Annotated in this window: 39 protein-coding genes (2 of these 39 cut by a window edge); 21 read left to right on the top strand and 18 right to left on the bottom strand. The window is 34.8% G+C overall.

What is annotated here, in order from left to right:
• Window positions 1-244: the beginning of a DNA ligase D gene (gene ligD / locus P0077_RS17380; protein WP_276166480.1), read on the bottom strand. The gene continues 2,174 nt to the left of window position 1, outside the view; only the first 244 of its 2,418 coding nucleotides appear in the window; its start codon is at window positions 242-244; its stop codon lies off the left edge, out of view.
• 3 nt (window positions 245-247) lie between these two features.
• A complete protein-coding gene (ku, locus tag P0077_RS17375; protein ID WP_276166479.1) occupies window positions 248-1,021 on the bottom strand; it encodes a non-homologous end joining protein Ku in 774 nt (257 codons plus the stop codon).
• Window positions 1,022-1,317: 296 nt separating this feature from the next.
• On the opposite strand from ku, the gene P0077_RS17370 reads away from it, so the two are divergent.
• From P0077_RS17370 to P0077_RS17355, 4 genes are all read left to right on the top strand, one after another.
• Entirely contained in the window at window positions 1,318-1,593 is a 276-nt protein-coding gene (locus P0077_RS17370) for a hypothetical protein (protein WP_276166477.1), read from the top strand.
• A 37-nt stretch (window positions 1,594-1,630) separates the two neighbouring features.
• A complete protein-coding gene (locus P0077_RS17365; protein WP_276166476.1) occupies window positions 1,631-1,981 on the top strand; it encodes a S24 family peptidase in 351 nt (116 codons plus the stop codon).
• Window positions 1,978-3,219 carry a Y-family DNA polymerase gene (locus tag P0077_RS17360; RefSeq protein WP_276166475.1) on the top strand — a complete coding sequence of 414 codons (1,242 nt, stop codon included), beginning with the start codon at window positions 1,978-1,980 and terminating at the stop codon, window positions 3,217-3,219. The genes P0077_RS17365 and P0077_RS17360 overlap by 4 nt, the downstream gene beginning before the upstream one ends.
• Window positions 3,220-3,351: 132 nt before the next feature.
• Window positions 3,352-4,812, top strand: coding sequence for a BLUF domain-containing protein (locus P0077_RS17355; RefSeq protein ID WP_276166474.1), 1,461 nt, complete (start codon window positions 3,352-3,354; stop codon window positions 4,810-4,812).
• Window positions 4,813-4,815: 3 nt separating this feature from the next.
• On the opposite strand, the gene P0077_RS17350 is transcribed toward P0077_RS17355, so the two are convergent.
• Window positions 4,816-5,253, bottom strand: coding sequence for a response regulator (locus P0077_RS17350; protein ID WP_276166473.1), 438 nt, complete (start codon window positions 5,251-5,253; stop codon window positions 4,816-4,818).
• Window positions 5,254-5,736: 483 nt separating this feature from the next.
• Here P0077_RS17350 and P0077_RS17345 point away from each other — a divergent pair, with 483 nt between their 5' ends.
• Window positions 5,737-7,233: a tyrosine-type recombinase/integrase gene (locus tag P0077_RS17345; RefSeq protein ID WP_276166472.1), complete on the top strand. Its 1,497-nt coding sequence runs from the start codon at window positions 5,737-5,739 to the stop codon at window positions 7,231-7,233.
• A gap of 5 nt (window positions 7,234-7,238) precedes the next feature.
• Window positions 7,239-8,033 (top strand): hypothetical protein, encoded by a 795-nt coding sequence (locus P0077_RS17340; protein ID WP_276166471.1) that lies wholly within the window; start codon window positions 7,239-7,241, stop codon window positions 8,031-8,033.
• A gap of 46 nt (window positions 8,034-8,079) precedes the next feature.
• Here P0077_RS17340 and P0077_RS17335 read toward each other — a convergent pair whose 3' ends face one another.
• The 8 genes from P0077_RS17335 to P0077_RS17300 form a co-directional block, all read right to left on the bottom strand.
• A complete protein-coding gene (locus P0077_RS17335) occupies window positions 8,080-9,417 on the bottom strand; it encodes a sulfatase-like hydrolase/transferase (RefSeq protein WP_276166470.1) in 1,338 nt (445 codons plus the stop codon).
• A gap of 75 nt (window positions 9,418-9,492) precedes the next feature.
• Complete coding sequence (locus P0077_RS17330) at window positions 9,493-11,505, bottom strand: S9 family peptidase (protein ID WP_276166468.1); 2,013 nt, start codon at window positions 11,503-11,505, stop codon at window positions 9,493-9,495.
• Between the two features lie 249 nt (window positions 11,506-11,754).
• Entirely contained in the window at window positions 11,755-13,260 is a 1,506-nt protein-coding gene (locus P0077_RS17325) for a RagB/SusD family nutrient uptake outer membrane protein (RefSeq protein ID WP_276166467.1), read from the bottom strand.
• 9 nt (window positions 13,261-13,269) lie between these two features.
• A complete protein-coding gene (locus tag P0077_RS17320; RefSeq protein WP_276166466.1) occupies window positions 13,270-16,809 on the bottom strand; it encodes a SusC/RagA family TonB-linked outer membrane protein in 3,540 nt (1,179 codons plus the stop codon).
• Between the two features lie 82 nt (window positions 16,810-16,891).
• Complete coding sequence (locus P0077_RS17315) at window positions 16,892-17,863, bottom strand: FecR family protein (RefSeq protein WP_276166465.1); 972 nt, start codon at window positions 17,861-17,863, stop codon at window positions 16,892-16,894.
• Between the two features lie 68 nt (window positions 17,864-17,931).
• A complete protein-coding gene (locus P0077_RS17310; protein WP_276166464.1) occupies window positions 17,932-18,516 on the bottom strand; it encodes an RNA polymerase sigma-70 factor in 585 nt (194 codons plus the stop codon).
• Between the two features lie 344 nt (window positions 18,517-18,860).
• Window positions 18,861-20,309, bottom strand: a complete 1,449-nt coding sequence (locus P0077_RS17305; RefSeq protein ID WP_276166463.1) for a DNA/RNA non-specific endonuclease — start codon at window positions 20,307-20,309, stop codon at window positions 18,861-18,863.
• Between the two features lie 159 nt (window positions 20,310-20,468).
• A complete protein-coding gene (locus tag P0077_RS17300; RefSeq protein ID WP_276166462.1) occupies window positions 20,469-21,227 on the bottom strand; it encodes a hypothetical protein in 759 nt (252 codons plus the stop codon).
• 361 nt (window positions 21,228-21,588) lie between these two features.
• On the opposite strand from P0077_RS17300, the gene P0077_RS17295 reads away from it, so the two are divergent.
• A complete protein-coding gene (locus tag P0077_RS17295; RefSeq protein ID WP_276166461.1) occupies window positions 21,589-21,744 on the top strand; it encodes a hypothetical protein in 156 nt (51 codons plus the stop codon).
• 51 nt (window positions 21,745-21,795) lie between these two features.
• Here the strand turns inward: P0077_RS17295 and P0077_RS17290 are convergent, their stop codons facing one another.
• The gene (locus P0077_RS17290) at window positions 21,796-22,608 is read right to left on the bottom strand and encodes an endonuclease/exonuclease/phosphatase family protein (protein ID WP_276166460.1); all 813 of its coding nucleotides are present in this window, start codon (window positions 22,606-22,608) and stop codon (window positions 21,796-21,798) included.
• 119 nt (window positions 22,609-22,727) lie between these two features.
• On the opposite strand from P0077_RS17290, the gene P0077_RS20975 reads away from it, so the two are divergent.
• The 11 genes from P0077_RS20975 to P0077_RS17240 all read left to right on the top strand — a co-directional run bounded on the left by P0077_RS20975 (window position 22,728) and on the right by P0077_RS17240 (window position 41,314).
• Complete coding sequence (locus tag P0077_RS20975; protein WP_432422792.1) at window positions 22,728-23,102, top strand: DUF6804 family protein; 375 nt, start codon at window positions 22,728-22,730, stop codon at window positions 23,100-23,102.
• 18 nt (window positions 23,103-23,120) lie between these two features.
• Entirely contained in the window at window positions 23,121-23,525 is a 405-nt protein-coding gene (locus P0077_RS17285; RefSeq protein ID WP_276166459.1) for a hypothetical protein, read from the top strand.
• 3 nt (window positions 23,526-23,528) lie between these two features.
• The gene (locus P0077_RS17280) at window positions 23,529-24,794 is read left to right on the top strand and encodes an MFS transporter (RefSeq protein WP_276166458.1); all 1,266 of its coding nucleotides are present in this window, start codon (window positions 23,529-23,531) and stop codon (window positions 24,792-24,794) included.
• A 1-nt stretch (window position 24,795) separates the two neighbouring features.
• Complete coding sequence (locus P0077_RS17275; protein ID WP_276166457.1) at window positions 24,796-25,719, top strand: hypothetical protein; 924 nt, start codon at window positions 24,796-24,798, stop codon at window positions 25,717-25,719.
• Window positions 25,720-25,847: 128 nt separating this feature from the next.
• Window positions 25,848-27,428: a type I restriction-modification system subunit M gene (locus P0077_RS17270; protein WP_276166456.1), complete on the top strand. Its 1,581-nt coding sequence runs from the start codon at window positions 25,848-25,850 to the stop codon at window positions 27,426-27,428.
• Entirely contained in the window at window positions 27,425-28,702 is a 1,278-nt protein-coding gene (locus P0077_RS17265) for a restriction endonuclease subunit S (protein ID WP_276166455.1), read from the top strand. Before P0077_RS17270 ends, P0077_RS17265 begins: the two co-directional genes overlap by 4 nt.
• Before the next feature lie 5 nt (window positions 28,703-28,707).
• On the top strand, window positions 28,708-29,013 hold the full coding sequence (locus P0077_RS17260; RefSeq protein WP_276166454.1) for a hypothetical protein: 306 nt from the start codon (window positions 28,708-28,710) through the stop codon (window positions 29,011-29,013).
• 166 nt (window positions 29,014-29,179) lie between these two features.
• A complete protein-coding gene (locus P0077_RS17255) occupies window positions 29,180-33,805 on the top strand; it encodes an AAA domain-containing protein (RefSeq protein WP_276166453.1) in 4,626 nt (1,541 codons plus the stop codon).
• A 123-nt stretch (window positions 33,806-33,928) separates the two neighbouring features.
• A complete protein-coding gene (locus tag P0077_RS17250; protein ID WP_276166452.1) occupies window positions 33,929-36,865 on the top strand; it encodes an AAA family ATPase in 2,937 nt (978 codons plus the stop codon).
• Window positions 36,858-38,108, top strand: a complete 1,251-nt coding sequence (locus tag P0077_RS17245; RefSeq protein ID WP_276166451.1) for an McrC family protein — start codon at window positions 36,858-36,860, stop codon at window positions 38,106-38,108. The genes P0077_RS17250 and P0077_RS17245 overlap by 8 nt, the downstream gene beginning before the upstream one ends.
• A 14-nt stretch (window positions 38,109-38,122) precedes the next feature.
• Window positions 38,123-41,314: a type I restriction endonuclease subunit R gene (locus tag P0077_RS17240; RefSeq protein ID WP_276166450.1), complete on the top strand. Its 3,192-nt coding sequence runs from the start codon at window positions 38,123-38,125 to the stop codon at window positions 41,312-41,314.
• Between the two features lie 120 nt (window positions 41,315-41,434).
• Here the strand turns inward: P0077_RS17240 and P0077_RS17235 are convergent, their stop codons facing one another.
• From P0077_RS17235 to P0077_RS17210, 6 genes are all read right to left on the bottom strand, one after another.
• The gene (locus P0077_RS17235) at window positions 41,435-43,930 is read right to left on the bottom strand and encodes a hypothetical protein (RefSeq protein ID WP_276166449.1); all 2,496 of its coding nucleotides are present in this window, start codon (window positions 43,928-43,930) and stop codon (window positions 41,435-41,437) included.
• Window positions 43,931-44,684: 754 nt separating this feature from the next.
• Window positions 44,685-46,328: a sulfatase family protein gene (locus P0077_RS17230; RefSeq protein WP_276166448.1), complete on the bottom strand. Its 1,644-nt coding sequence runs from the start codon at window positions 46,326-46,328 to the stop codon at window positions 44,685-44,687.
• A 13-nt stretch (window positions 46,329-46,341) separates the two neighbouring features.
• Window positions 46,342-47,823, bottom strand: a complete 1,482-nt coding sequence (locus P0077_RS17225) for a sulfatase family protein (protein ID WP_276166447.1) — start codon at window positions 47,821-47,823, stop codon at window positions 46,342-46,344.
• An 802-nt stretch (window positions 47,824-48,625) separates the two neighbouring features.
• Window positions 48,626-50,080, bottom strand: coding sequence for a RagB/SusD family nutrient uptake outer membrane protein (locus P0077_RS17220; RefSeq protein WP_276166446.1), 1,455 nt, complete (start codon window positions 50,078-50,080; stop codon window positions 48,626-48,628).
• Window positions 50,081-50,090: 10 nt separating this feature from the next.
• Window positions 50,091-53,516, bottom strand: coding sequence for a TonB-dependent receptor (locus tag P0077_RS17215; protein ID WP_276166445.1), 3,426 nt, complete (start codon window positions 53,514-53,516; stop codon window positions 50,091-50,093).
• 167 nt (window positions 53,517-53,683) lie between these two features.
• Entirely contained in the window at window positions 53,684-54,847 is a 1,164-nt protein-coding gene (locus P0077_RS17210) for a FecR family protein (RefSeq protein WP_276166444.1), read from the bottom strand.
• Window positions 54,848-54,959: 112 nt separating this feature from the next.
• Here P0077_RS17210 and P0077_RS17205 point away from each other — a divergent pair, with 112 nt between their 5' ends.
• The 3 genes from P0077_RS17205 to P0077_RS17195 all read left to right on the top strand — a co-directional run.
• Window positions 54,960-55,556: an RNA polymerase sigma factor gene (locus P0077_RS17205; protein ID WP_276166443.1), complete on the top strand. Its 597-nt coding sequence runs from the start codon at window positions 54,960-54,962 to the stop codon at window positions 55,554-55,556.
• A 513-nt stretch (window positions 55,557-56,069) separates the two neighbouring features.
• A complete protein-coding gene (locus P0077_RS17200; RefSeq protein ID WP_276166442.1) occupies window positions 56,070-57,467 on the top strand; it encodes a tyrosine-type recombinase/integrase in 1,398 nt (465 codons plus the stop codon).
• Window positions 57,464-57,671 carry the 5' end (the start) of a hypothetical protein gene (locus tag P0077_RS17195; protein ID WP_276166441.1) on the top strand. It continues 578 nt past the right edge of the window, so only the first 208 of its 786 coding nucleotides appear in the window; the start codon lies at window positions 57,464-57,466; its stop codon lies off the right edge, out of view. Before P0077_RS17200 ends, P0077_RS17195 begins: the two co-directional genes overlap by 4 nt.

Genomic DNA, 57,671 nt, shown 5'->3' with positions numbered 1-57,671 from the left:
ATTCAATAGGGTGGTCCTCCGTTCTAACAGCTAATCTTTTATCGCTAGGGTTCATAGAAGGACCTTTGGGAATAGCCCAACTTTTAAGAGTTCCATTTATTTCCAAACGCAAATCATAATGCAACCTACTAGCGGCATGGCGTTGAATAACGAACCGTTGTGTATTAGATACAGGTTGAAGGCCCCCTTGTGGTTCGGGAGTGTTCTTAAAATCTCTTTTATTATGATACGACTTTAAATTCACTCGTTATGATGCCTTTTTATCACGTTTTTCTAAACTAGCCTTTAACTGCGCCATTAAATCTTTTGCCGGTGTCGGTTTTGATTCAAATTTTTCTGGTTTGGAAACTTTTCCGGAAGATTTCGATTCTATTATTTTCAGAAGCTGGTCATTATAAATGTCCTTGAATTTCGCAAAATCAAATACCTCGGTATACTGATCAATTAGAGAAATAGCCATATCCATTTCTTTTTTGGCGATTTTCGTTTTAGGTAACTCAAGTTCGGCCGTACTTCTAATTTCGTCTTCAAATCTAATTACGTGCAAGACAAGTGCATCTTCATAAACCCCAATTAAAGATAGATGCTCTTTCTGACGCATAACGAATGTTGCAACTCCGAGCTTTTCTGTCTTCTTTAACGCATTTCTGAGTAATGCATACGATTTCTCTCCTCCCTTTTGAGGCTTAATGAAATATGGTTTTTTAAAAAGAACATCCGAGACTTCATCGGCCTCTATAAACTGTTCAATATCGATAGTCTTACTTTTTTTCATATTGGCATTTTCAAAATCTTCCTTTTCCAATATGATATATTCATCATCCTTTTTATAACCTTTGACAATGTCTTTCCATTCCACTTCTTTCCCCGTGTCCTCATTTACTCTTTTATAGCGTATTCGAGCTCCGTCATGGCTATCCAACATGTCCAAATCCAATTTTCTATCTTCAGAACCTGAAAATAGCTTGATAGGAATAGATACTAAACCGAAGCTTATTGAGCCGTTCCATATTGATCTCATAGAATTTTACTTTATGTTACTTAATATATTTCTTGAACTCTTTTGTTGGTCTCCCTCGGCATATAGCATTAATTCTTACTGACCACATTTATTTACCCAAGTTCATCCTTTTTTATCTGGTATAAATTAGGGCAGGTCTGTATAACTAAGTGACTCAAAGTGTTTATTATTTAACCTTATAAGGTTAAACACCTAAATCAATACACCCCACCGACCATAGTCAGTTCATTATATATTGTTGATAACATTTTCAAAAATAAAGCAAATATTTTGGAATATATCCTGAAATTTGGAAAATGTCCATTACAGTATTTCGAAACCATGATATTAGTGCCATTAAAGTCCTTCTGAAAGAGATTGGTAAAGAACGGTATGAGTGTGCATTAAGCGATGCCGGACTATCTACAAATAAGCCACTATCCATGCATGGTTTCTTTGTTGAGTATGAAACCGACACCAGTAACATTTACCTGTACTACAGATATCCATCACGTGCAGTATTTAAAATCATGTCCGTATTGGGTTTTTGGAGCGTGCCAACCGAACAATGGGTAAGAGAGCGGAAATCTTAGAAATTAAAATATATAAACCATTAGAAAGATGAATATTATGGCAAGTTTGATAAAAAAATCAACAAATGGTCATAGGGTCAAAAGACCAACCCAAACTGGGTTTTCAAGTCCTGCAACCCATTATCAAGAACCTAGAATAGACCTAAACGAAGAATTGGTTACCAATTCCTCTTCTACATTTTTTATCCGGGTTGAAGGTGATTCTTTTCAGGAGTTTGATATAGATGAAAGTGATGTTCTAATTGTTGATAAATCATTATCACCGAAAATGAACAAGCTCATTCTGGCCACTGTTGACGATACATTTACAATTCTTGAATTTGATGGAGCCGGTGATAGAGAATTAAATATCTGGGGTATTATAACTTATATCATAAAATCTAGATGATTGCATTAGTTGACTGTAATAGTTTTTATGCTTCCTGTGAGCAGGTGTTTAGACCGGACCTAATGAACAAACCTGTTGTTGTTTTAAGTAATAACGATGGATGTATTATTGCCGCTAACAAAGAAGCAAAGGCATTGGCTGAAATACCTATGTTTCAACCCATATTTAAAATACGAAAGTTACTTGATGAGAATAATGTCACGTACTTTTCGTCTAACTATACCTTGTACAGTGATATGTCTAGAAGGGTAATGGATACTTTAGAACTGTTTTCTCCTATTGTGGAAGAGTATAGCATTGATGAGAGCTTTGTAGACCTAAGTTCATTCAAAAATGGAGAATATGATTCCGTCGCCCATAAAATAAAGGATACCGTTCATAAAAACACAGGAATACCTGTTGGGGTTGGAATAGCAAAAACCAAATCACTATCAAAACTAGCCAATAAGTATGCGAAAAAAATTGCTTCAAATAATAATGTATATGTAGTTGATACGGAAGAAAAGAGGAAACATTTACTAAGAAATCTTAAGGTCAAAGACATATGGGGAATAGGAAAAAAACACGCCATTCGTTTAGAGAAAATCAATGTTGTTACAGCACTTGACTTTGCCAATATGCCCGTGTCATGGGTACGAAAGGAAATGACCGTTATTGGCGAACGTTTATGGAGAGAACTTAATAATGTGCCATGCCTAGAAATGGTGACGGAACCGAATGCAAAAAAAGGAATAGGTACCGCTAAATCCTTTGGTTTTAAATTAACGGATTTTACACTTATTGAAGAAGCCTGTAGTTATTATGTGTCCGAAGTTGCCGATTTATTACGACAACAGCAAAGTGTTGCTTCTCAGCTAGAAGTCTCTTTGCAGACCAATCAACATAGTGAGATAGATAAACAATACTCCAATAAAATTGTAATTAACTTAAATTCTCCAACGGATAGTACCATTAAGCTTACCAAAGAAGCCCTTAAGGGTTTAAGAAAAATCTATAAGCCAGGCTATCGCTATAAAAAAGTTGGAGTAAATCTTACTCATCTGGTCAACCGAAGCGAGGTACAAACAAATTTGTTCGACCCCCCCCATAAAAGCGAGAGTAGCTCTATTACAAACGTTATGGATGACCTGAATAATAAATACGGTAAGAACAAAATTAAAATGGCTATGGTGGGTAACCGAAGTAAGAAATGGGCTCTTATAAAAGACCACCGTAGTCCAAGATTTACCACCCAATGAAATGAACTATTAACTATTGGCTCTTCAAAAATTAAAAGCAAAGAATGAAATTTTGGCTGAATAACGTTAAATTTTCCGAATAACGTTAAACATTTTATTCGGATGTTTTTATTTTTGAAAAAAACACTAAGAATGTTAAGGTTAAGAGAAGAAAGTCCTCTTGATATGTTACGTCAATTTTCGGTTCATTTTGACGGTGATTTACTTGAGAACTTAGGTGCCGCCAAAATGTCCATTGAAAATGAAAACGGCATTGGGTACATTAGTTTATATGAGATATTACCAGGTCTCACTTCTTGGATATATAATATAAACTTTACGAAAGATTTGGTGATTAATATGAATTTCACCGATGACAAACCTTATTACTTCGGTTATAATATATCAGGTTATCAACTACAGAAGTTTCCAAAAGATGAAGATTATAAAAAAATCCGCCAAGGGCAGAATTTTGTCATAATCAGCAAACCAAATAGTAGTTCAGAGTTTATAATCCCCGGCAACATAGACTATAAATGCTGCTATATTATAATCAACCCAAAACTACTTAAGAAAAGTAAAATCTCCAGCAAACTCAAATTGGTTCAAGATTTAGCTGAAAGTTTTAAGCTTGACAAGGAAAATGAACCCTTCCGATATTTTGGCGATATAGATGCTAGAATTGGAACTTATGCAGATATTATAGTAGAGAATGAAAGAACGGATATAATTGGCAGATTGATTACCGAAGGAGCTATTCTAAGAATGTTGGGATCACAGATAGAGGCTCATGAACACGATAGTAATAGCGATAATTTCAAGCCAGCTTTAACCAAATCCGAACTTTCAAGAATTACTTATATTGGTGATTATGTTTTAGAGAACATTTCGGAAAAAGTCTCTATTGATGAGATTAGTCTACACTTAAGGATTTCACCAAAAAAACTGCAATCGGGCATTCGTTTTTTATATGGCTATTCGGCAAATGAATATCTCACTAGGCTTCGCTTAGAGCACAGTAAAGAATTAATGCATTCTACAGAAATGAATATCTCAGAGATTTGCTTTGCCGTAGGATACCAGAGTAAAAGCTATTTTTCTAAGATTTTCTCGGATACCTTTGGCAACTCTCCTAGTGTCTTTAGAAAAAGTTATGAAGAGGCCAATCTGTTATATGATATAAGTTATCGCTCATTGGCCGTAGATTCCATTGATGGTAAGGATGTTGATAATATCATTAATATTGCGAGATCTTTCAACCCTCAATTTCAAATAACGGGTAGTATTATTTTTCACCGTAATATCTTCTTTCAAATTATTGAAGGTCCTAAAAAAGAAGTCCTGGCCTTGTTCAAGAATATTTGCAATGACAGAAGGCATAAAGATATTCAAATCATGTGGCAAGGTTTTAAAATTAAACGTGAGTTTAATAACTGGGCTTTAGCAACTATTAGTGACGAAGGAGTGTTAAAAGTAGATATTCAAGGAAATACTAAAAATCTTGAATTAAGTAATCTTCTTGGAAAATTAGATAAAAGCGCTATGGATTCTGAGAACCTTTGGAGAAAAGTGAGAACTATTATTAAAGTTAATTCCAACAACTCCGCCGCATAACTTTTAGGTTGTTTTTGGTAACAGTTCTTTTTGGCACAAATCCTCAACGATTTGCTTTAACTGTGACTGCATCCGACTTAGGGAGGTTTCTTTAGTCAAAAAACATATCGCTCCCATTTCCATAAGTTTACGCTTATCCCCCTCAGATGAAGAGGTTGAATATATAATAACAGGAATTTCAGTCAATATTTTATTTTTTTTTAATTCGGACAAACACTCGATTCCGTTCATTACGGGCATGTTCAAATCTAAAAAAATTAATCTAGGAAGAATTCCAGCCGATAAATTAGACACGATAAAGGTCAACAGTGATTTCCCATTAGGAAATAAATTCATTTTAATATTGGGAAATATTTCTTGCATCGCCTCCTCAAAGAACATTCTATCGTCTTCATCATCGTCGGCATAAGCTAATGGGCTAATCATACTATAATCAATCATAATAATTCTATAAGTGAAAGATGTACTTTCTGTATTTAATAAAGTTAAACCTTTAGCTACAATACATTTAACGAAATACAATAAACCTGTAACAGTTTTAGGTTATGCAGTTTTACTTATTTGGACACAGTTACTTTATGACAAATATGAACGAAACATTAAATAATTATTCCAAATTCTATTCACTTAAGAGAGGTATAATTGAATTCTTTTTACCAGTACTACCTGTTCTCCCGAAGTTCTAAATCTGAACAAATAATTGCTTTGGATATTGTTATTGTTTACCTTACGCATTAACTAAAATTAGTACTAACACAGTAAACAATTCGGTAAACAGTTTACCAGCATTTATATTAAAATAGCCTAAAATTTGGATATTTTTCCAAATTCATAACCCGGAGGTCGGGGGATTGTGCCCCCCTCTCGCTACAAGGCTTAAAACCAGTAAAAACAGCGGTTTGTGTACTCACAAGCCGTTTTTTTATGCCTTCTATTTCCGTACTTTTGCAGAGCGTACACGAAACAGTACATACTTTTACAATGAAACCGACCTATACCGAACCCAAAATTTTCACGGGCGGAGTGGATATTGACCAATGGTCCAAGCTCTCTAAATCAGAACAAAAAGAAGCTCTTAGTAAACCTTGGTATGTTTATTTTTCGTTCCGAAATCCTGATACCGGATTATTAAAACGCCAACCCAACATTAAGGCAGGTGCAAATTTTCACACGAATAAAAGAGACCGACTTTCTTTTCTTAAAATTATTAGGACCAAACTACACTTTCTTTTAATTGAAGGCTTCAATCCATATGAAAGGAATATAGAATTGGAAAACAGGATTAAGAACGGTACACAAGAAAGTACAGACCTTAGTTCAGAAACCACTCAAAAGCCACCAAAAAAGCCAATTCTACCTCCTGTTCCCGTAACAAAAGAAGTTATCAAAGAAACGCCAACTCCTCCTCCGGGTCCTATAGAAATTGACATATTTTCCGCTTTGGACGATAACCGTATAGAATTGAAAGAAGAGGTCAAACCGGAAACCAAAGAAGTGGAGTCAGAACCCCAGATGTCCGTAGCAGAGGCTTTTGCGCTTGGATTGAAAATAAAAAAGAGTACGCTTAACGTAAACTCCTATTCCAAATATGAGAACCGAATACTTCAATTTCAACGATGGCTGGGGGAAAACGAGGTTGATGTTTCCGACATTAAAAATGTAACGAAAAAAGTAGTTATTAAACATCTGAATGCCGTCCTCCAAAGAACTAGCCCGAGGACCAGAAATAATGCTAGATCGGCATTAAGTTCTTTCTTTACCACCTTAGAAGACAATGAACTGATAGAAGACAATTTTATTCTAAAAATCAACAATCTAAAATCAGTTCCAACACGTAACAAGACCTACACACCGCAATTGGTACGGGATATTGACAACCACATGAAGGAGAACGACCCGTTGCTACGTTTGTTCGTTCAGTTCGTCTCCTACAACTTTCTTCGCCCTATTGAAGTATGCAGATTGAAGATCGGGGATATAGATATACATGATCAAAAATTATATGTAAAAGCAAAGAACAAACCGGTGAAGGTGAAGATTATCCCTAAAATAATGCTGGATAGAATACCTGACATTTCACAAATGAAAAAGGAACTCTATTTATTTACTCCCAATGGAATTGGTGGAGAATGGACCGTCTCCGAGACCGAAAAGCGGAATTACTTTACCAAACGGTTCAAAAAGGTTAAGGACCATTTTAAACTAGGCAAAGATTATGGCTTATATAGTTTTAGACATACGTTCATTACAAGGCTCTACAGGGAGATGGTGAAAACCAGCACCCCAGAAGTAGTCAAAAGTCGGTTAATGCTCATAACAGGCCATTCCACACGCGAGGCTTTAGATAGATATTTGCGAGATATAGATGCGGCTTTACCCGAAGACTATTCTAATCTTTTACATCAAACAGAAAACAATTAGATTTCATGAGCTATTACGGACTACTCAAAGGTTTAGATTTAAACTCGGTGAGCATAAACGAACTGAAAGAAATACAGCTTTCCAATGGTGTTTTTGAACAAGTAAATCGGGTATCGTTAACCCTAGATGGTAGTCCTAATTCTATTTCTCAAGAAAATAGTGACCCGGTATATGTACCTAATACCGCATTGACCAAAGAGTTTTACGATTACCTTTTAAAGGTATATGAGAATGTTTTAGAAAATTCACTGATTGGATTCTTTTATATGTACGAAGAAGATATACAAGGACATGATGAGAAAGAGACCAAAAATATTGCACACAGCTATTACAGAGAAATTGCACAACTCACCATTAAGGATAAGTTTGATGTTATCCGTATCAAAAGGTCTAGTGACGGGTACCCCATCGTGAGTAGAGCCAAAAAAACAGAGCTTTTTAATATGCGGCAAGAGGTTTTACAGGAAAATTTGGCTACTCAAAATCCAATACACCTCAACCACTTTCTTATTGGGGATGCTAGTTATTTTAATGACTCGCTGATTGCTAAAAGTTCTATTCTTTATGAAATATTGCAGTTTGAAGCTTCAAGAAGAATCCTGACAATTTTCAATGAGCAGTTCTATTTTGAAACTGAAGATTCTAGTTCGATAGATGAAAGTAAAAGTGAAACAATTCCGGAGACTGTAGAAAAACCTATCAAAAAGAAAAAACGCCTTCCCTTAATTTCAGATAAAGAAGTCACCACCTTTTTGATTGATACGGTTTTTATTAAGCAGGCTGAAAAGAATAAAACTTAATTTTTTTTACCTAGAGACAAATATTTAAGTTTACCCGTAAACTAGTTTATTGAGTTATTATTTCTGCTCCCTTTCTGACCTCTTTCTCCCAAAGTAAAAGTTTATTCTTCATAGTATTAAGTAAAGTTGAATTTTCTAAAGCCATATTATTTTTTTCAGAAAGGTCATTTATCAAATCATAAAGTTCATAATTAAAGCCATTGTCTTCTTTTATCCGAATCATTTTCCACTTACCACTTCTCACAAAACTTAAGTTTCCATATGCAAAAAAAACATCCCTTTCAGGCAGGTCAGATTCATTTAAAAGGCTGTTTTTGATACTAATACCATCTATGTAATTCGCAGTTGGTTCTTTTTGAATTAAATCAAGTACAGTGGGAAGTAAATCCATTGTAAGAACCGTTTGATCATTAACAATACCCGCTTTTATATGACCTGGATAACTAATAATTGCAGGAACTCTACTACCACCTTCATAAACTTCATTTTTAAATCCCCTTAACACACCATTGCTACCATATTCATTAGCTCCATTGTCAGACAAAAAAATTACGACTGTATTATCATACTCTCCAATTTCTTTTAAGGCCTCCATTATTTCACCCACTCCCTCATCCATAACCTCTACCATCTCTCGATAAATGCTTTGAATACTATCTTGAACCGCTAGAGTACCCGCCTTACCAACTTCTCTCAATACTCTGTCTATGCGCCTTTGATAGGGTCTGTGAGGAGATTCGTGTGGTAGATATAAGAAAAAGGGTTTATTTGTTTTCTTAGGATCATTTTCTTTTAAAAACTTTACCCCGTATTGTGTTATTAAATCTGTAACATACCCATCTTCATTCTCCATTTTTGTTCCTTTCCACCAGTCTAAGTATCCTTCTTGGTCAATATGGCCGTGATAATCTATCCCTCCGCTAACAAACCCTGCATAATCATCAAACCCTTGATTCATAGGGTTATATTTTTTTGAATACCCTAAATGCCATTTTCCATAAATGCCGTTATTATAATTATATTTTTTTAATTCTTCTGCAATGGTAATCTCTTTTAGGCCTAGGCCTACATCTCTATGTTTTTTGGAAGTAACAACTCCTTCTATTCCTGTCCGCTGTTGATACTTTCCTGTCATAAAAGCAGCTCTTGTTGGACTGCAAACAGGAGCGTTAGAGTGAAAATCAAGAAACCTAGTCCCTTCATTTGCTAATTGATCTATATGGGGAGTTTTTGTATGAGGGCTACCATAACAAGAAATATCTCCATACCCTAAATCGTCCGCCATTATAATTATAAAATTCGGGGTCTTTTCAATTTCCTTTTTTTTATCGGAGCATGATAAAAAGAATGTACTAATTAATAACAATACTATTATTTTTCTCATAATCAGTTATGTTTCTTGAACAAATGATTTACTTTTTTGAAGTTTAAATATTTGGCTGATAAAATGCTTTCGCCCTTATTCCCATTCATACGATTTACCAAGTGCGTACTTAGCAAACCATTCTAATTCCACATTTATCTTATACAAACGATGCTTTAATTCCATCCATCTATGACCCTCTCTAGGAGCAATATATAGATGAGTAGGTACATTATTACTTTTCAATGCTCTAAATAACTCTACAGACTGAGGCATTGGAACAACAGGGTCATTTTCACCAACTATAACAAGTGTTGGTGTTTCAACATTACTTATATCTTTTAATGGAGAACTGTTCCAATAAGCCTCAATAGGTGCATTTTTTTGCCATGGAGAACCACCAAACCACTCGTTTCGATTATTTCTAACATTACTTTGAGAATACATACTTATCCAATTGACAGCACCTGCTCCTGAAGAAGCCGCCTTAAACCGGTTCGTATATGTAATCAATTTATTGGTCATGTGTCCGCCGGCACTCCAACCCATTTTTATCATTTTATCTGCGTCCGCAATACCTTTGTCTATAAGCAAATCAACTCCTGCCATTACATCTAGGTGAGATTCATTAAAATACCCACCTACCATACCTCGTAAGAATTCGTCGCCATAACCAGTACTACCTCTATAGTTTGGTTGTAACACTACATAACCCAAGCCGGTAAGAACCGGTACATAAGTAGTATATCGTAATGACATTCCATATTTTTCAGAAGCTCTTGGACCACCATGTGTTTGAACAACTAGTGGGTATTTTGTATCACTATTATAATTATGTGGATAATATATTAATCCTTCTACAGAAACTCCATCAGACCCTGTCCATTTGATTACCTCCTGTTTTGGTAAATTGAATTTCACGCTTAAGGAATCATGATGATGAGTAATCTGATTAAACTTGCCCTTTTTAAAGGAATAAATATCACCTGGGTTTTCCATTGTTTTAATGGTTAAAAAATGCTCATCGTCACGCTGATTATAAGTCCATTGCCCTATTGAATGCTCACCTCGAGTAAGTTGAATTAACTTCTTAGCTGATGTTTGATATTCCCATAGCTGAGATTGTGACCCCATATTAGCAACAAAAAAAATTCTTCGCCCGTCTGAGGACCATTCAGCTGCAGATACTTCGTAAGGAAAATCTTTTATTAGCAAATCAATATTTGAATTTGCAGAACAATTCAATTGAAATAATTTATTATTGTAGTATTCTTCAAGTTTATCGTTAACAGGAGCTACAAAAAGAATGGTTTTATTGTTTGGAGAGATTCTAGCTCCCGTTTTAAAAAGTCTGTTATTTGCTATTTCTGAGATTTTATTATCCGTCAGTTGAATTGCATTACTTCCATCCTCATTCATCATCCAAATTTCACTGTGGAACGAGTAATCGGGAAGAGGATTAGGTGATTTATGCACAGCAAGTTTTTTACCGTCATTTGAAATACTATAATTCAAAATTGAATAATCCCCTGAAGTAATTTTTTTCTTATTAGCTTCTAAATCTACTTGCCATAAATGTTTTTGTTTATAATTTTCTTCAAAAGGAAAAACATCATTCTTATCTGTTTTTGAGTGCTGTTCAATGGCTGTCATAGAATCATTAGCAATAAAGAATATTTTTTTGCTATTCGTTGACCAACTCAGGTTTGAAACGGAAGTGCTATGTTTTGTTAGTTGCCTACTCTCCCCACCATCTGATTTCATCAAATAAATTTGACTCCCCTTATCAGCATTTCTTTTAGATAAAAAAATGATCCATTTTCCATTTGGAGACCACAGAGGCTCACTTTCATTTCCTAGACCAAAGGTTATTTGCTTTGTTTGCTTACCATTACTATCTACTTGCCAAACGTGTTTTATTTGTTTATTGGCTTTCCAATTACTTTCGGTTAGAATGTATAGTATCGATTTGCCGTCCGGCGAAATTTGGATATTGGAGACACTAGGAATACTTAAAAAGTCTTTTATGGACATGTTCCTTTTCGCTTCCTGAGAGTAAATAGTCAATGTATTTAGAAAGACCATCCCAAGTAAGTAATATTTTATCATCTTGTTAATTTTAATTTGCTGTTGAATTGAATAGAAAATATTTCAATTCAAATTTGGAGCTCAAAAATTTTCTCAACTGCTCCTTTAAACACTGGTTAACCAGACAAAATAATTATACAACCCTGCTCATAATACCTTAAAGTTGTATTAATTGCAGGGTCAATAATTATGATAGCTGTTTCTTAAGCCAAAGTCTCATGTATAGATATCTTAAAGAGTATTTTCTAGCTCCCATAATATCCTATAATATTATAATGGATTTTGCTCAACTAAAGGGTTAGCATCAATTTCGGATTTCGGAATCAAAAACACCCATCTCTTGTCGCCCGCAGGAACAAAAGATACATTTCCAATAAACGATGCTTGATGTGTACCCGTATCCGCAAGACCTACTTCCCTTACCAAATCTTGATTTAAACGTTTTAAATCATAAAACCGAAATCCTTCCCCCCAAAGTTCTACCCTTCTTTGAACCATAATCTCATCAATTAATGCCTGGCCAGTATTTGTTGATAAAGAATATTCTAAATCTCGGGTTGAAGCAAAATCAAACAATGCTTGTGCAGCTAACGCATCCGCTCCTCCTTTACGTGCATTTGCTTCTGCTATTATCAAATACATTTCCGCAGCTCTCATTAAAGGAATATCAATCCGACTATCTGCTATATCTTCAACAAGAAATTTCTGATTTGTGTAAGGGTGTCGTGTGTGGTTATCGGTCAAATCAACATCAGGGTGCAAACCTGTAGGGTCCCAAAGTGTTTTTCTTACGTCGCTATCCGCAATTTTATCGTATAAAACTTTTGTGATAGCTCTTGGATTCCCCCTGACAGCATTTCCATTGAAATTTCTTGAAACCCAAGCACCATAATCGGAAAAAGGAATTGCTTGATCTCCTGCTATTATTTGAGAAGCCCACATGAATTCTGGATTACTCTCTGAATCGCTAGTAAAACCTTGAGCATAAGTTGATTGATTCATTAAGGCAAAACCTTCATGAGCCATCGTTGCATTGGTGATTGCAACATCCCAATTCCCTTGTGTAAGTGCAACTCTAGCTTTAATTCCTAGGGCGACCGATTGATTAATATGGGATTTGTTCAATCTTCCTTCTCCCTCAAGTAATTTGATGGCAAGATCTAAGTCTGTATTTAACAAACCATAAACATTCTCCACAGTTTCTCTAGGTACCAATAAATCATCCGTGTTAAGTTTATAGGGGACACCTAGTTGTTTATTATCAGCTTCCGGATTGTATCTTTCTGCAAACAACTGAACTAATTGATAATGCGCAAATGCTCTATAAACAAGGGCTTGGCCTTTAATATAGTCTCTTTCATCCTGAGTACCTGTTGCACCATCTATTCCATTAATAAGGATATTTGCATTGGCAACTAAGTGATAATAAAACTTCCATGCAAAATCGGAAAATAAATCAGTATCACTTGTAGAGGCAGTCCACTGGTATACGGTTGTCCATGTATTATTACTTCCGGTATCAACAAAATCATCACCAGCTAGATCATTTATTATTAGTTGACTTCCAATTCCATTAAAAATTATTCGTGTGTAGAACTTATGATACATAGACCTATGTAAACCGTTCAAAAGAATCATCCCATTAGCCGTGGTTTCTACGGCAAGATCTGCCGAAACTTGATTAGTGGGTTCGGTTTCCAAAAACTCTTTATTACACGAAGTAATCAATACACAGCAAACAAGTGCCAGGGTCAGTTTTATAATTATATTTTTCATCTTAATTTTTTATAACGTTATGTTTAATCCAATAGAAAATGACTTAGCTGGTACATATAAATTAGAAGTGTTCCCGCTGTAATCTTGTTGCTGGTTCAAACCTTTTCTTGCATTAAGATTAAATACATTCTCTGCATTGGCAAAGAACCTGATACTAGAAACCCCCATTTTTTGAATCAAGGTATCTGGAAGGTTATAAGACGCATTAATTTGTCTCAAGCTTAAGTAAGACGCATCAGTTAAGAACCTGTCGGATGTCTGTTGCCATTGAGTGTCCATAGTAGTGTCCGCTCTTGGAACATCTGTTATATCACCTGGTTGTTGCCACCTATTTATTACATCGGCATGTAAAGCCGCTCCGTAAGTGTCAGTGGCCATTAGATTTCCATAATTAAGATCCAGGTTATCCCCTCCTATTTGATAGGTAAATAAGAAGCCCAGGTTAAAACTTTTATATCTTAGGTTAGAATTGATTGACCCATAGAGATCAGGAAGCACAGAACCTGCGTACACTTCTTTTGCATTGTTAGCAAATGGCGTAACAGATACACCATCTATAGTTCTAACATCGTTAGCTGTTGGGTCATTGGCTACAAATAATCCTGAGCCATCTGAAGGGTCTACACCGTACCAATCACGTAAATAGTAATCAAATAAACCCCTTCCTACCTCCAGTCTTTTATTGTCATCTGTCAAAATGGCTTCTTGGCCTTCCGGTAACTTTGTGATTTTATTTTGAATTGTTGAGGCATTTATCGTAGTCGACCATCCGATGTCTTCCTTTTGTATAATATCATAGGTTAAAGACAATTCAATCCCCTTATTATATAACTCTCCAACATTTTGTAATTGACTATCATCATAAACTATTCCTCCCGCGGATAAAGGTAGTGGTACTGCAAAAATTAAATCTTTAGAGAGCTTTTTATAATATTCGACAGATCCCCTCAATCGATTGAAAAAGCTGAATTCTATAGCAACATCTGTGTGTACTGACTTTTCCCACTTCAAATCTGGTGAACCCAATGAAGTTGTAAGCACACCAGCTTCAGATTGATTATTGTAGCCCAGCCCAAGGAGTGGAAGATAGGGATAGTAAACACCGTCCCCTAAATTAGCGTTCCCCAGTTCTCCTTGTGAAGCTCTAATTTTTAAATTATTAATCCAACTCGCATTTGCCAAGAAATCTTCTCGATGAATACTCCATGAACCACCTATAGAATAAAATACACCCCACTTATGCCCATCGGCGAATTTGGAATTTCCATCTGTACGGATGGATCCGCTTAAAAAGTATTTGTAATCATAATTATAACCAAGCCTTCCAAAATAACTATCTTCTTTTACTTTATCAATGTAAGATGTTGTACCATTTGGAGATACAAAATTTGCTAGTTCCTGATTACCTTGAAATATTTGTGAAGACATGTTAGTATACAAATATGTCCTAGTAAAATCTTGAGTCTCATGACCCGCCAAAACATCAAACGAATGAATTGAATTTAAATCAAAATTATAAGTCAGTAATTGATTGAAAGCTGCAGTAGAAGTACGTATATAAGTTCTTGCAGCCTCTCCACTAGGGGCTGCATCCCCTATTTCTGCATTGAAATAGTCACTTGCATAAAAATCTTCAACCTCATAAGACATGTTGTTTGTAAAAGTTAACCCTTTTGCTAACTGTATTTTAGCAAATGTTTTACCATCAAGTCGATTTCTCTCTTCCAAATGGGTGTCGTTCTCTATTTCATATAATATATGTCTAGCACTACTAGCTCCCGGCCCTCTTACTAGGTCCAAGGTTCTTTCTCCATTTTCATCCAAGATAAAATCGCCTGTAACGGGATCATGTTGGTAAATAGGGTAAATTGACCCCATATTCCGGGTAAACCTGAATGGATTAATTGTGCTTCCTGAAACTGAGGTTTGGGCCTGATTTGCTTTTGAAAGTGACCCTGATAAATTTATACCCACATCTAACCAAGACGTTGCTTTATAGCTTCCCTTTACTCTCCCTGTAATTCTATTAAAATCTGAATTAATTAAATACCCCTCTTCATCAAGATATCCTAAAGAGCCATATAGATCTCCTTTTTCTGATTTACTATTGAAACTCATGTCCGCAGTACGTCTTATTCCTGTTCTGGTAAGAGCATCTACCCAGTCTAGATCATCAGGGTATAATAAACTTGCATTAGGATTAATTTTTCCATCGGTGCCAACTATTTGGTCATTTGGCACATTAAAAGGATTCTTTAGCAGATCATCATAAATACCAGCTGACGATGCTAAATTGGCTGCAGTTAATTCTGCATTACTAGCAATACCCGGTACTGCTATCGCGTTTCTTCTTGCGTCCCAATATGCTTCATAGAAATCTGCCGGCCCTAATCTATCATATTCTTTAGTTCCTCTATTGATGGTTGACGTAGACACACTAACTTTAAGTTCTCCATCTTTGCTTTTCCCACTTTTTGTAGTAACCAGAACAACTCCGTTAGCAGCCTTATTACCATACAAAGCTGTTGACCCTGCATCTTTTAAGATATTCACACTCTCAATATCAGAAGGATTCAAATTGCTTATGTCTCCATTAATGGGGATACCATCTACCACATATAAAACATCATTTGAAGAACCGTAAGACCCAAATCCTCTCACGCGAATACTTTGCCCTGAGCCCGGCTGCCCTGAAGGTGCTGCAACAATAACTCCAGGTGAAGAACCCTCAATAACAGTTGATATATTCGTAATGCTCCTTTTCTCAATGTTTTCTGAGGCAATAGAAGATATAGACCCAGTTATTGCCTCTTTCCTTGAAGTTCCGTATGCAACAACTACAACTTCGTTTAACTCAGTTGAATTCTCTTTAAGAACAACATTTATAGAACTCTCTGTAGTAACGGTTACAGTTTGCGACTCCATACCGAGATATGAAAATAATAGCACATCATCTTTGTTTGCTATAATTTGATAATTTCCATCAAAATCAGTTTGCACACCCGTTGTGGTTCCTTGTATAACTATTGACACACCTGCTAAAGGTTCGTCATGTTCATCTTTCACTGTTCCCGTAATGGTGTTTTGAAAATTTTTCCCCATAAAAGAACTAAGATTCGTACTTGGAGACTGCAACGAATTATTACGTTGTTTTTCCTGTTCCTCTAAGTATCTCAAAAATTCCTGACCGGAAGGGTCATTTTTAGGGAACAGAACAATCTGATTTTTGAAGATTTTAAAACTTATTGTAGTATTGGATAGGAGTTCCGTTAAGACAAGCTCTATACCTTTCTCATTAACAACTATAGTTGTCCTTTCTGATACGTCTACGATACTACTATTATAAAAGAAATGATAACCGCTAGTAGCTTCTATTTTATCAAGAATGCTCTTGAGTTCTGAATTCTTTTCTTTTAAAGTAATTGTCTGTGCATTAACATTAGTAGCAAATAGCTTTGTGAGACTAATAAATACAATTACGATGTAGATTTTCATAATTCTTAGAAATTGTTTTCTAAGCGAAAACCTTTTAAGTTCGCTTTTTTTCATAATTTTGAATTGGTTTGATATTGATCAATAATTAGATTGATTGATATAAATAAAGGGGATGCGACAACATCCTCTTTTTTATTTACTCTTTCATTTTAAGTACTATTTCATTTTCTGATATTCTAAAATCAATTGGGGATGAAATTTTCAGTAATTCAAGTGACTCCTCTAAAGTCAAATTATCTAACGTTCCGGTATATTCATATTTTAATAATCTTACAGAGTTAATTGTTATTTTTTTGTTGTGTTTTCGTTCTAAATCAAGAGCAACTTGCTGTAATGGTGTATTGTTGAAAACAAGCGTTCCTTTCTGCCATGCAACTACATCTGCAGAAATTACTTTTTTAACTTTTACTTTATTTTCTACTTTATGAAAAACAGCTTTTTCAGAAGGAGAGAGAACTATAGGGTTTTGTTTATCCCTTAAAAGTTCCACCTTTCCGGTTATGAGGGTTGTTTCCGTTTGGGTATCATTTGGGTAAGACTTAACGTTAAACGTAGTTCCCAATACTTTTACATCATAGTGTTCTGTTTGGACAATAAAGGGATGTAAGGAGTCATGGACAATATCGAATATTGCTTCTCCATATAGCAAAATTCTCCTTGTTTCTCCCGTAAAGCTAGCAGGATACTCAATACGGCTATCAATATTTAAAACCACAGTACTACCATCGGGCAGAACTACACTTTCCTTATTTACATTGGATGATTCAGCAAATTGAAGTTTATCTTTTAAAAATTTATGATCTTTTTGATCATAGCTTAAACTATCCTTTAAAAGGAAAAAACTAGTTGAAAGAAAAATTAAGCCAATTGCAGCGTAAGAAGCATAGTGAGACCACCGTCTCTTGTTTTTCTTCCTTTCAAAAAGTTCGTAAGCAGTTTTAGAATCAGCAATTGAACTTTGATTTAGTGATTTCGCTACGTATCTCGCCTTTAGGGCATTAAAATATTTACCGTTTTCATCACTCTCTTTTATCCAACCATTAACAAATTTTCTATCCTCCGGAGAAAGTTCATTCTTTAAATATTTTTGAAGTGAATCGTCTTGCATTTAAATAGTGTCTTTATAATAAAAACGAATTAAATGCAGTTACCCCTTAAGCGATTTTCGATTTTTTTTTAAAATAAATGTAAATACTCCTGTAAATGAAAGCGCATATGCTTTAAAGCCTTTCCAATATGACTTTCTATCGTCTTCGTAGAAATTTGGAGTTTTTCTGATATTTCTTTATGATTAAAACCTTCTACCCTACTTTTTACAAACACATTTTGACATTTCCTCGGAAGCAATTCTATGGCTTGTCGAATTTGCTCTGCTAATTCTTTTGCTATTATGTCTGTTGCTACATCATCCGTAAGCGCATTATAGTTTATACTATCTTCTATTTGTTCAGCAGGACCATATAAACTTAGCTGTCTCTTTTTTTTTCTTAAATAGTCGAGACATCCATTTTTAACCATTATAAACAAATAATTACTAATTTCATTAGGTTGGAGAGTTAGTAATTTCCTTTTTTGCCATAATTTGATAAACGTTTCTTGAACTATTTCTTCGGCGTCTTCTTTTTCAACAACATAGCTTTTTGCGATATGTAATAGTTTAGAATGATAAAGCTTGAATATAATTTCAAACTCCACATCGCTATTAATATTTAAACTGTGGCTATATGATTCACTCTTAATAGTTTTATAATCTCGGGGCATCAACAGTGGTTTATATTCTAAACTTAACCAAAAAATAATATTGGGTATAGTATATCTCCGAGAATAACAGAAAACCCTTTTTCCGCATATCTATATTATAGATATGACATTTTCTTATTACTTAATATCGCAATTTAATAAGCTGTTGAATCCTTGTTAACATCAGTAAATAAGGGATTTTCTTACTAAATTTTCCTATAGTTCATCAAATAAAATACACCTACTGTTTCCTCAATTTGTTTAAATTAAACCCAAAAAATAGGGTGTATTATTGGTTAACCAATAATACACCCTATTATAATCTATACTAGAATTAAACCTCCTAAACTGAAAAAGGACATTAGCTAAACTGACTGTTCCGCATCCACAGTAGACTCTAAAATAGATTCTATAGTATCGGATATGTTCTCAAACAGGTCATACCCTGTCAAACTCTCTATATTATCTACCGTAGTTTTAAAATGTGTCCAATCTGTATTTATATCTTGGTCATTAGGTACCAGTACAGCAATCACCCTTGTGGATGTTGTCACACGTTGAATATCATTATTTCCGTTAGGTAAAATCAATGCTACTTTCCAAAAAGCATCCGGTACATTTATTTCTCCGTTTGATATTGTATTGGCCGATCCATTGCTACCCGTACCACCGGTACCAACAACCCCGGAAATAATATGTATTTCATTTCCTTCTAAAGTTAATGACCGTAAATAGCTTTCAAGATTAGCCCATGACCTACGATTTTTATCCGGAGCCTGTGGCGCAATATTGGTCATGTAATAGGTATTCTCGTTTGAATCTTCGCTACCATTACGATCTGCGGATGGGCACAAATGCCCTCTGTCAAAACCAGAATTTGTATAGTCGCTGGTAGTGGCTCTAAAAAAGGTGGTAGGCAATGTTTTATCCGACTTAAAACAGTTGCACCTAGAAGTGGTTCCTGTCCATGCTGTACTTAAATGCCAGCTAACCCAATTGGCCGTTCCGTTACTGTTGTTATATGACAAGCTAAAATCAGGCTTAGAAAGGAAATAATTATCAATAGAAGAAGCTGCATCGGAAGGATTACCAAAAGTAAGGTTACTATCCATGGATGGACTGGTGCCTCCACCCGAAGTATTTACTTCAATTTCAATATTATCAATATTAATTCTGTTAGACCCCCCGGAAATTTTATAAATACCATATCGTACACTTTGGGTTTCATTTACCTCAAAGGTAACCGTATTTAATGTGGTTGAATTGGTTGTTATAGTATCTCCTATATAGTACCAAGTGGTACCATCATCGTATGAAGCCACTAATCTCCAATCGGATGCTCCGTTGGTACCATATGCCGCATGACGAACAAGAATGCTACTAGCTCCATTATCCATATTGAAACTCATGGTTAAAGTGCCATTGTTTCTTATCCTGACCGACTTGGAACCAAACTTTCGGTCGTTCGTCAATGAACCTACAAGCGCATCATCAAGGTACCAATCTCCTGAAGGGGATAAACTTACAGTACCTCCAGCATAGCTACCCTTTGAACCTGACTCAAAAGTTTCCGTAAAACCAACAGTTTTTGCTGTTAATCCATATGCCTTGTGCTTATGAGGCCCTTGATTATCGTAATAATAGGTATCAACAACCAGTTCGCCATTAATTATAATTCCTTCTGTGGGAGTTTCCTCTATTGGAACTTTCTCATAAATAGAATTATCTGTATAATATTCATCTGTAGAACATCCAATCAAAAAAAAAGACAAAACGGCAAAAAGAGAAAGGTAATTTGGGGTAAAGAACTTCATAAGGCTATTACTTTTAGTTTTACAATATGTTATCTAGTAATCATAATGTAATACTTTACCTACTTATTGTGTCATATAAAGGATGTTTCAAAATAATTTGATGATGAAAAAGAAATCTATTAAATGTTGTGTTGTGAAGAAAGTTAAACACATGATTGATTACTCTATAAATGAATCCTCTTGGTCATTATGCAATGGAACATACTTTTGTATAATGTATGGAGTTATCGCCTTTAAGGTTTTTTCACTTATAGGGTGTAAACCGGGTGCTGTAAAAAATTCATATTGCTTATCGTCGTTTCTAAAGTACCAAACTAGAGGTTGACCTTTTTCATTAAAATAATTATAGGCTAAATGTACCCTAACTCTTTTCAAGTTTTTAAATCTATTTTCTTCGTAAGGAATAACCTTTGTACCATATTTAGAATACGGTCCTTTATCACAGGAAACCTTAACGTAGGTTGAATCCGCCCAGGTCATACATTCCTTATACATAGTGGCATTGGATTCATTTATGCTCCTCTGAGATATTAAAAAAGATATACCAACACCAATACTCAAACAGATTAACAAGACCGCAACCCATATTTTTTTTAAACTTTTTTTAGTTGGGTTGATTACTTCTTCGTCAGAAATTCTCCTATTGATATTCCCGTGTGATTTTATGAACTCCGCATAATTTACATATCCTAAATATTGACATAAGGGTTCTATAAGCTTAGGCTTTAAATCATCTTGGGGTCCCGTATCTCCTTTTTCTATTTTATTAAAATAGTCCCTTAACGTACGTTCGCTAATGGTATAATTGTAATCTTCTTGCAGGACATCCGAAAGATGCCTGGCCAGATGTGTTTTCCTCTTTGACCCAATTTCCTTTTCTGCCTTTTTAAAGGCAAGTGCTAAAATTTCTAGTGACATACTATTGGTTGGTTTGGATTCTAAAACTAATACTTATGGAAATTTCATGGAACTATTTTTCCGGAATTTCTTTTCCCCCGATTCTCCACAAATTTATACTTCACCTCATTTACTTTGTTCTCGAAATGATTGTCGCCCTGCATTGCTAACATGGTGTTTCTAGAAAAATCATTTCATAAGAAAGTCCAGAATACAGTCGGCAAAAAGCCCAATTGAGAAGTAAGCTGTACGCTACTGTATTCGGATTTCTACTTCTCAAAACCGGGAGACGTCCCTTCATTTTTTTACGCGATGTATTCATCGCAAAAATCACTGAGTATTAACTCGGACGGCCATCGGCATGTCCTGTAATTCCAATAAAATGAAGCGAATAATTTTAGCCATAACGGTCTTAGCTTTTAATACATTTCTATTTTCCTGTAATGATGAAACCATTGCAGAGACAGACGGATTATACAATACCCAATCAACGGAAGGGGATGACGGCAATCCACCACCTACTCCACCGCGTGGGTAGCGAAATCTGAATATTTGGGCTGTATTGAACGTACAGCCCAAATTATATCATTTATTCAATTTTAAGCTCCAATAAAACAGGTAAATGATCGGAAAGATTACGAGCACTTGTTAGGTTATCACAGTACTTTACAAAATCTATTGCCATACCCTTTACCTTTGAAATTTCCTTAGAATAAAAAATATTATCTATTGTATGGTTTAAATATCCATTTTCCCTGCATTCATGTTTTAAAGTAGTTTTTTGATTACGAATACTCGGTTTATAATCCAGCTCTTTAAGTGTATCAAAAACGAGTTCTTTTTCATCAACATTAAAATCACCTGCAAGTACCAAGGGATGGGCAATTTCTTTACTTTTTAGGTAATTGGATATAGCCATGATTTCGGCCTCCGGATTTTTGTTGTGAGGTCTTGAATGAAAATTAAGAACAGTTAGCTTCTGCCCATTTATGAAAAAATCGATGTAAAAAGGTTCTCTATCTACCAAAGTGTCCAATTCTTTAATTAACTCGCCTCGGTTCTTAATTTTGATTCTTTTGGTTTTCCAAATAAAGGCATAACGTTCGGTAGCGTATTTTGTACTGTTGGTAGGGTTGCTGATTACATAATCCCACTTTGCTCCTTTTCTATTAAGATTATCAGCAAGTTTAGCAACCGCTTGTGCACCTCCATAACCTGAAACTACTTCTTGAATAGCAACAATATCCGCATCACGAACTATTTCTGCCATTTTATCTAATTCTTCGGAGTTTTTGGTCTTCCCCATGTCTCTTATGTTCCAAGAGATGAGGCTTATTTGTTCTTGGGAGAATACACTAAAAGCAAAGAGAACAAATACGTAAACGAGTAACTTTTTAAGCATGGTTTTTTTATTACAAAGCAAAATTAACAGAAATAAATTGTGCCCATTACGGGATTCTGTAAAGTATGACTAGCGAATTGTAATAGGTTTGAAATGTATTTAGCCAATCCAATTAACAAATGAAGTATAATTTTAAAAGAGATTTTTATAGCTACTTAGCCCTAGCTAGTGCTTTCATTCTAACCTTAGCAATTTTTCCACTAGATAGCTTCTATTATAAATTTCTAAGAGTATTTGTCTGTATCAGTGCTTTTATCATTAGTAGTCAGTTTACTAAGAACCCTTCCACTCTTCTTTCATTCATTCTTATAGCCTATCTATTCAATCCTATATTCCCTATCTATCTATTTCAAAAGTTTATTTGGATTCCAATAGATATTATCTGTGCATTAGTCTTTTTAGCCAGTGCATTTAAAATAAAAAACACCAAACCCTTTATACCGTATGCTAGAAAAAAAGCAGCCAAATCCTATGGCAGAGATAGAAAATTTTAACCAAACCCATTTTTGATTATGCAGAACCAAACCATCTCAGAAGAGATTAAAAGCCATTTTTTAAGACTTTACCAAATTGCATTGGCAGACGACGAATTCAGCCCATTAGAAATGCGTCTGCTCTATCAATTTGCAAACGAAAGAAACATATCCAAAGAACAGTTAGATGAAATTTTAACCGCGCACTCCGGTATCATCACTATTCCCGAAACCTTAGAAAAGAGAATAGAATATCTATATGATTTTGCCCTAATGATATGGGCAGATGAAATAGTTACAGATGATGAATACAATACCTTAAAAAAGTACTGTAAAAAATTTGAATTCCTAGATGATAAAATAGTTCCTCTCACCGAATATCTCATTGAGAGCGCTAAAGAAGGAAAAAGTAAAGAATCGATTTTATTAGAACTAAACAACTAGCTTATGGGACTTTTAAAAAGTATTGCTCAAATAAAACCAATCAAAAAACCAGAGGTTAATAATAGTGCACCAACTTTTGAAGATCAACGAAAAACGTATCATGAAGATGGACGTTCTACCTCCAAGTCATGTCAAGGACGTTCTGAAAACCTACAAGCCAGTTTGGATGCAATCTATCATAAGTTCGAAAACAATTGCAAAAAAGAAGAGTTAGAGCAAATAAAACTAAAGCAACCCTACGTTACCGAACTTAAGGGAAAGAAAACCCTCTTATTGACCAAAGATGAAGAGCTACAACGCGAAAAAGAACGAGTTGAAGAAAAAGAAAATAAAATTGAAAAATTAAGAACGGATATTGTCAAGGTCAGAAGAAGTCCTCAAGATTTTGGTATACCCGTAGATAGAAGGTCTTCTTCTAAGTTTTGGATTGGTTCTATTCTCTTGGCATTTTTAACCGTTTATATCTTCATATTTTATATTTCCACATCATTTTCAGCTTTTTTTAGAACTTTTGACCCGTCTACTGAACTATTCGGGGGAATGTTCTACCCAAAGGCACTACAAGAAGCTTATGATGCGGGTGCATTAGAATTGGGGTTTATTCTCTTTATCCCCTTTGTGTTTTTTGGGTTAGGGTATCTCATTCATATTTTCATGCACAAACATAGTATTGGAAATATTTTCAAAGTAATTCTATTATTTATAACCACATTTATTTTTGATGCACTCCTAGCTTATTTAATAGATGAGAAATTATATAACTTAAACAAAACATTTGAAGATCCGGATTTTTCTATTGCCGTAGCTTTCACAAGTCCAAGCTTTTGGGTCATCATCTTTGCGGGTTTTGTCTCTTATATTATTTGGGGACTTGTTTTTGACATCGTCATGAAAGAGCATGCGGATAAGGATAAAATTGAAAATTATATTTCCTCTTTGGAAAGTGATATAAAGAATTTACTTCAAATTATAGATAAGCAAAACGATACCATTCTATCACTGGAAAAAGTTATCAGTGAAAATAAAATTAGATGTTCGGAATTAGAGGATATCATTGATGGTTTCATACTTCCTATTAGAAATTACAAAGCACTATCATCTGAGTACTTGCAGGGCTGGCAAGAGTGTATTACCTCAGAAATTGTATTAGGCCCGGAACAAACAAGAGATTATTTAAATGAGTGCCGTAAAGTATATGACACCCATATTACCAAATTAGACCTTGACTCAGATGACTACCAAAATAAAGTTTACACGAAAACCTTATAACATGAGAAACATACAACAGCTTTTTATTTACGCTACCATTTCCATTATACTTTCCGCCTGCAAATCCGATACAAAAGAAGAAACCAAGGAAATCAAAATTGCTAAGACAGAAATTAAAGGTGACTGCCCTAAATATATTCTGGATAACAAGAAGAACAACCTGAACATTAGTGTGTTTTTAGACCTATCGGATAGAATAACACAGCCAAAAACCATTCAAAAAGACACCGAGTATTTAAAGAGTGTTTCTAAGGCGTTTACATCTCACGTAAAGACAAAAAAATTGATATTCTTACAAGATCAAATGCAATTGTATTTCAATCCCGAACCTACTAATGATGCCATTAATGCTATAGCAGAAAAACTCCATATAGAGTTCGATAAAAATTCGCCAAAAGCTAAAATTACTGAAACGGAAGAATTATATGCTGGCCAACCTGCCGAAATATATAATCTTGCATTAGCAGATGCTAAAAACCCGAAAGATTTTCCCGGTTCAGATATATGGCAATTTTTCAAGTACAATGTTAAAGATTACACCATTAGCAATTGTCATAGAAATATTCTAGTGATTCTCACGGATGGCTATATGTATCATGAAAACAGCCAAATTAAAGAAGGGAACTTAAGCTCGTATTTAACTCCAAAATCATTGCATCGTCTTCCTTTATCTAATTCAAAGTGGGAGACCACACTCAATGAAAAAGGATATGGTTTTATTAAGGCAAATGAGAATCTTGAAGACTTAGAAGTATTGGTTATTGGTGTTGAAAGCTTAAACCCTAAGAACCCATATGCTATTGATGTTATGCGGGCCTATTGGACCAATTGGTTCAATGAAATGGGTATTCAAAAATTTAAAATTCAGAATGCAGATCTAGCTTCAAGTGTTGAAAAGGTCATTGAGGGTTTTGTGAACCCATGAAATAATTAACCCTAGTAGTCATTTTGTAAAAGATAGTATATCATTTTTCTTATACTAATAAGTATATTTAAGGTTCGTATATAAGTATCACGACAGTTATCATTTAAGATGACCACAACCAATAAAAAATGACCCAAGAAAATATAAAGAAATTAGAAATCGAACTTTGGGACGCAGCCGATGATCTTAGAGCAAATTCTAAACTAACTGCTGCCGAATATAAAGACCCATTATTAGGTTTGGTATTACTGCGTTTTGCCCAAAATAGGTTTGAAGATGCAAAAATAGAAGTAGAAAAAAAACTGCCTATTAACCCAAGAACGGGTAAAAAACGAGAGGCAAATAAAGGGGATTACGCAGGCGCTGGCGCTATGTTTATTGCCGAAAAAGCAAAGTATGATTATTTAGCCGATTTACCTGAAGGCGAAAACATAGCCGAAGCCATTAACAATGCCATGAAGCTTATTGAAGCCGAATATCCAGATTTAGAAGGTATTCTACCAAAAAGCTATCAAGAATTTGATGATAAACTATTGCGAGACTTGGTACGTGTATTTAACAAAGACGCTGTAAAAAATGCCAAAGGCGATGTGTTTGGACGTATTTATGAGTTTTTCTTAATGAAATTCTCTATGCAAGGCGCAGGTGCGCAAGAAGGCGGAGAGTTCTTTACACCACCATCTTTAGTTAACCTCATTGTTAACTTTATACAACCAGACCATGGTATAGTACACGATCCTGCTTGTGGTTCTGGTGGTATGTTTGTACAAACTGCGCACTTTATAACAGACCATGAAAACAAAAATGTTAACGAAGCCATAACCGTTTATGGTACGGAGCTAAAAAGCAACAACACACGTTTAGCAAAAATGAACCTTGCCATTCATGGCATAGAAGGTAAAATTGTAGAGAGCAATAGCTTTTACTCTAACCCACATAACCTAACAGGTAAGTGCGATTTTGTAATGGCTAACCCCCCATTTAATGTGGATAAAATTGATGCTAAAAATAAGTTTCTAGCAGATGATGATCGTTTACCATTTGGTGCACCATTAACAGGAAAAGGTACCATAAGCAATGGAAACTATTTATGGATGCAATATTTTCATTCGTATTTGAATGAAACAGGAAGAGCTGGTTTTGTTATGGCAAGTTCTGCAACTGATGCTGGAAATGCGGAAAAATTAATACGCCAAAAACTTATAGAATCTGGTGATGTAGAATGTATTGTAGCCATTAGCAACAATTTCTTCTACACACGTAGTTTACCATGTCACGTTTGGTTTTTTAATAAAGGGAAAAAGAAAGAAAACAAGGATAAGGTCTTAATGATAGATGCTCGTAACACCTTTAACAAAGTAAGCACCACCATTAACGACTTTAGCGATGAGCACCTAGAAGGCTTAACTGCTTTAATGAATGCCTTTAGAGGAGACGATTTAGGTGTAAGCAAAGGCAATACTTGGTTTAACAAAAACTTCCCTAAAGGAACTTACCAAGACATAGAAGGTTTATGCAACATAGCCACACTAGAAGAAATAGCAGAACAAGATTACAGCCTAACACCAGGACGCTACGTTGGTGTGAAGATTGATATTGATATGGATTTTGACTACAAGAGTAGAATGACCGAAATACATACTGAACTAGCAGAACTTAATACCGAAGCCAATAGTTTAATGGAGCAAATTCAATCTGTGAAATTATGATGGAAAGTTGGAAAGAGGAATTGTTAGGTAATTTATTGGAGATTAAATCTAGTAAAAGAATATTTCTTTCTGATTACGTAGAAAAAGGTATTCCCTTTTTTAGGTCAAAAGAAATTATTGAGTCATTTAAAGGTCAAGATATAAGCCTTGAACTATTTATTGAAAAAGACAAATACCTCAAGATTAAAGAAAAATATGGTGTTCCACAACTAGGAGATATTTTAATAACATCAGTGGGAAGTATTGGAGTCCCTTATTTAGTAAAAAATGAAGAACCATTTTATTTTAAGGATGGTAATTTGATATGGATAAAATTTAATAAAAGTAAAAACAAAACTTTATCCAAATTTCTTTATTATTTTATTGTTAGTCCTTATGGTCAGGCCAAATTAGATTCAGTTTTAATAGGTTCATCCCAAAAAGCTTTAACAATTTCAGGGTTGAGAAAAATAAAAATCAATCTTCCACCATTAAAAACCCAACGCAAAATAGCATCCATCTTATCGGGTTATGATGATTTAATAGAAATCAATCTAAAACGCATAAATTTATTAGAAGAGCAAGCACAACAAACCTACGAAGAGTGGTTTGTACGTTTTAAATTTCCTGGTTATGAGGATGTGGAGACTGATAAGGAAAGTGGTTTGCCAGTTGGGTGGGAGAAGAAAAAGATTCAAGATGTGATAGAAGTAGGTAGAGGGAGTTCGCCAAGACCAATTTCAAATCAAAAATATTTTGAAGGAGGAACTATTCCTTGGTTAAAAATAGCAGATGCGACTTCTTCACATATTTATATTTATGAAACCAAACTCTATGTTAATGAATATGGAGCATCTTTTAGTAGAAAATTACCAAAAGGTTCTATAGTTGTTGCTGCTAGTGGGACTTTAGGTTTTCCAATGATTTTAGGTGTTGAAGCTTGTATTCATGATGGTTGGTTATATTTTAAAGGAATAGATGATAAATTAAAAGAATATTTTTATTTCAGCTTTATAGGTTTAAAATCATACTTCGAGAGTATTTCTTATGGAGCAGCAATTCAAAATATTAACACAGGAATTGTTCGTCAATCACCTTTTATTGTGCCTTCCGAAGATATTTCTATAAAATTCAAAACGTTTGCCTCTAAAGTATTTGAAAGTATATCAAATCTTCAAAACCAAAATCAACACTTAAAAGAAGCACGCGATATTTTGTTGCCACGTTTAATGAGTGGGATGATAGATGTTGATGGTTTGGAGGTAGAAACCAATAAAACAGAGCTAATTAATTAATACTTATGACCGAAGAAATACAAACACTAAAAGCACGCTTTCTTGAAATAGAAAATATTTTTGAAGAAGGAAACGAAGACCACCAACTCATATATGATTTAGAAGAAAAAATTCAAGAGGTTTTTCATCAAGTTTTTAAAGAGGAAGATGAAAAACAAATTAACAAATTAGATAAACTTGTAAAAGAATTTAAACAAGAGAATGATTTTTACGATGCAGAAGGAGAATTAGACAGCATGTTTCCTGATAGACACGATGAAGATTTTGATGATGATTCTATGTCTTATGATAGTGTGTTTGGTGATGAATAATTAAACTAATTGTTAAAAAAAATACATAATATTTTACTGACACGTTGTGATAACTGCTATTGCAGGTATTAACAATTTAGAAATAGACGAGAATTAGCTAATGATTGCAGTAGAAATAATAAGAGTATTTATAATGAAGTTGTTTCGTTAAACAAACAAAACTATAATGGCAGTTATTCAAAAATATATAGCATTTTTAAGAGAATATAATAAGTTACTTGAAAGAGGATCTAAAAATGTATTGCGTTTAAAAAATACTTTATGGAAAGAAGAAATTGAAGAATCTGACATCGTTGTTAAGAATGTTTTTGAAAGTCTGTTTGCTGTTGATGTAGAAGAAACTAATACTAATATACTTCTAGATGTACGCCGCCCATTACCTAAAAATGATGGACTAGATGAAGATGAAGAAACTTTTGAAGAAAAATTTAACAGAGAGGCGTATTCATATTTTTATCAAGCAGCAAGAGATACTGCAAAAAACAGTAGTTTAGAGTTTGTGTACTCTTTTGGTTTGTTTCATCTTAAAATAGGTGAATCAATGGTAAAAGTTCATCTTTTTCATATTCCACTTTCTGCAATTATATCAGGCAGTAAAGTCGTTTTTAAACTAGATACCATTGAAGATCCGTATATAGACGCTTTTTTTCTAAATAATCCACAAATAGATAGAAATCAGCTTTTAAAAATAATAAATGCTTTTGAAACAGGTATTGATGAATTAGGTGTCGCTTTTTTAAAAACAGCAGCTTTTAAAAAAATAATTAGTAACGATGTTTTAGCATTACACCCAAGTCTGGTTTATGACCCCAACCACTCAAAACCAATAGACACCCTAACTAAAAATTTTGTAAAGTTTGCACCATGTTTTATTCTAAGACATAAGCGACCACGTCATTTTCAAAAACTAATGGATAAAATCATTGACTTCTCTGAGGGAAACAATGTTAGTCCACCTGTTCTAGACATTTTATTAGGGCAAAAAAATAATTTATCGCAAGGCGATTCTCATTATTTTGCAAATATCTATGAGTCTATAAAAGATAAATTTACAAGTTTAGATGCTTCAGATTTTGAAGAGTTTTTTCCTTTACCTTATAATAGAGAACAATTAGATATTTATAAAAATTACAATACACACCAATTATCTGTCGTAACCGGACCACCTGGAACAGGAAAATCTCACAGTATTGTAAATTTACTTTGCGCTATGTTAGCAGAAGGTAAACGTATACTTATTACGGCAAAGACAGACAAAGCTCTAGAATCATTATTGGACAAAATTCCTTATCAATTTAATGGGTTGGTAATGGCTGATATTAAACAACAAAATCAATCGGAATATACTTTATCCAACAGCATAAGTAATATCAGGCAACTCTTATTAAATAGTAACATTTATGACCTTAATGCAGATCTAGAAAAACTAAACAAAACCAAAAAAAATTATAATTCAGAAAAAAAGATTCTTGCAAAACTTCTACGGCAAGAGTATACCTCTATAAATATTCCATATTTTGAAAGAGACTTTAGTATTTATGAGTTATACACCTTTGTTGATGAGCGAAAAACGAATTGGGAGTATATAAAAGATACTGTTAATGATCAAACGTTATCAAATTCTGACCAAATTAATAGGGCTTTAAAAAAGTACATAGAATTACAACCAGTAACCAAAAAAAAATCATCGATAAATTTTGAAGAAACTTTTAAACTTTTAGATTTAGTTGATTTTGATAGATTTGATAATTTATCAGATAATTTTAGAGGTAAACTGGAAACCTTAAAAGTATCAAGCCTAAAAGAATTTAATTTTGAAAGGGCTAGTTTAATACCAAAAACTCTAAATAACTTTAAGGATAAAGACTTAATAAGTGAGAATAAAGAATTACTTGATTCTTTGCTTAAAAAGCGTGCTATTATTGAAGAAATAGTAGAAGATTATCAGATAAATAGATCTGCCCAAGAAATTAAATTAAACAGTGCCAAATACGCTAGAGACATCTCTACGTACTTAGCTCTCTTACCAGAGGGAAAAGACACCCTTTCATTTTTTCAAAAAAAACTCAACTCACTTTACAAAGATGTTAAGTATATAGATCAAATTTCTATAAATGATGTGTTCTCTAATAATAGGAAGACATTGATGAAGTTTAGAGTCTTTTTAAACACTTTCTCCAACCTAAATGAACTTATAGAGTTACTGTCTGAAAATAACTTTATTGACTATGCCCTAAAAGAACAATGTAGTTTAAAAGAAATGCAAAGTGCAGCAAAAAAGGGTATTATAAAAGTTGATATGAATTTAGAGTTATTAAACAAATTAAATTCAGATGATATAATTGAGTTTAAAAAAACATATGAGTTAACTCATGCCAAGTGTGAAAAAATTACAAATACTGCAAAAGAATTAATTTCTGTTTTTGAAGAAGCTAATAGAATAAAACAAGAAAAAGATAAAGTAGGTGATGCTATAATAAATACTCAAAAAATAATTTCAACTATAGGAATCAGTTTACTTAACAAAAAAGAAAATATAGTAGAGGTAAAAAACAAATTACAAGAATTAGAAAGCGCGCATCTAGCGCATCAAGAATCCGCAAAAGCAAAAACAGTTCTAAAAGAATTTATACCGCAAACCCTAAAAACTTTAAGTACTAATTCAACAAAAGTTTTAGAGGGCATAAACAAAGATTCTTTTCACTTGAAATATGGTGCCCAATTAGTTGAAGATGCAACATCAATTGATCTTCAAAAAACAAGTGAAAGACTACGCTACCTTACAGATGTTATTAAGAATTCCAAAGCAGACATTTTAAGCGGTTTGGCTAAAGAAAATTTTAAAAAGCGCTTTAACCAACAAGAAAAAAATGACTTCATCAATTTGCTTTCAAATTTTGAACATGAATTCAAACAAAGTAAAAGAGGTATTGCAGATAAAGATAAATTTAGAAGAAATGCCCAACAAACGGCGAAAGCAATTGCGCCGAATATATCGTGTTGGGTAATGAAATTTGATGACGTTTTAAAAACTGTAGATTCAGCCCCAGAAGTTTTTGATTGCATAATTACAGATGAAGCTAGTCAACTTAACTTTAACAGTATACTACTTGGCTATTATGGCAAAAAGATGATTGTTGTAGGTGATGAAAAACAAACATCGCCAGAAGATGTATCAATTACTAATGAAGCATTTGACTCTCTTAGAAAGGACCATCTTAATTTTATGGGACCAAAAGCGATAAATATAAGAGCAGATGCTAGCTTATTTTCATTAGCAAATTTAGTTTCTGGTTCTACAAGCCAAATGCTTAGAGAACACTTTAGGTGTGTACCTGAATTAATTGATTTTTCAAAAAAGCACTTTTATGAAAACAAATTAATCCCTTTAAAGGTAATTAGTGCCAATAGACTTACCCCTAAAAAAAGATTATTTATTAAAAATGCAAACTATGATAATAAAATAGTTAAAGAAGAAATAAGAGCTATCGCCACAAAGCTCCGTGAGTTGATTGAAGACCCCACATATGCTAATAAAACTATCGGTGTTGTAAGTTTAGGGCTTGCAAATCATACCCGAGAGTTGAAAACAATTTTAGAAGATTTATCTATTAAAAAGCTAGAAAAACACAATATTATAATAGATAGCCCAGCACAATTTCAAGGTGATGAAAGAGATGTAATATTGGTTTCTTTAGGCGTAGCAAATACTGTAAATAGCGATAACTCAATTAGTGCTCCAGGTTCAATAGTTGATAATATAGATCAAAATCTTACTTCTAAACTTAGAGGTATTAATGTTGGTTTAAGTAGAGCTAAAGAGCAGATGATACTATTTCATTCTATTAAATTAGATGAATTGAAAACAACAGATTTTCGAAGAAAAATTATCTCGTTTTTTGATGAAGAATTTAGTCCTGTTAAACCAATAGAACTACCACCAAATCTAGAAAAAAAACTTAGAATTCCTGAAAACAGACCAAAGCCATTTGATAGTTGGTTTGAATATGATGTAGCGAGTTTACTTTTTGAAAAGGGCTATCAATTTATCTTGCCTCAATATCAAATCAAGAAAAAAGAACTATTTCATAATGCACGTTTAGGAAAAGAAACCTATGTACATTTTATTTTAGATCTCGTTGTTTATAATAACGGTACACCCTTAGCAATTGAATGTGACGGCGATATATATCATTCTTCAATAGAAGATGTTGCCTACGATATTGAGCGCCAAGAGTTTTTAGAAAGAATAGGTTGGAAAATTCATAGAATCACATACTCTAGTTTTAGAATTGACCCCGAAGGTGAACTAGAAAAGCTTATCACTTTTATTGAGAGAAATTCACAAAGACAAATTGAAGTTCTTCCGGAGTTTGATGAAGAAGAAGATGAAGAAGAAATTGAATCCATTGAATCTGTTGAATCTGTTGAAGAAGAAAAGGAAGTAGTCATTGAGGAAACGATTAACAAGCAATATGCAAGTAAACCCAAATTGAAAGAGGATGTTACACAAGACTTGTTTTCTATGGATTATTCTGAATTAGAGAAGACAAGCGCAACTATTGTAGCAGTAAACAGTAAGTGTAAAATTACAATGCTTGATATGCAAAACAAAATACAGGAAGTCTTATTAATGGATATCCCAAGAAATCAACAACCCATAAGCCGAGATGGGATTCGGGTACTGTCAATACATAGTGATTTGGGTAAGTTATTGTTAGGTAACCAAGAAGGTGATTTATTGAAATTTGCAGAGCGGGATCAAAGAGTTAAAATTAATAAGGTTTATTAATTCACCTTTTAGCATTCTTGAAATAACATCGCAATATTTTATAACCACGTTTAATGAGTGGTAATTTGGAGGTTAGAGATTTTATGGGATGGTCGCAGAAGGGAATGCAAAATATAATTAATAATGGAGAGCAAACTAGATTTTATTACAAAAGACTTAATTGATAAAGCGGCTCTAGAGATAGATAAAAATGGCGTTCCTTCTAAAAGAAAAGGTACAGGGTATGCAATTTCAATAAAAGGTACAAACTACCCTTTTAAATTATTGGTTACAGAGGCAGCAAAATTAGCAGACATTAATTTGACTTTAAAAGATTTTAATAGCAAAACAAACTATAGAACTCATCTTGAAAAAGTAACTGGATATTCTGTAGTTGCTTTTAAAGATAACTACTTGAAAGATTTAATCAATAAATACAAAAAGCACTTAGTAAAAGTAGGTTTAGAAGAAGAAGTTTATAAATGGCATTTATTAAATCAATATAAGGGCAGACCAAACACAAGGGCTGTTAATTTTACAGAAGAAATAAAAGAAATAAATTTTGCGAATCTTATTTACCCTGTTGGTGTTGGTGTAATAAACCATTTAGCAAAAGATGCTGCAGAGGCATACCGAGAATGTTTTAATGTTTTGTTTGATGAATCACGGTCATTAGAAGAAAGGGTCCAATATTTTGATGCAGAAACTTTAAGAATTTACAGAACATTTGTGCCAGAAAAACGTTTTTCTCATCATCATGATGAACGTACAATGGCGACTTTTCTAACCTATTACAATCCAGAAAAATATACTTTTTATAAAAATTCATTTTATAAAAAGTATTGTGATTTAGTAGGTGTAAAATCAAAAAAGAAAGGTGAAAAATATGTCCATTATTTACACCTAATTGAAGATTTAATTGATAACTATATTAAAAAGGATAAAGAACTAATTTATTTGTTTCAAAAAAATTTACCAAATGAGGCTTTTAATGATGTACACTTTAAAATTCTCGCCCAAGACATTCTTTATCAAGGTTTAGACAAAGAATTTGGAAACAAAAAAAGATATTGGAGAATAGGGACTAAAGATGACAATACAAGTTATTGGGAAACTATGAAAACCAACAATAAAATATGCATTGGTTGGTCTGAGATAGGAGATTTAAATGAAACTGAAGTTAAATCAAAAAAAGATATTATAAAACTGCTAAAAAACAAAGGGTTTTATCAACATGACAATAGAACCATAAGTAGAAAAGCGGGCGAAATTTTCAATTTTTATGATATTAATGTTGGAGATGTTATTCTGGCTCAAGATGGTGCACAAGTATTAGGTATTGGTATTGTTTCTGATGAATATGTATATGAAGGCGTAGATAATTTTTCTCATCAAAAGCAAACCGATTGGAAAATTATTAATCCAGATTTCACTAATGATGTTGGACTTATGACAACGGTTTATGAGCTTTCAACAATCGGATTAAAAAAACAAATTGATGATTTCCTTTATAGCAAGCAAACATCATTAAATACAAAAAACAATTATATGGAGTTACCTTTAAATCAAATCCTTTTTGGACCTCCAGGAACAGGAAAAACATATCATACTACAAATAAGGCAATAGAAATTGTAAATCCACAATTTAACCTTCAACAAGATCGTAAAGAGGTAAAAAAGGAATACGATAAGTTAGTAAAAGAAAATCGTATCGTGTTTACAACTTTTCATCAAAGCATGAATTATGAAGATTTTATTGAAGGTATAAAACCTCAAAATCCTGAAGAAGACGTGGACTTTTTGAAGTATGACGTTGAATCTGGTATATTTAAAAAAGCCTGTGCTCACGCTGCATATGCTTGTTATAAAGAATTAATCAATTCTAATCAAGCATCAGAGCATTACACTTTTGATGATTTGTATGAAGCATTTATAAGCCATGTTACATCATTAATTGATAACAACACTCCTCCAATTTATAAAACATTAAGAGGGAACGAAGTTGAAATTAAAGAAATCAACAGGAATAACTCAATTATTGCAAGAGCTAAAGACTCTATTGCAAATAGGTCAGCCCCATTAACAAAAGAGAATATTCAAAAATTATACGACACATTCAAGTCAATTAATCAGATTAATAACTTAAGCCAAGTTAAGGATGCGGTTCAAATTACAACTAGGATAACTGAATTTTACGCGGTGTTTGGAGGTCTAAAGAATTTCGAGGAGAAAGTTTTCAATCCAGATTCACAATTAATAAAAGAATCAAAGGAAGTAGACACCTTAGATGAAAATGAAATTATAAAAAAATTTAATAGCGGCGTATTTAGAGAAGCAACTAATAAATTAGGTGATTCAGCACCTCCGATTGTTATTATAATAGATGAAATTAACAGAGGTAACGTCTCTCAAATTTTTGGAGAACTTATTACATTAATTGAAAGAGATAAACGATTGGGTCATAAAGAAGCTTTACAAGTTACATTACCCTATAGCAAAGATTCTTTTGGAGTGCCGCCAAATTTATATATTATTGGCACTATGAATACTGCTGACAGAAGTGTGGAAGCTCTAGATACAGCTTTGCGCAGACGTTTTTCGTTTGAAGAAATGCCACCTAATTATGCTTTAAATGAACTAGATTATTCTGTATTTAATTACAAAGTTTCAGGAATTCTTAAAACTATTAATAATCGTATTGAAAAGCTATTAGATAAAGATCATGCAATTGGTCACTCCTTTTTTATTATAGAAAAAGAGAAGAATCGTGAAAAAGAAATAATCAAAGCGTTTTATAAAAACATTATTCCGCTTTTACAGGAATACTTCTTTGGTGATTATGGAAAAATAGGATTGGTCTTAGGAAAAGGTTTTATTAAACTTATAAATTGGGATAAAAATACTGATGGTTTCGCCGATTTCGATCATGATAGTACTAGCGATTTTGAAGAGCGGGAAGTTTATGAAATTATCGATTATAGAAATGAAAATCATAACTATTTAGTAAGAGTAAAGAATAATGAAATTGAGATGACTTTTGATAAAGCCATTAAACTATTAATGAAAGATACTATTGTGTAATCAAGATAATCATATTGTTGTTTTTGAACATGAAGCACTTCGTTTTGATAAAGGAGAAAAACGGATAAGTAAGCCACAATTTGATGCACTTCAGAAATATTATGGCTCAGGTGTACCCTATTTTAAATTAATTTATAATGGAGTTCAATTCAATGAATATGTTGGGGTTATTCAAATAGGTAAAACTACTATTGAAGTTTTACCAAAAGCGGACAAGAATTCAAATTCGACAATAGAAGAAAACAAATGGCGTGATATCTTAATTGGTATGATGCGTTCAGTTGGTAGTTTTAATATAAAATCTACAAGCTCAAGTAATTTAAAAATAAAGCCTAATTCAATACTCGATTTATATTTTGAAATGTTTATAAATGAGGTTGAATATATTCTACATTCAGGCTTAATAAAGAAGTATAGAAAAAAAAAAGGTAATGTTCTTGCATTAAAAGGTAGTTTACAATTTAATAAACATATTCAATATAATTTAACACATCAGGAAAGGTTTTATGTTAGCCATACAACATATGATGTTGTGCACCAATTGCATATTATTTTATACCAGGCAATTCAACTTATCAAACAAATAAACAGTAATACATCATTACATAGTAGAATTGGGTCTTTGTTATTGAATTTTCCAGAAATGCCAAATATTAAAGTAACAGAATCTACTTTTAACAAATTAATATTCAACAGAAAAACGGAGCACTATAAAAAAGGAATTGAAATAGCCAAACTATTGTTATTGCAATATCATCCAGACATAAGCAAAGGTAGAAATAATGTTTTAGCGTTAATGTTTGATATGAATATGCTTTGGGAGAAATTCATATTTAAGAGTTTACTAAAATATAAAAATAGTCAGTCTCGCATTACAGCACAAACATCTAAATACTTTTGGAAGCCAGAAAAAGGAAATCGGTCTAAAATGAAACCTGATATTTGGATAGAAAATGATGGAGAAAGTATTATTCTAGATACAAAGTGGAAAAATTTGAATGGATATAATCCATCTCCTGATGATTTAAGGCAGATGTATGTTTACCATGAATATTATAAAGCTCAAAAAGTTGCTTTAGTTTACCCGGGAGTTAAGAATGAAAAACGAAATGGATTGTTTTTAGATCCTGTTTCTAGTAATCCAATAGATAAAGAATGTGGTGTCATTACTATTGAAGTAGATAACAATATAAAGAAATGGCAAGAAAACATAAGTGAGCAATTTAATGACTGGCTTAATTAATTTTAATTAGAACTATGAGCTACGAATATTCTGAAGATGCTTTAATAGAACAAGCCACCCAAGATGTATTACAAGAACTAGGTTGGTCTGTAGTTACAGCTTGGCACAATGAATCTTTTGGTGAGAAAGGGTTGTTAGGCAGAGAAAACAAAAATGAAATTGTTCTTACACGGCATGTATTTTCTGCACTTAAAAAGCTAAACCCCAATCATCCTGAAACTGCTTACGAGCAAGCTATTGAACTGATTAGTCAAAATGTAGCAGATCAAACTTTAGGTAGGATTAATAAAGACAAAAGTAATATCCTTAGAAATGGCGTACCTGTTAGCTATACCAACGATAAAGGTGAATTCATAAAGACCAAACTAAAGGTTTTTGATTTTAACAACCCTACTAATAATGAATTCTTCGCCGTACGGCAATTAGAAGTTTTAGGTGAACTTTATTTAAGAAGACCAGATGTTGTTGGTTTTGTAAATGGTATTCCCCTTGTATTATTTGAGCTTAAAGCGCACCATCAAGAATTACGGCATGCGTATTCAGACAATTTAAAAGATTATAAAGATGCCATTCCACAGTTATTTCATAATAATGCATTTATAATTTTAAGTAATGGCACAGATGCTAAAGTAGGCACCGTCACCAGTAAATACAAGTACTTTCTAGATTGGAAACGTATAGAAGAAGATGAAGAAGGCGAGGTTAGTTTAGACACTATGCTACGCGGTACATGTGACAAAAAACGTCTCATGGATATTTTTGAGAACTTCTTGTTATTTGATGATTCAGGGGGAGATGTAGTGAAACTTATGGCTAAAAACCACCAATATATTGGTGTAAATAAGGTTATCGACAATGTACATAATATTGAAGACCTAGAAGGTAAACTCGGTGTTTTCTGGCATACCCAAGGCAGTGGAAAGTCATACTCAATGGTCTTTTTATGCGAAAAAATTCACAGAAAACTTGGTGGCTCGTACACCTTCTTAATTGCTGTAGATCGTACTGAGCTAGAGAATCAATTATATGATACTTTTTCAGGGGTTGGTGTGGTCAACGATAAAAATGTAATTGCAGGCAAAAAGAAAGGAACTACTGGTCGTGAACACCTTCGACAGTTACTATCAGAAAATCATCGCTATGTTTTTACCTTAATTCATAAGTTTTCTATTGATCCAAAACTAGAAACTGAATACCCACTTATTACAGAACGTAAAAATGTAATTGTAATTAGTGATGAAGCTCACAGGACACAATCGGGTACCTATGCTAGGAATATGCGTTTTCATGGTTTACCCAATGCATCATATTTAGGTTTTACAGGTACGCCAATTATAAAAGAGGAAGAAGAACTAACCAAGAATATATTTGGTGAATATGTATCGGTCTATGATTTTAAAAGGGCAATCGAAGATCAGGCTACCCTACCCTTGCGCTATTTAAATAGAGGTGAAAAATTAGATATAATAAACCCTGATCTAGATGAAAAAATGGCCGAGGTTTTTGAAAATGAAGACTTAGATGATGACCAAAAGAAAAAATTAGAATATCTATTTAATAGAGACTACCCTATTTTAACCTCGCAACCTCGTTTAGAAGCTATCGCAAAAGATTTAGTTTGGCACTTTAACGAACGTGGCTATCAAGGTAAAGCTATGTATGTAGCATTAGACAAGCCAACAGCTATTAAAATGTATGAATTAGCAGTTGCATATTGGCCAAAGTATTTAGAAGAATTAAATCAGCGAATTAAAAATGCCGACGATGAACAAGAAGCTCAAGAATTAAGAAGAAAATACAATAAGGTTAAAGAAACAGAAATTTGCGTTGTAGTTAGTAGTGAGCAAAATGAGTTAGATAAATTCCGTAAAATGAATTTAGATATTGAAGTTCACCGTCGTAAAATGGTGGAACGAAATCTAGAAAAGGAATTTAAAGATGAAGACAACCCTTTTAGATTAGCATTTGTTTGCGCTATGTGGATTACTGGTTTTGATGCTCCTTGTGTCTCCACCGTTTATTTAGACAAGCCAATTAAAGGGCATACCCTAATGCAAACCATAGCTAGGGCTAACAGAGTTTACGACGATGAAAAGGAAAATGGATTAATAGTAGATTATGGTAATGTTTACAAGCAATTAGAAAAAGCCTACTCTGTATACGGTGAAGGAGGGAAATCTGGTCCAGAAGGCAAGCCAATTGATCCTTTAGAGGATTTGGTGAAAGAGCTGAAGCAGGCGATTAAAGATGTAAAGGCATATTTAAAAGAACTTGATTTTTCGCTACAAGAGCTTAAAGAAGTGAAACCCATGTCTAAAATTGCAAAACTAAAAGATGCTACCGATGCTGTTTGTTTGAATGAAACTACAAGAACCACATTCGAAATGATGGCTCGGAATGTATTTAGAAAGTATAAAGCGTTATTTCCTTCAGAAGAACTAAAACCACATGTTACAAATTTTAATGCAATAGAGGCTATTTACACTGCACTAAATCAGAATGTAAAATCTGCTGACGTCACACAAATTATTATGGATCTACAGGCGATAGTTAGTGACAGTGTAGTCATTCAAGATACTATTTTAAAAGAAGGTGATGAAGATGTATATGTAGATTTATCATCCTTGGATTTTGATAAATTAAGAGCTGCTTTTTCAAAAACTCCTCGTAAAAATACACTCGTTTTTAACCTACAAGATGCAATTGAAAAGAGGTTAAAACAAATGGTTAATGAAAATCCGCTTCGAGTCAAATTCTATGATAAATATAGAGAAATCATAGAAGCTTATAATAAAGGAAAAGATTTAGAAGACACCATCAGAACATTTGACAAGTTAAATGAATTCATTAAAGACTTATCATTTGAAGAACAACGAGTTGTAAGAGAAAAACTTAGCAATCAAGAAGCTTTAGCAATATTTGATTTACTTAAAGAGGGGAAGCAATTATCTGATAAAGAATTAAAAGAAGTAAAAAAAGTAGCTGTAAAAACACTTGATATTCTAAAGGCAGAAAAACTTAGCATAGATAAATGGAGAGAAAGTAGGCAGATAAAAGCACAAGTCAAAAGTACTATCTACGATAACTTACTGTACCTACCACAAGAATCTTACTCTGATGAAGAAGTAGGTATTAAAACTGCCAATGTATATCAACATATTTACTCTAACTACTATGGTGCCGGTAGGAGTGTTTATCAAAGTTAACGTTCTCACAACTGTGTGTAATTAAAAAATACGAAGTAAATAAAAAGCAAATACTTCTCTATACAAAAAAGCCGGCTCCAATAAATTGGAAGTCGGCTTTTCTACTAAACATCCCTTTCATTATGGTGTCCAATTAAAAGTCACATAAGAGACATTAGCATGTGTAGTTGACCTAAAAATATAGGTTGAAAAATACCCTCTGATAGTTCTATCTGAAGTTACCATTCTTATCCCATAGGCACAGTCTATATCCGCTCCAATAGCTGGCATATCAACAGATGCCAACAAACTGCCATTTCCTGGGTTGGTGGCTCCTATAATACCATTTGTGTCTAAGGGAGTACCTTCATCATATTCATTAATCGCAGGAGTAATACCTACTCCACTTGAGGCTAGATTTCCACCGAAAAGCAATAGAGAATAGGCATTGAAATGTGCATCCTTGAAATTACCATAAACGTACACTTTTTCTGCTCCTTTATATTTTCCGCATTTTTTAATAATACCGGCTTCATTTTTAACGGTAACCCCTTGTTGTGGTATGGTAGCATCTACAAATTCAAAGTGCTCTGGTCTCTGATTATCCAAAAACACGGTAACCTGACATGAAGCACCTACAATTGGTACTTTTGATGTACCTGCAAGTTCTATTCGTAAGATATGCTGTCCTGTTCTTGTACCACTACTCCAATTGGCTAAAGGTGTATCACTATAGTTTCCTAAATCCGTATTGTAATTGTTTACAGAGAACCATCCATCTGCATCTGGTGTTCTTTCCGCTACAGTCAAGAAACCTGTTCTATACTTCCTTTTGGTCAATACCGTATTCCAGGTGGCTCCATTATCATCACTAAAGCGCATACGATAATATACCGCTGTAGCATTATTAATACTACCCCAAATGGCTATGGTGGCGCCAAAAGGACGGTCAAATATCGATGGTGAAAAGGTTGAATCATCAATAACCTTACGTGCATACCCTTGGCTATTAATATCTTCAACCAACACTTTATTTACATGTTGAATCTCACATTTATCATTTACACTGCCATATGGTCTAACCTGTATACGACACTCTTTAACATTACCCCAAGACGGTCTATACGTATGACTTGTGGGAGCAATCTCCCAACTTAAAATAGCACGAACCCGAATGATATTTTCTTCTTTACAACGCTTTAATTTTTTAGCCATATCCCGAACCCGAAGATTAACGGCATACATTAACGGATTAACATCTCTAGGAATATCATGTGCCTTAAAGAACTTTGTACCTTCATGTTGGTAACCCAGACCATCTCCCCAATTCACATAAAAAGCTACATACTCCTCACTGCCCGTTGAGCATAAATTCCCTTTATAACCATTTTGCTTTTTAATCGCTACCGTAGCTTCTAGCGTGTCTCTTTCTGGGTATAGCCCCACACAAGTTAACTCCTCATAATTGGTGTTATAATTAAAAGGCTTTACAGGAAGCAACCATTTTGGGTCTATTAATTTTGGCTTGAACTTTTCTAAAATTTCAGGAGGCAACATATAGATTTGTTCAACTGCGGATTGAAAATTATCCTTATCCGCCATTGCTGCATAAAAATTAGGGTTTTTAAGAATATTATCCTTAAAATCCACACGCTCCTTTTCAAGTCCCTTCTTATTATAGTCCAGTGAACTTTGTAATGACTCGATCAGTTCTTTTTTGGAAACCTGAAGATCACTGTATGACTTCACTAAGCTTATATCACTAAATTTATCGGTAAGTATATCCCAAGATTTTTTGATAGGATCGATCTGTACCCACGCATCTTTAATATTTCCCCAAGTGGGAATATAATTTGGCCCCATAGGTGGCGTATTCCAGCTTAATATGGCTCTAACCTTAACCAAGTAGGGTGTTTTACAGCTCTTCTTTTCAAAGTCTACAAACTGCTTAACCGCATAGCACAAAGGCCCTTTACGAACAGTACCTAAGCTATGCGTGTTTACCGAAACCGCAGGGCCTACAGATTGAAAACCTGAACCGTAATCCACATAAAAGGATACATATTCCTTACTCCCATCCGAACAGAGGTTACCGCCAAATCCGTATGGAAGTTTAACTTTAAAGACCGCTTCCAATTCATCCGTTTCAGGATACAGTCCTATACACTCCAATTCTTCATACTTTGTATCTCCTTTCTTTGGGGTGATAATTGGAGGAATTTTAGGAAGCTTTAATTTTTCATAAGCCCCAAAATAGTTGGGATTTAGTTTTACAATAGAATTAAACTGAAATCTCGTAAAATCGTAAGATACCGCTTCCATTACGGATTCCGGAAGCTTAATTTCTATTTGGTCTAATGCTCCACTTGTTTCAAAAATATTGGACTCATGAACATACATGAGATTTCCCTTTTTATTTAAAACCTGCAGATGCGCACTTTCAATTTGTGTGTCTTTTTTTTCTGTTAGCACTTCTATTTTAAACCTTCCGTCCTTATCGGTTCTATTCGATTTGACCATACTGAATTTAAGTAGATTTGCATCTACCAATTCTACGGTCAACCCTTCTAACGAGCACCCCTCTTTTTCACAGGTTACCCTACCATAAAGCATTTGCCTTGATAATGATTCTTCCATTACATTTTCATTTTATAGATTATTAATTATTCTAGCACAAAGGACTTTTGAGTCTAATGACTTTTATTTTTCTCAAAAGGTTACAAGAGGGAATAATTGGGAGAAAGTAATGTTCAAGTATTGTAGTGTGTACTTGTTTTATAAAGAAGATGGTCGGTCAGATAATTTCCGATACTCAAAACGCATGAGAAATTATCACGCCCCAAATATATTATGATTGTAGTTTTGAGTATGCGTTAATTTGTATAGCCAGTGGTGATTTTTGTGTGAATCGTATTATTTTTTTGGTTTGGCCACCAGAATGAAATAGTATGGTTGATGGGTTTCTTATCTGCCATATATTATTAAAGCCCCCCCCTTCAAAGCGATGAAATAGGAGTTAAATAATATGGTGATTGTAGTTAAAAAGTACTTTTAATAGGGTACTATAAAAGGAATGTATGGTTATGACGGAAAATATATTGTGGTTCATTTTAATAATAGCCACCATACACATGGTGGAGCTTCAACCATGTCCATATGGTTGTTTTTAACCAAAAAAGAGCAACAGTTTCCTGTTGCTCTTTTTCACTACTCAACTAACTCAACTAACTATATTATTTAAATAGCATATCACGCACCATTAATTTCGCATCGGTTTTTGGGTATTGAGTCTCTTATTGAAATCATTCAATACCAGTTTTAACTCTTCTAATACCTCTCTCATAAATCAAGATGAAGATTAAGCATACCTATTTAGGTTTAAAATTTGAGATTAATTTTCTTTATAAAAGACCTCATCGCTTTGCCTGTATCCTATTCTATGAGCTACTGTTACAATTTGCTCATCAACATTTATAGGAAAAGGATTGGTATATACTTTCCACTCTCCAGCCCTATCTTCTTTTTCAGTCAAAATTTGATAGCCTATTGATGCACCTTCGGTCGCACTACTTATTACAACCTTTCCGTTTTCATATTTAACTACAGGATTAATCGTTTTAGGTTGTTCTCCGGAAGGCCATATAGATTCTACATATTCTTTTTCGGTCATTAGACCCTTATCGTTCACTTCTCCCATCCACCGATTACACTCTGCTCTAAGTTCTTTTAGTTTATCCTCAAATTCAGGTTTGTCCGCTAGATTATTAAGTTCATACGGATCATTATATGTATCAAATAATTCTTCGGGAACCTTTTTTTTCCGGAACCACTGTGCTTGATTTTCATTAAGTTCTCCATTATCCCGCATTCGTAGTAACTCTTGCATAATAGGCATTTGCTCTCGAAAGGCTACGGGCAAATAATACCCCTGTTCAGTTTTAAAATTCTTCAAATATTTAAAGCGATTGTCACGAACCGCTCTAATCATATCGTATTGTTTATCAAACCGGTCTGCTGCCCCATATACATATTGTCTCTTTTCTTTTACTTCAAATTCACCAGCAAAGGCTCTACCGTCAAGATTCCCGGGTGGCTGAATTCCCGCCAAAGACATCAAAGTGGGCTTAAAATCAACAAAACTTATCAAACGATTATCAACTGTTCCTGCATTCTTTTTTTCCGGATAGCGTATTATCAATGGCAATTTCATTCCCGAATCATACAATAGACGCTTTTGCCGTGGTAAGGGCCCGCCATGGTCGGCATACCAGAATATAACCGTATTGTCCAATAAGCCGTCCTCTTCCAACTGAGCCAGTATTTCCCCTACTTGATGGTCCATTTCTTTAATATTGGAATACATTCTCCTGACATCGGTCCTCCCTATTTCATTGTCCGGTAAATAGGGCGGTACCGGTACATCTAAATCTGCATCGACCCAAAGCGAGTCTTTGGCCTTCGCCCATATTTGGGATTCATGTGTAACCCCCAGATTGAATATCGAGAAAAATGGCTGATTTGGCCCCCGGTTTCTCCAATGAGCTTTTTTACTACTTTCGTCCCATGCTGTGACAGGTGCCATAAATTGATAATCCTCCTTACTGTTATTGGAACAATAATAACCTTCAAGTCTTAAATGTTCACTGTGCATCTTTATATCGGCAGGAGGCATTGCACCATAAGGTTGAATTACTTCTGGCAAGAATTTTCTATTCCCCCTAGTTCTCATGTGGTGCGCGCCGATATGGTTCTGGTACATACCCGTGGCAATTGCAGCCCTACTAGGCGCACAGACACCAGATGGTGAATATACATTCGTATATCTAACACCTTCCGCAGCTAACCGGCTAATATTGGGCGTAACCACTGTGGAGTCGCCAAACGATGGCAATACCGGACTTAAATCTTCGGCCACTATCCAGAGTATATTAGGTGGCTGATCTACGGCAATTTTTGTCGGGACCCGCTCTTTCTTTAGATTAATACAACCGAATAGGCACAATAGACCAAAAATTAGGATACCAAAGTTTTTCATAGTATATGTTATTTTAATTATTAAAACCACTTCTTGAATTCAAGAGCTCTCCCCCGCTTTGAACGCCCGGCATTTCTCCCCTGACATTCAAATTATTTTCTATTTTTTTACCCCCGTCCCGAGTGTACCAATCCTTTGTCAGATTCTCGGGGATATTATCTCCCGTATCCTCTTTCCATTTTTGTAAATGCCTTTTGAGTTTCCCCTGAACGTTCAGGTACGCTTTACGGTCGATGATATTATCGAGTTGCAACGGGTCGTTTTTGACAGCATACAGCTCCTCCGATGGTCTCGGTGTCAAGAACACGTCATATTGGGCACTGGTCAAAGCGTTATTTTGGTTTTGCTCCTGCAGCGACCTGAAGGAAGAGCTGTTAAGGGCATCGGCAGGACCTTGGTTCGGAAACTGTGGTCTGGAATTAAGAATGTAGATGAAATCTTTGGTCCTTACCATACGCTCATGGGCCTCATGGTCGTGCCAATTGTGTTCGGCAAAGGCATAGGTCCTAAAATCCTTGGATGGATCTTTGAAGAGTGTTTTAAAACTTTTTCCCTGAAAAGTTTTGGGCACCGCCACATTGCAGGCATCTAAAATCGTAGGGGCCAGGTCAACGCTACTGATCAGGCTATTGCTAGTGCCTTTCAACAACCCCTTGGGCCAGTGTGCGATAAAGGGCGTCTTCATTCCCGAGTCGTACATTCTTGTCTTGTCCCTGGGAAACGGGCGGCCATTGTCGGCCATTATAAATATCAGGGTATTTTCATAGACACCTTGCTCCTTTAGAGATTCTACGACCATGCCGATATGGTGGTCGAACCGCTTGATCTCATCATAATACCGCGCCAGATCAGTGCGGGTACTGTCGTTATCGACCAAGGTCGGAGGAACATCTATTTGTTCGATCCCGTGGGTGTTGGAGAAACTGTTCTCGCCCCATACTCTGTGGGCGTCATACGCAGCGAACCAAAAGAAAAAAGGCTTGTTTTTGTACCTTTCTTCAATAGAAGGAACCCACATGTTCTCTCCTCCGTCCCCGTTTACTTGCCTCTTCTCATAAATTTTATCGAACCCCTTACGCAACAATTTGCCCATATGCCATTTGCCCGCTTGACCGGTGTAGTAACCATTGGCCTTTAAACTAGAAGCTATCGACCCGAAATCCACTTTTGGCTCCGTATGAAGTTCTGCTGCCCCCGTATTATGTGGATAACGCCCGGTCATAATGCTTATTCGACTGGGACTGCACGAACTTGCGGTCAAAATCGCATTGTCGAATCTCATTCCGTTTGCCGCCAACGCATCGATATTCGGTGTATCGACGAACGTATTTCCGTAACACCCAAAATCGTTCCAGCTGACGTCATCAGCCATGAATACGATGATGTTCGGGTTATCGTTTGTAATGGAAGTGCTCAACCCTTGTGTATAAGCTATAGGCTGAAAAACAAAATAGATTAGAGTGAAAAATACGGCCGTTAAGTTTATTCTTTTCATGTAAATAATTGTTCGTCTAATTGTTCATTGGTTAATCTTAGATGTGCTAGTTCACCTGTTTTTGTAGTCTCAATAAATGATGCCACTTCTTTGTCAAACGACTGGATTTCCCGGTACTAGACAATTACATCTTTCCTAATTTCTTCAATATTCAGAAGGTACAAAGGAACCTTTATATCGTCTAAAGCTATGTTTCGTTTATTCAAACTATTCGTATCATAAGGCCTATGCAGATTTCTGATACTGAACCAGTACATCCATGGTTTACCCTTTCAGCTAGCATCATAAAATTCCTTGAAAGAGTCAAGCCTCTCTCCTCAGCATTATGTAGTCAACTACTTACCGTTGCATTACCAGGTCCCTCAATTTTACTTCCGTGCCCATTTTACAATCCGACTCTTACATTAATTTTGAGTAGACTTTTATCTTTGGGAAGCTGCTCCAAAGATTAGCAGCTTCCTTTAATTTCCATAGATGTTGCCCCGTTAGTATCGCTGCTCAACAAAGTGAACAAGTGGGTGCCGCAAAGGACATTTGTAAAAAGAACACCCTCCTTGGCTACCTGATATAATTCAGGTCTTTCGAGTACTCGGTTTCCGTAGCAACCAAAATTGATTGTCAGACATTAAAATAGAATGTTCGTTCTTTTACCTACTTGCATCAAGGAGTGTTCATTTAGTCACTGTTCATACCTTAGAAGGCAATGAACAATTTAAAAAGGGCTACGTGGCACATAAAATTTCATAAAAGTGTATCGGATTACTTTTACGTGAGATGAATATTTCAACAACATATAACTTTTTTAGTTGTAACCGTTGTTTTGGGTTATATCAGGGTTAATGTCAATCTCGTTCAATGGGATTGGAAATACTAATTTACTCTCACTAATGCTATACCCTTTTGACCCCATTACCTCTACTGCCCTGTTGGTTCGGACCAAATCAAAGAATCGATGGAATTCAAAACAGAGTTCAATTCTCCTTTCATGTTCTATTGCCAAGCTAAGTGATGGAAAATCGTCAGATGGATAACCTACCGATCCAAAACTTGGCATTCCAACCCTGTCACGGACCATATTTAGATACTGGGCATCTTGGGTAATTTCGGCATACATAAGTAAAATATCCGCATATCTGATTATTTCAAAATTTTGTCCTTCATTTTCAAAATCCGGATCAAAAAATTTCATAGTAAAGGGATAGTCTACAAATTCGCTCGTTGACAGGTTTTCATACCCAGGATATATACTAGTTTCTTTACGTGGATCGTTCTCCTCAAACTCATTTTCCAAATCTTCGCTTGGCGTATTATGGCCATTACCCCGAAAAGTAATGACTTGATCCGGAAGATGGAAATCGAAAAAGAACGGTGTGTAATTTACTTGATGGTTGGCGTTACTGGCATTGACACCTGACAAATATTGAGCTTCAAGAATAGATGATTTACTGTTCTTAGTATCAGGTTTAAATAAAAATAAATAATCTTCTTCATTAATCGCACCATCATTGTTTGCATCCAATGAATAACGGTTGCTTTCCAAAATAATTTCGAGTTCTGTTTTTGCAGCAAGGTTATTGCCTTGTGTAAGATAAACCTTAGCCAAAACTGCAGATGCAGCATATTTTGTTATGCGCCCAATATCATTTCCTGTATAAAATTCCGGGAGATTTTCCTTTGCAAAACTAAGGTCTTGAATAAGATTTTGATATACTTCTTCAGGTTCAACCCTAAGATAATTATAGGATTCTTCGGGGGTTATCTTGGTATCAATATATGGAATAGCACCCCAGGCCCTAACCATATTAAAGTACAGCAAGGCTCTAACAAAAGTAGCTTGGGCCTTCAACTGGTCTATTTTAGATGATTCGATTTCGACCGATGTATTTTCAAGTTGATAAATGGCATTATTGCAAATTCCAATAGCTTCGTAACATGATTCCCAAGCTGCACGAATCAAGCCGTTATCTGATTGCAAAAAATAATCGGTGATTTGCTCTCCATAATTATTAATGCCCGTCCGTAATATTATTTTAGTATTGTCTGAGTATAATTCACCGAAAAGATCAGGTAATCCGTTAGCATTATAAATCAACCCTAACTGGTGATAAATTTCATCAACTGTTTGTTCTATTTCTTGTTCGTTTTGATAAAAAGTTCCTTCCGTTTGTTGGGTAGTTGGATACAAATCAAGCTTATCACTACATGCCGAACATACAAGCAATCCGATTGTCAAAAAAATTATATATCTATATTTCATTACGCTGATATTAGAATTTTACATTAAGTCCTAAGGAATAAATTTTAGCAGAAGGATAAGCATTACCTCCATTGCCTCGGTAAAGAGGTCCGTCGCCATTTTGACCGGCGAAATTTTCAGGATCGTAAACTGGAGCTTCAGAAATTGTTAAAAGATTAACACCATTTATAAAAAGTCTAGCATTTAATAACCCGAATTTAGAAATGATGTTTTCCGGCAACTTAAACCCAACAGTCACATCTTTTAGTCTTAAGTAAGTTCCATTGCTGAGCCAGTAACTTGATGCCGTCTTTTCTAAGCCATCAACATCTACAGAAACTTTATAATGATACCCATCCCCAGGTTCTGACACTGAACGCCACCTCCCATTAACACCATCTAAATAATTACGTCCCTCATGATAAAGCAAAGATCTATTTGCGTTATTATCATAAATTTCACCGCCAACCACACCTTGAAGCGAAAAACTTAAATCAAAATTTCCAGATACAAAACTGTTGGTTGCACCCCATATAAAATCTGGTTGTATATTGCCAATTATAGTCCGGTCGTTAGCATTTAAGACACCATCTCCATTTACATCCACATACCGACCATCACCTGGAGTTGTGGATGCCGGACTCGAAGAATCAGCGTCTATTTCTGCCTGATTCTTATAGACTCCGTCGTATTTATATCCATAAAACCCAAACGCCGCCTCCCCTATTTGATTTATTCTTGGCATATTAGAATTAAAAATCATTGGTGCACTATTTCTACCAAGCTTGGTTACTTTGCTCCTATTCATTGAATAGTTCAATTGCGTACTCCAAGTGAGTTTTTCATTCGAAATATTGATGGTTTGAATGTCTACCTCAAGACCCTTATTTTCAACCTCACCATTGTTCGTAAAGGCGCTGGTATACCCACTAGTTGAAGGTATTGGTATATCAAGTAATAAATTATCAGACTTGGAATGATAAAAATCCGCCCCAATACTCAACCTACTTTGGAACAACCCCAAATCAAGACCAAAATTTGATTGTTTCGTACCCTCCCATTCCAAATCAGGGTTTTCGATGTTCGAGGGATAATAAGTAGTAATAAGACTGTTTCCTATTGCAGTTCTTGCCTGAGTCAATTTGCTAATCCATCTATAGTCTGCAAAATTATCATTGCCCGTCACACCATAACTTGCCTTCAATTTCAAACTACTGATATTTTTAAACGCTTGCATAAAATTCTCATCGGAAACCCTCCATGCACCTGAAAAGGAATAGAAATTCCCCCATTTTGTGTTTGGCCCAAATCTAGAAGACCCATCTCTTCTATAGGATGCAGCTACAATATATTTGCTTAAATAATTATAATTAATTCTCCCTAGTACCGAAACCAAATTTGTCTGCGTGGCTGCGTCCGTGGCCTGAATTATTTCTTGACCTGCTGAGAGTGAATGTATATTATCATTGTCATAACCTTGTCTTCTTGCCAAATCCATATAATAATCTCGGTGGTTATATTCAAAACCAACAATCATATTTACACTATGATTATTAATTTTCTTGTCAAATGTCAACAGGTTGCCCCATGTATAGCTTAAAGTTCTATTATTATCTACTGTGAAACTTGCGGTAGTTTTAAACGAATCACCTAAATTATGATCTCCCGCATTATAATCGGTGTTACCTTCATTTTTATAAAATGCATTAAACGACGTTTTGAACCTCAGATAATCGTTGAATTTAAACTCCGTAAAAAAATTACCCATGGCAGTAAACCTACGGTGCTGGATATCGTCATTAATACGGTATAACGGATGCCCATTATTGGGTCTGAATAAAATTGCAGAATAGTTCTCAAATCCATCTACCGTTAAAGGTCCTCCTAAATATCCATCATTACCATAAATTGGATATATGGCTGGGTATTGAACCGCCCATTCCACAATTCTTCTATACGGTTCATTTTCATGATCATAAACCGTATTCAGCATAGCGCCCATCTTCAACCAATCTTTTATTCTGCTTTCCACATTCATATTTAATGAGTATTTTTTATAATCTGAAGTAATTACAATACCCTCTTGATTAATATATCCACCAGAAATACTATAATTTGATTTTTCATCCCCCCCAGAATAACTCAAATCAATTTTATGCATTGGGGCAGCCCTGAAAATTAAATTCTGAAAATCGGTATTGGCCAGATTTTCTGGCGATTCCAACTCAATAGGCCATGTATATTTATAATTTCCCCTAGCTTCTAAAGTATTGGGTGCATCTGGGTCCCCTCCGCTGTCTATCCACCCATTCTGAGCCGCGTCAATGGCAGTTTGTGCGTATTCCGAAGCGTCCATTACATCTATTTTTCGAATAACCTGTTGAATACTAGTGGTATAATTTAGCTGTAGTACAGGTTCACCTACTTTTCCTGATTTGGTAGTCACTAAAATGACTCCATTTGCACCTCTAGACCCATAGATTGATGCAGATGACGCATCTTTTAAAACCTCTATCGATTCAATATCAGAACTATTTATTGAGTTTAAATTATATTCGGGCAATTGCACTCCATCAATCACAATTAACGGTGAACTTCCGGCCGATATCGAATTAACTCCGCGAATTTGAATTGATGATGAAGTACCAGGCCTTCCGCTACCATTTAGCACTTGCACTCCTGCAACTTTACCTGACATTGCCTGGCCAAAATCTACCACCGCTCTACTCTTTAAAGTTTCATCCATTTTCAAAGATCCAACAGATCCAGTAATATCTCCCTTTTTCAAAGAACCATAACCAACCACTACAACTTCCTCTAAGCCTGCAGCACTCTCCTCCAATGAAACATTCACAGTAGTTTGTCCATTTACTGGAATTTCTTTAGACGCAAATCCAATATAGCTCACCACTATTATTGCATCTTGGGCAACTTCAAGAGAAAAATTACCATCAAAATCTGCCGTAACACCATTAGCCGTACCTTTTTCCACAATATTTGCTCCGGGTAATGGTTGTCCATCGGTATCGGTTACAGTACCAGTTATAACAAACTCTTGCTTAACTATTTTTTTATCATGGATCAGCTTGGCGCGCCTTCTTTCTTTAAGAAATATTTGTTTGTCCACAACCCGATGGGTAGTTCTTGTTTCCGCGAAAATCCTATTTAAAATCTGTGGTACCGTTTCTTTCTTGGCTTTTACACTAATTACTCTCTTCAGATCCACATCTTTGATCTGATACACAAAATGAAACTCGGTTTGACTTTCAATTTCATCTATAATTCTTTCCACCGATACATTATTCAGGTCTAATGAAATCTTGGTAACCTGGGAATACGATGTTTTTGCCTGCATGGTAAACAGGACCATAAACATGAACAACATACTGATTTTCATCTTCAAATTGAGTTTAAGCAATGGGAGACCCCTTCTTGTTTGATCAAGAAATTTTTTCATACTTTTATAATGTTTGATTGTGGTTATACAATTTGGTTAATCACTTCTGCGAATCGGGAAATGGTGACGCATTTTCCGATTTTTTCACACCAGTTGAGAATAGGTGAAAAAGCGAATTTTACTCTAGTCAATTCTTCATTAGCGGTTTGTTTTAAGTTATTTCATAGTTATTTTACAATTATAATCTTGTTCTCTATTACATAGTCCATATCATACTGACTCTTGAAGTAATCCAATATTTTCTCAATAGACATATCTCCGAAACTGGCATTAAAAGTTTCAGAGGACAATCGTGAATTTTGATTAACGATCTTGACATCGTAATGTCGTTCCAATTTCTTTAGAATATCCTCAAAACTCATGTTTCTAAATACCAATACACCTTGCACCCAAGATGTGTAGATACCTGTTACAACCGGCTCAGTTGAAATATCCCCGATTATATTATCATATTTACCCTTTGTTCCAGGAGTCAATAACGTTTCTTTTTCTGATTGAAGACCGTCTGTTTTTGCGTACATTCCTACAGATCCTTCAACTAAAACCACTTCTTTCACCTTGTCTTCAGGATAGGCCGAAACATTAAAACGGGTACCATAGACTTTTACGTTCAAATCGGATGCGTTAACAATAAATGCTCTATTCTTATCCTTTGCTATATCCAGAAAAGCTTCTCCTGATAAATAAATTTTCCGCTCCATTCCTTTTTGGAATTTTACTGGATATTTTAAAGATGATCCTGAATTTAAGTATGCTATGGAACCATCCTCCAATTTAAGTTCAAATCGTTTCCCATAGGGCACATTTAACGTGTTATAAACCGGCTCACTTGTTTCGGACTCATTATTAACTTCATATACCAATTGATTGCCTACTTGAGAGCCTACTACATTTCCGTTTTTATCTAAAACTTGAGTCGTTCCTTCTTCTGAAATCACTTGAATATTTCCGTCTTCACGTTCCAGAGTAATAAAGTTATCTTCTAAAGAAAAATTGGTTTCCTCCTCTTTCTCATAAACAAACTCTTTTACTAAATACCCTAGAGTCATAGACAAGACGATTAGGGCAGCATACTTAGCAAAACTATTGAGCTTGAATTTTTTAGGTTTCTTTTTATCCTTTCTCATTTTATCCAGTAACAAGCGCTTTGACTTTTCAGTATCGTAGGTTTTCATTTTACTGTCAATTCTGTAGTTTAACTTTACACATTCATTAAAAAGTTGAATATGGGACGGGTGATTGAGCTCACTTTCCAATTGGTCCAGTTCCGATTTAGAAATCGAATCTGTAACATATTTGATAATCAGTTTATGTAATTTCTTTGGCTTCATTCATTATGCAATTCACACTAACACGAATCAAAATTGAGAAACCCCTACGTTTTTCACATTTTTTTTTCATATTTGTCAAATATCTCAACCACACTACAACCAACCAAAAAACATGAAAAGGCAATTTAACAATCAAGATTTACTGATTGAAGGTTTAAAAAACGGTGATGAAATTGCATATGTTCATCTCATAGAACAGTATCACAATAGATTATGCAACTATGCTAATAGCTTGATTAAAGATGACCTAATAGCTGAGGATATTGTTCAAAATGTATTTGTCCAAATATGGGAAAAACGAAAGAAGCTCAAACACGAACTATCCTTGGAAAGCTACCTATACAAATCAGTCCATAATAAGTTTATTGACGAATATAGAAAGGGAAAGGCCGTTATGGCTTTAGAAAAGAAATATATGACCGCCCTGGAACTTGCCATTGATGAAAAAGACGAGGTGCAAGAGCAGAAGATACTTACTATCCTTTTTGACGCTATTCACCAATTGCCTCCAAAATGCAAACAAATTTTTCTTATGAGCAAAAAAGAAGGTCTTACCAATATTGAGATATCTGAATGTCTAAACCTCTCTAAAAAAACTGTTGAGAACCAAATAACGAAAGCTTTCCGCATTTTAAGAAATAAGATGGGAGAAAAGTATGAAACTATATTGATGGTAATATTTCAGAATACCAGCAATCCAGTAAGCTAATTATTTCTAAACTTATCCTTCTCCGAACTAATCCTCTATAGAATAAAATTGTACAGCATTTCACGGAAGTTCAGTAAACATCTTTATGCTTTTCTCCGAGAAATAGCATTGTCATCGAGACTATAAAATCATCCTATAGGCATCATTAAAATACTCTTCAAGGACCTGTTTTATAGCTTTTAAAATTAAAAAGTAAGTAGTGAATAAAGCATTCAAATTTAAAAAGTAAAATATATTTGACAGCGTAGATTTTTGATGTTATCTTTAGATAAATATTTAGTTAAACCAGAGTACACAGCGCGGTACACTGATATAAGACAAAACAGCGGGAAACCCTATGAATACGGCGTTTTTGACCGATTTCATAACCCGGAGGTCGGGGGATCGTGCCCCCCTCTCGCTACAAGGCTTAAAATGCTGTAAACTAACGGATTGCGTACTACAATCCGTTTTTTTATGCCTTGTATTTCCCTTTTATTACGTTCCGTAAACGAAAACGTAAACACTTTTAAAATGAAATTGAACTACACCGAACCTAAAATCTTTACAGGTGGTGTCGATATCACCCAATGGTCCGCCCTTGACAAAAAGCAACGCAACGATGCCCTTGCAAAAGCCTGGTTTGTATATTTCTCTTTCAGGGACCCTGATACCGGCAAACTAAAAAAGCAACCTTTTATCAAAGCCGGAGCCAACCGCTTCAAAGGAAAAACTAAACGTTTACAGTTCTTAAAAGTGCTACAACGAAACCTCCTTCTGTTATTGGAAGCCGGATTCGACCCTTATAGAGACAATACAGAGTTAGAAGACGAATTTAGAAGGAGAGCAATAAAAGAAGAACGCCCCATAAACAACTTTCCAGCGAAGAAAGAAGTGGAAAATGAATCTACAGCAGCAGGAAATAGAGAGCGTATTGACCTTGCCAATGAAAACGCTAAACCAAATCCAGTACCTATTTCAGAAATAGAAAACAATGTGGTGGACGAGAACAAAGTTTCAGTGGCCGAAGCATTCGAACTGGGCCTAAACATTAAAGAGAGCACATTGAACGATAATTCGTTCAAGAAGCAGAAAAGTCGAATAACCAAGTTTGAAAGATGGCTTGCCGAAAATGAGGTGGATGTTTCCGATATTAATAACATTGACAAAAAGACCGTAGTGCGCCACCTGAACGATGTTTTGCGCACCTCCAGTCCTAGAAACAGGAACAATACCAGAACCGCTCTCAGTGCGCTCTTTGGCACCTTGGAGAACAATGAACTAATCGATGACAACTTTATACGTAAGATAAACATACTGAAATCCGTTCCGAAGCGAAACAAGACCTACACACCCAAACAGTTGGCGGAAATTGACTCACATCTTATGAACAATGACCTTTTGATGCGGATGTTCGTCCAAATGGTCAGCTATAATATGTTGAGGCCTATAGAAATATGTCGCCTTAAAGTAGGTGATATTGACATCAATGACAAGAAAATATATGTCAAAGCCAAGAACAAACCTGTTAAGATAAAGATCATACCCGATATAATGCTTGGGCAATTGCCGGACCTTTCCAAGATGGACGCCAAACATTCCCTGTTCACTCCACAAGGCTTTGGCGGAGAATGGAACCTTGCCGATAACGACAAACGGAACTACTTTTCCAAACGCTTTAAAAAAGTAAAAGACCATTTTAATTTGGGCAATGAATATGGGCTGTACAGTTTCAGACATACGTATATAACCATGCTCTACCGTGAGATGATAAAAACGGGGACGCCTGAAGAGGTTAAAAGCAAACTGATGCTCATTACGGGCCATGCCACCCTTGATGCACTTGAAAAATACCTTAGGGACATAGATGCCGAACTACCCCAGGATTACTCAAACCTATTGAACCGATCCATCAACAAAACCGACAAATGAGTTACTTTGGACTTTTAAAGAATTTGGACCTGAACTCGTTGACAATGGACGAGCTCACTCGTATACAGCTCTCAAGGGGAATACTCCAAGAAGTAACAAGAATACCACTGTCCGTTAATGGAAGACCTAATGCCATTTCCCCCAAGAACAGTGAAACCGTTTATGTTCCCGACCCTAACATGACCGAGGAGTTTTATGGGTTTA

Source organism: Zobellia alginiliquefaciens, assembly GCF_029323795.1.
Taxonomy (GTDB): Bacteria; Bacteroidota; Bacteroidia; order Flavobacteriales; family Flavobacteriaceae; genus Zobellia; species Zobellia alginiliquefaciens.
This window is presented reverse-complemented; position numbering and strand designations above follow the sequence as displayed.

Excerpts from the sequence above, each read along its gene's own strand:
- P0077_RS17295 (WP_276166461.1), top strand. The coding sequence starts at position 21,589 with ATGAAGCGAATAATTTTAGCCATAACGGTCTTAGCTTTTAATACATTT.
- P0077_RS17260 (WP_276166454.1), top strand. The coding sequence starts at position 28,708 with ATGACCGAAGAAATACAAACACTAAAAGCACGCTTTCTTGAAATAGAA.
- P0077_RS17265 (WP_276166455.1), top strand. The coding sequence starts at position 27,425 with ATGATGGAAAGTTGGAAAGAGGAATTGTTAGGTAATTTATTGGAGATT.
- P0077_RS17250 (WP_276166452.1), top strand. The coding sequence starts at position 33,929 with ATGGAGAGCAAACTAGATTTTATTACAAAAGACTTAATTGATAAAGCG.
- P0077_RS17225 (WP_276166447.1), bottom strand. The coding sequence starts at position 47,823 with ATGAAAAGAATAAACTTAACGGCCGTATTTTTCACTCTAATCTATTTT.
- P0077_RS17290 (WP_276166460.1), bottom strand. The coding sequence starts at position 22,608 with ATGCTTAAAAAGTTACTCGTTTACGTATTTGTTCTCTTTGCTTTTAGT.
- P0077_RS17340 (WP_276166471.1), top strand. The coding sequence starts at position 7,239 with ATGAGCTATTACGGACTACTCAAAGGTTTAGATTTAAACTCGGTGAGC.
- P0077_RS17305 (WP_276166463.1), bottom strand. The coding sequence starts at position 20,309 with ATGAAGTTCTTTACCCCAAATTACCTTTCTCTTTTTGCCGTTTTGTCT.
- P0077_RS17335 (WP_276166470.1), bottom strand. The coding sequence starts at position 9,417 with ATGAGAAAAATAATAGTATTGTTATTAATTAGTACATTCTTTTTATCA.
- P0077_RS17300 (WP_276166462.1), bottom strand. The coding sequence starts at position 21,227 with ATGTCACTAGAAATTTTAGCACTTGCCTTTAAAAAGGCAGAAAAGGAA.
- P0077_RS17215 (WP_276166445.1), bottom strand. The coding sequence starts at position 53,516 with ATGAAAAAATTTCTTGATCAAACAAGAAGGGGTCTCCCATTGCTTAAA.
- P0077_RS17330 (WP_276166468.1), bottom strand. The coding sequence starts at position 11,505 with ATGATAAAATATTACTTACTTGGGATGGTCTTTCTAAATACATTGACT.
- P0077_RS20975 (WP_432422792.1), top strand. The coding sequence starts at position 22,728 with ATGAAGTATAATTTTAAAAGAGATTTTTATAGCTACTTAGCCCTAGCT.
- P0077_RS17230 (WP_276166448.1), bottom strand. The coding sequence starts at position 46,328 with ATGAAAAACTTTGGTATCCTAATTTTTGGTCTATTGTGCCTATTCGGT.
- P0077_RS17255 (WP_276166453.1), top strand. The coding sequence starts at position 29,180 with ATGGCAGTTATTCAAAAATATATAGCATTTTTAAGAGAATATAATAAG.
- P0077_RS17280 (WP_276166458.1), top strand. The coding sequence starts at position 23,529 with ATGGGACTTTTAAAAAGTATTGCTCAAATAAAACCAATCAAAAAACCA.
- P0077_RS17315 (WP_276166465.1), bottom strand. The coding sequence starts at position 17,863 with ATGCAAGACGATTCACTTCAAAAATATTTAAAGAATGAACTTTCTCCG.
- P0077_RS17235 (WP_276166449.1), bottom strand. The coding sequence starts at position 43,930 with ATGGAAGAATCATTATCAAGGCAAATGCTTTATGGTAGGGTAACCTGT.
- P0077_RS17345 (WP_276166472.1), top strand. The coding sequence starts at position 5,737 with ATGCCTTCTATTTCCGTACTTTTGCAGAGCGTACACGAAACAGTACAT.
- P0077_RS17325 (WP_276166467.1), bottom strand. The coding sequence starts at position 13,260 with ATGAAAAATATAATTATAAAACTGACCCTGGCACTTGTTTGCTGTGTA.
- P0077_RS17310 (WP_276166464.1), bottom strand. The coding sequence starts at position 18,516 with ATGCCCCGAGATTATAAAACTATTAAGAGTGAATCATATAGCCACAGT.
- P0077_RS17355 (WP_276166474.1), top strand. The coding sequence starts at position 3,352 with ATGTTAAGGTTAAGAGAAGAAAGTCCTCTTGATATGTTACGTCAATTT.
- ku (WP_276166479.1), bottom strand. The coding sequence starts at position 1,021 with ATGAGATCAATATGGAACGGCTCAATAAGCTTCGGTTTAGTATCTATT.
- P0077_RS17270 (WP_276166456.1), top strand. The coding sequence starts at position 25,848 with ATGACCCAAGAAAATATAAAGAAATTAGAAATCGAACTTTGGGACGCA.
- P0077_RS17365 (WP_276166476.1), top strand. The coding sequence starts at position 1,631 with ATGGCAAGTTTGATAAAAAAATCAACAAATGGTCATAGGGTCAAAAGA.
- P0077_RS17275 (WP_276166457.1), top strand. The coding sequence starts at position 24,796 with ATGAGAAACATACAACAGCTTTTTATTTACGCTACCATTTCCATTATA.
- P0077_RS17285 (WP_276166459.1), top strand. The coding sequence starts at position 23,121 with ATGCAGAACCAAACCATCTCAGAAGAGATTAAAAGCCATTTTTTAAGA.
- P0077_RS17350 (WP_276166473.1), bottom strand. The coding sequence starts at position 5,253 with ATGATTGATTATAGTATGATTAGCCCATTAGCTTATGCCGACGATGAT.
- P0077_RS17205 (WP_276166443.1), top strand. The coding sequence starts at position 54,960 with ATGAAAAGGCAATTTAACAATCAAGATTTACTGATTGAAGGTTTAAAA.
- P0077_RS17370 (WP_276166477.1), top strand. The coding sequence starts at position 1,318 with ATGTCCATTACAGTATTTCGAAACCATGATATTAGTGCCATTAAAGTC.
- P0077_RS17210 (WP_276166444.1), bottom strand. The coding sequence starts at position 54,847 with ATGAAGCCAAAGAAATTACATAAACTGATTATCAAATATGTTACAGAT.
- P0077_RS17240 (WP_276166450.1), top strand. The coding sequence starts at position 38,123 with ATGAGCTACGAATATTCTGAAGATGCTTTAATAGAACAAGCCACCCAA.
- P0077_RS17320 (WP_276166466.1), bottom strand. The coding sequence starts at position 16,809 with ATGAAAAAAAGCGAACTTAAAAGGTTTTCGCTTAGAAAACAATTTCTA.
- P0077_RS17200 (WP_276166442.1), top strand. The coding sequence starts at position 56,070 with ATGAAATTGAACTACACCGAACCTAAAATCTTTACAGGTGGTGTCGAT.
- P0077_RS17360 (WP_276166475.1), top strand. The coding sequence starts at position 1,978 with ATGATTGCATTAGTTGACTGTAATAGTTTTTATGCTTCCTGTGAGCAG.
- P0077_RS17220 (WP_276166446.1), bottom strand. The coding sequence starts at position 50,080 with ATGAAATATAGATATATAATTTTTTTGACAATCGGATTGCTTGTATGT.